Genomic DNA, 56,206 nt, shown 5'->3' with positions numbered 1-56,206 from the left:
TGTGGAGTTTGAATCGGTAACGTCATCGCAATTGATCTCCGCCGTTTCCTCGATCAAATGTCGTGAAGAGCCTTCGGATAACGATCTGCGGTCAACCGCTGAGGCGATGGATAGAAATGCCAAAAGACTCGAGTTGCAAGGCATTGCGCTAGAGTCTCTCTCTTGGCGCGTTGAAGGACCTTTTGACAGCTCCTATAGCCTGGCTTTGGTAAATCGAGAATTCGCGCGAGCACTCAGTCGCGACAATGTTGACGTTCTGCTGCATTCAACGGAAGGGCCTGGCGACTTTGCTCCAAATGAAACCTTCCTAAGTGATGAAAGTAATGCGGATTTGAAGGCATTCCATTCGCGTTTGCAGCAGCGGAGTGAGCAGCAGGTTAATGTATTGAGCCGCAATATCTATCCGCCACGTGTCAGCAACATGGCTGCGGATGTGAAGCTTTTGCATTGCTATGCATGGGAAGAAAGTGGCTTTCCACAAGGTTGGATCAATAATTTCAACCGTGAATTGGATGCGATCCTTTGCACTTCAGAACATGTGCGCAAAGTATTGATTGATAATGGTACTAAAGTTCCCGTTTTTAATGTCGGGAATGGTTGCGAGCACTGGGAGCGGATTCAGTCAGCCAATCCTCCGCAACTGAACGCCAAAGCATTCAAATTCCTGCATGTTTCTTCGTGCTTCCCGCGGAAGGGGGTTCAGGCGATGCTGGCGGCCTATGGCGCCGCTTTTACCGGAGAGGATGATGTTTCCCTGGTCATCAAAACTTTCCCTAACCCGCACAATGAAATTCAGGCATGGCTAACGCAAGCTCAGAAGCGGCACGTCAATTATCCCCATGTCATTATTATCGAGCAGGATATGCCGGAACAAGAGCTGAAAGCGCTCTATGAACAGTGTGATGTCTTGGTGGCGGCAAGCTGTGCTGAAGGATTTGGTTTGCCGATTGCGGAGGCGATGTTGAGCGGTTTACCCGCTATCACCACTGGTTGGAGCGGGCAGCTTGATTTTTGCACGCAGGAAAATTCATGGCTGGTTGATTATCGTTTTGAACGCGCGAAGACCCATTTTGGCCTGTTTTCTTCATCATGGGTGCATGCCGATATTGATAAACTGGCCGAGGCGATGGCGCAGGCGGCGGCGACTGACAAAAAGCAACTATCGGCAATGGCAGCAAAAGGGCGTGAACTGATACTTAGTCAGTTTACCTGGAGCTCGGTTGCGCGCGATCAAAGGCTGCGGTAGGCGAATTGCGTAAGCATTTTGACGTCGCTCAAGTGGAACCCCGGATTGGCTGGCTCTCGACGTGGAATACCAAATGCGGCATTGCCACCTATTCCCAACATTTGGTAGCTGACATGCCCAGCGACCAAATTGTGATTTTTGCACCGACAGCAAATGACCTGGTACATGCGGACGAAGGTAACGTTCTGAGGAGTTGGGTTGTTGGAAAAGAAGACAATTACCTTGATGCTTTAGATACTCAAATTGAAACCCTGAATCTGAACACCTTGGTCATCCAGTTTAACTATGGATTCTTTAACCACCGCGAGTTATCTGCCTTTATCAAAAGGCATCACCAGGCGGGACGGGTTATCGTTATGGCCATGCATTCGACGGTTGATCCGATCGAAAAAGAGCCGTATTGGAATTTCCGTTTATCAGAAATGACTGACGCGTTGAAAATGTGTGACCGTTTGCTGGTTCATTCTATTGCTGATATCAACCGTCTGAAGTTGCTTGGACTAGTCAATAATGTCACTCTGTTCCCACATGGCGTGATTAACTATCCCGCTCTGGCATCGACTGCTCATCGCAATCTGCCGCCTTTGGTTGCCAGCTATGGTTTTTGCCTGCCGCATAAAGGGTTGAAGGAACTTATCGAAGCCGTGGCCTATTTGAAAAAAGCGGGGAACCCTATTCGACTAAGGTTGGTCAATGCGGAATACCCCGTCAGTGAATCCACCGCTTTGGTTCGTGAGCTTAAAGAGACTGCGGCTAATTTGAAGGTTGAAGATCTGGTTGAGATGCATAATGATTTTCTTGATGATAAAGAAAGCTTACGTCTGCTCTCTGACGCCGATCTGCTGGTTTTCGCGTATCAAAATACCGGCGAATCGGCCAGTGGTGCCGTTCGCTACGGCATGGCGACGCATAAACCTGTGGCAGTGACGCCGCTCGCTATTTTTGATGATCTTGGTGACGCTGTCTTCAAATTGAAGGGAACCTCCGTAGTGGATGTTGCTGAAGGTATTGCAGATATTATTTCTGAGATTGTTAAAAACTCTTCGAGTGCAGTTGAAACGCAACGACGTGCTGATGCGTGGTGCGAGCAGCATGATTATCATGCCGTTGCCAGACGGCTAGAAAACATGTGTGCGGGCTTGTTAAGAGCAAAACATTTCAAATAACCTCCTCTAGCTATAGCCTTATTCAATGCAGTAGGTGTGATTTCTACTACTGCATTGAATCTACTATGTTGAAAGCATAGATATTCTATGGAATGTGATTTTAGATGAAAATAATTCTTTCCGTTGAGCCTATCAAGTTCCCGTTGACTGGCATAGGGCGTTATACCTATGAGTTGGCAAAAGGCTTGCAAAGCCACAACGAAATTGAAGAACTAAATTTTTTCTCCGGTACCCGTTTTTTATCTAACATACCTACGGCAAAAAATACATCTGATAGTAGTCACTGGTTGAAAAAAATTGTGCAGAGCAATTCATTGGCTATTGAGACCTACAGATTGCTTATGCCACAACTAAAAAAGAAGGCGCTGCGTGGCTACGAACGTTGCCTTTTTCATGGGCCTAATTATTTCCTCCCTCCTTTTGACGGCCCTGCAGTGGCAACGTTTCATGATCTTTCTCCTTTTAAATGGGAGCACTGTTTCGATCCTAAAAGGAATCGTTATACCAAGAAAGAAATGATGAAAGCATTGTCGAGGGCGAATGGTCTCATCACGGTCTCGAACTATATTCGTAAAGAGATTCATGAATATTTCGATTATCCAATTGAGAAAATCCACACGGTTCATCTGGCAAGCTCGCCTGATTTTTACCCTCGTCAGGTAGAAAACGTATCTGGAGTTTTAAAAAAATTTGATTTAAGCTATAAAGCCTTCACCTTATTCGTTGGTACCATTGAGCCGAGGAAGAATATTCTTTCCCTTATTCATGCTTATAGAAAACTGCCTGACGGATTGCGTGCCCGTTATCCATTAGTCCTCTCCGGCTATAAGGGATGGCGCAATGATGACATTATGCAGGAAATAGAGCGAGGACAGCGTGAGGGATGGCTTAAGTATCTGGGATTTGCGGCTGCAGAAGAATTGCCATTATTGTACTCTGCAGCCAGGCTGTTTGTTTTCCCATCACACTATGAAGGCTTTGGGCTTCCGGTATTGGAAGCGATGAGCTCGGGAACTCCGGTGATTTGTTCCAACAGTTCATCTTTGCCGGAAATCGCAGGTGATGCGGCATTAACTCACTCTCCTGAGGATGTCAGCTTATTAACGCAGCTTATTATCAGAGGGCTGACAGATGAAGCGTGGAGAAAGGATGCAATTGCATTAGGTTTGTCACATGCAGCAACGTTTTCCTGGAAAAATTGCACTAGCCAAACTTTAAACGTTTATCAAAAATTGACTAATAATGATTAAAGTACTCCATTTTTATAAAACCTATTATCCTGACTCATTTGGCGGCATTGAGCAAGTGATATACCAACTCGCTGAAGGTGGGGTAGAGAAGGGTATATCGACGGATGTTTTGTCCGTAACGCCTGCAGATAAGGATAGTTGCGAAACTATTTCACAGCATACAGCTCATAAAGTCAGACAAGATTTCAGCATTGCATCTAACCCATTTTCATTTCGTGTCATAAAGAAATTTAAAGAGCTCAGCGAGCAAGCGGATATCATCCACTATCATTTCCCATGGCCATACATGGATCTTGTACACTTCCTCTCGGGAGTGAATAAGCCGACAGTAGTTAGTTATCACTCTGATATTATCAGGCAAAAAAACCTTCTTAGGTTATATAAGCCACTGATGCACCTGTTCTTGCGTAAAATAGATTGCATCGTAGCAACATCACCGAACTATGTGGCCACCAGTGACGTATTGGAAACGTTCAAAAATAAAGTCTCTGTGATTCCGATAGGTCTGGATAAAGAGACATATCCGGTGCCAGAGCCGAGCCGCTTGGAAAAATGGCAGCGTCAGCTCGGCCAACCATTTTTCTTATTTATTGGCACGTTACGCTATTATAAAGGGTTACATATACTGCTAGAGGCGGCTATCGGTGCAAACTATCCTATCGTGATCGTAGGGGCCGGGCCGATCGAAAGTGAATTGCGTGAGCAGGCTCAGAACTTGGGACTGAAAAACGTTCATTTTCTTGGCGCATTGCCGGATGAGGATAAATCGGCACTACTGACGCTGAGCTATGGTATTGTATTTCCGTCACATTTACGCTCGGAAGCGTTTGGCATTTCGCTACTGGAAGGTGCCATGTACCGAAAACCCATGATTTCAAGTGAAATAGGGACAGGAACTACCTTTATCAACGTCAATGATCAGACGGGACTGGTGATCCCTCCATCGGATCCTTCGGCATTGAGAAAGGCAATGGATAAGCTTTGGGAGAACCCCAAGTTGGCGGAGACATTCGGTAATAAGGCGTATGAACGCTACGAAGAGATGTTCACCTCCAAACAAATGGTCGAGGCATACGCGAAAATCTACGAATCCCTGCTGGGAAGGCATAATAAGCCCGATTGAATGGTCTGGCAGGTTACTGAAAATTTAGACGAGTTATGTGACCTATCGCACCAATCACTACCCACCCGGCTCAATCCTGAGTTAACATGTGTGCCACATCACAAAACCTGCTGGCCGACGTTGCCGGCAGGGTCATCCTCAGACAGGAGTTCCTAAATGTCCAAGCAACAAATCGGCGTTGTCGGCATGGCGGTAATGGGCCGCAACCTCGCGCTGAACATCGAGAGCCGTGGTTACACCGTTTCCATTTTCAACCGTTCTGGCGACAAAACTGACGAAGTGATCGCTGAGAACCCGGGCAAGAATCTGGCGCCGTATTACACCGTTGAAGAGTTTGTCGAATCACTGGAAAAACCGCGCCGCATCCTGCTGATGGTGAAAGCGGGCGAAGCAACGGATAAAACCATTGCCTCGCTGACTCCGCACCTGGACAAGGGCGATATCCTGATCGACGGCGGCAACACCTACTATCAGGACACCATCCGTCGTAACCGCGAACTGTCCGACCAGGGCTTCAACTTCATCGGCACCGGCGTTTCCGGCGGTGAAGAGGGCGCGCTGAAAGGGCCTTCCATCATGCCTGGCGGCCAGAAAGAAGCTTACGAGCTGGTGGCGCCAATCCTGGAGAAAATCGCTGCGGTTGCGGAAGGCGAGCCTTGCGTGACCTACATCGGCGCAGACGGCGCCGGCCACTATGTGAAGATGGTGCACAACGGCATCGAATACGGCGACATGCAACTGATTGCCGAAGCCTATTCTCTGCTGAAACAGGCGCTGAATCTGAGCAACGAGCAGCTGGCCGAAACCTTCGCCGAGTGGAACAAGGGTGAACTGAACAGCTACCTGATCGACATCACCAAAGACATCTTCACCAAGAAAGACGAAGAAGGTAAATACCTGGTCGATGTGATCCTGGACGAAGCCGCCAACAAAGGCACCGGCAAATGGACCAGCCAGAGCTCGCTGGATCTGGGCGAACCGCTGTCGCTGATCACCGAATCGGTATTCGCACGCTACCTGTCCTCGCTGAAAGATCAGCGCGTTGCCGCGTCTAAAGTGCTGACCGGCCCGAAAGTGGCGCCGTTCACTGGCGACAAAGCTGAATTCATCGAGAAAGTGCGTCGCGCGCTGTATCTGGGCAAAATCGTGTCCTACGCGCAGGGCTTCTCTCAGCTGAAAGCCGCGTCTAAAGAAAACAACTGGGATCTGCACTACGGCGAAATCGCCAAGATCTTCCGTGCCGGCTGTATCATCCGCGCCCAGTTCCTGCAGAAGATCACCGACGCTTACGCAGCGGACGCCGATATCGCCAACCTGCTGCTGGCGCCATACTTCAAGCAAATCGCCGACGAGTACCAGCAGGCGCTGCGTGACGTGGTGGCCTACGCCGTGCAGAACGGTATCCCTACGCCAACCTTCTCCGCTGCGATCGCCTACTACGACAGCTACCGTTCAGCGGTGCTGCCGGCGAACCTGATCCAGGCGCAGCGCGACTACTTCGGCGCGCACACCTACAAACGCATCGACAAGGAAGGCGTGTTCCATACCGAATGGATGGAATAACCCCGCCCGTTGAGCGATAAAAAAAGCCGCCGAGGTTAACGCCCGGCGGCTTTTTTATTGCGCGTGGTTTAACGTCACGCTTTTTTCTGATGCCGCTCGCGCAGCCGGCCGATCACCGCGCTCAGATCCAGATCCTGGTCCTGCAGCAGCACCAGCAGGTGATAGATCAGGTCCGAAGCTTCGTTGGTCAGCTCTTCGCGATCGTTGACCGTGGCGGCCAGCGCGGTTTCCACGCCTTCCTCCCCGACTTTCTGCGCGATGCGCTTGGTGCCGCTGGCGTACAGGCTGGCGGTGTACGAGCTGTCCGGGCTGGCGTGCTTGCGCTCCGCCAACAGCTGTTCCAACTGATAGAGGAACGTCCAGTCGCTGGCGGCCGGATGGAAGCAGCTGCTGTTGCCCAGGTGGCAGGTCGGGCCGATCGGGTTGGCCAATACCAACAGCGTGTCGTTATCGCAGTCCGGCGTGATGCTGACCACCTTGAGGAAGTGGCCGGAACTTTCGCCTTTGGTCCACAGGCGTTGCTTGGTGCGCGAGAAGAAGGTGACGTTGCCGCTCTGCTCGGTGGTCGCCAGCGCTTCCGGCGTCATGTAACCCAGCATCAGCACTTCGCCGGAAACGGCGTGCTGCACGATGGCCGGCATCAGGCCGTCGGTTTTTTCCCAGTCCAGCTGGTTTCTCTGTTGTTCTGTCAGCACACGCGAATCTCCACGCCTTGTTCGACCAGGAACCTTTTCAGTTCGCCGATATTGATGATTTGTTTGTGGAACACCGATGCCGCCAGGGCGCCGTCGACGTCCGCATCGCGGAACGCTTCCAGGAAGTGCTCCATCGTGCCCGCGCCGCCGGAGGCGATCAGCGGCACTTTGCAGACCTCGCGCACCTGGCGCAGCTGCTGCAGATCGTAACCGTTGCGCACGCCGTCCTGGTTCATCATGTTCAGCACGATCTCACCGGCGCCGCGGCGCTGCACTTCCTGCACCCAGTCGAGGGTTTCCCACTGGGTGACGCGGGTGCGGCTCTCGTCGCCGGTATATTGATTGACGTGATACTTGCCGGTTTCACTGTCGAACCAGGTGTCGATGCCCACCACGATGCACTGCACGCCAAAGCGATCCGCCAGGCGGCTAATCAGATCGGGATCGGCCAGCGCCGGCGAGTTGATCGAAATCTTGTCGGCGCCGAAAGACAGGATCTGGCTGGCGTCCTCGGCGCTTTTAATGCCGCCGGCGACGCAGAACGGAATATCAATCACCTCCGCCACGCGCGACACCCAGCTTTTGTCCACCACCCGGCCGTCGCTCGAGGCGGTGATATCGTAAAACACCAGCTCGTCCGCGCCTTCTTGCGCATAGCGCTGCGCCAGCGGCACGATGTCGCCGATGATTTCGTGGTTGCGGAACTGCACGCCTTTCACCACTTGCCCGTCTTTAACATCCAGACACGGGATTATCCGTTTTGCCAGCATGCAATCGCCTCCTCAACGCTAAATTTACCTTCCAGCAGGGCGCGCCCCACGATCACGCCGGCAACGCCGCTGCCGCGCAGCTGGGCGATGTCGTCCAGATTGCCGATGCCGCCTGAGGCCTGGAAGGCCACTTGCGGATAGCGGCGGCTGATCTCCTGATACAGCGCCACGTTGGAACCGGCCAACGTGCCGTCGCGTGAAATGTCGGTGCACAGCACGTGTTTCAGCCCGTAGGGCAGGAACTGTTCCACCACCTGTTCAAGCGTGGCGTCGGAGTCTTCCTGCCAGCCGCTGATGGCCACGCGCTTCACGCCCTGCGCGTCGATGCGCACATCCAACGCCAGTACCAGCGCGTCGGCGCCGTAGCGTTCGAACCAGCTTTGCACCAACTGCGGCTGTTTCACCGCGGTGGAGCCGATCACCACGCGCGTGGCGCCGGCCTCCAGCAGGGCGCTGACGTCTTGCTCGTTGCGGATGCCGCCGCCGACCTGCACCGGGACGTTAACCCCCGCCAACAGCTTGCGCAGCAGCGAGATCTGGCGCGCCGCCGGATCCTTGGCGCCGGTCAGATCGACCAGGTGCAGCACCTGGGCGCCCTGTTGTTGATAGTCCTGCAGGCGCAGCAGCGGATCGTTGCCGTAGTCGCGCTGTTGGCCGTAATCGCCCTGATGCAAACGCACCACGTTGCCGTCGATCAAATCCAAAGCCGGAATAATCATGCTGCCTACATCTCCAGAAAGTTTTTCAACAGTTGCGCGCCGGCCGCTCCAGATCGTTCTGGATGAAACTGCACGCCGAAGAAGTTGTCTTTTTGCACGGCGGCGGTGAAGGGCTCGCCGTAGTTCGCCTGGGCGATGGTGCTGGGGCATATCGGCATCGCATAGCTGTGTACGAAATAGAAGTAGGCGCCGTCATCGATGCCGCGGAACAGATGGTGACCCGCTTGCGCGGATACCTGGTTCCAGCCCATGTGCGGCAGCGGCAGGCCGAAGTCGGTCATCTGCTTGACCGGCGTATCGATAAGGCCGAGCGTGGTCACGCCGCCGTTCTCTTCGCTGCTGGCCGCCAGCAGCTGCATGCCGAGGCAGATGCCCAGCACCGGCTGAGTGCAGGCCCTGATCAGTTCGATCAGATCGCGTTCGCGCAGCTGATCCATCGCCGCCTGCGCAGTGCCGACGCCCGGCAGGAACAGCTTGTCGGCGCGCAGCACGATCTCCGGATCGCGGCTCACCTCCGGCTGATAGCCCAGGCGCCGCACCGCATAGGTGACGGAGGCCAGGTTGGCGCAGCCGGTATCCAAAATCACCACGTTCATCACAGCACTCCTTTCGAACTCGGCAGGGTATTGCCCTCGACGCGGATCGCCTGGCGCAGCGTGCGGCCAAACACTTTGAACAGGCTTTCGACCCGGTGGTGGTCGTTTTTGCCTTTGGTCTTCAGGTGCAGCGTGCAACCCATGGTGTAAGAGAGCGAACGGAAGAAGTGCTCGACCATTTCGGTGCTGAGATCGCCGACGCGCTGATAGTTGAACTCGGCCTTGTACTCCAGGTGCGGGCGGCCGGAGATATCCAGCGCGCAGCGCGCCAGGCATTCGTCCATCGGCAGCACGAAGCCGAAGCGGGCGATGCCGCGCTTGTCGCCGAGCGCCTTGTTCAGCGCTTCACCCAACGCCAGGCCGGTGTCCTCTACCGTGTGGTGATCGTCGATATACAGGTCGCCTTTGACGTCGATCTCCATGCGGAAGCCGCCGTGGGTGGCGATCTGATCCAGCATGTGATCGAAGAAGCCGACGCCGGTTTTGATCTTGCTGCCGCCTTCGCGATCCAGCCAGACGTTGACGTCGATCTGCGTCTCTTTGGTCACGCGATTAACCCGCGCGTGACGGTCGCGCAGGGTCAGCTGGCGCACGATCTCTTTCCAGCCCAGCACGCCGCGCTGGTAACGCAGCCCCTGGATGCCCATGTTTTCCGCCAGCTGCACATCGGTCGGCCGATCGCCGATCACGTAACTGTGCGCGGTATCGAGCACGCCGGGTTCAAGGTAGCCTTTCACCAGCGCGGTTTTCGGCTTGCGGCAGTCGCAGTTGTCCGCCGGCAGGTGCGGGCAGATCAGCACATCGGCGAACTGAATGCCCTGCGAACTGAGGATCTGCATCATCAGGTTGTGCGGCGGATCGAAGGTCTCCTGCGGGAAACTGGCGGTGCCGAGCCCATCCTGATTGGTGATCATCACCAGCTGATATCCCGCCTGTTGCAGCGCCAGCAGGGAAGGGATCACGTCTGGCTCGAGCGCCAGCTTGTCCAGACGGTCAACCTGGAAATCTTCCGGTGGCTCGGCGATCAGCGTGCCGTCACGATCGATAAAGAGGATTTTTTGGCTCACATTGGCTCCTGGCGAGTCTGGTTGGCGCCGGGCAGGGCGGACAACGCGTCCACCACGCGTTGACATTCGTCGCGGGTGCCTATGGTGATGCGCAGGCAGCCGGACAACCCGGGCTGTTTGTTTTGGTCTCGTAAGATAATGCCCTGATCCCACAAGCTTTTAAACACATTACTTGAGGCGGTGAAGCGAGCCAGCAGGTAATTGCTGTCGCTGGCGAAAACCTGCTCGACGCAGGCGCATTTCTCCAGCTGTTGCTGCAGCCAGCTGCGGGTGGCTGCGATGTCGGTGACGCGCTGGCGCATGGTGCGGATACCTTCTTCGCTCAGCGCCTGCGCGGCGATATCCGCCACCGGCGTCGAGAGCGGGTAAGGGGCGATCACCTTCAGCAGCAGGGCGATCAGATCTTCATTGGCGAGCGTAAAGCCGCAGCGCAGGCCGGCCAGCGCAAAGGCCTTTGACAGCGTACGCAGAATAGCCAGGTGCGGGTAGTCGCTCAGCCAACCGGCCACCGAAGCCTGCGGGCAAAACTCGATATAGGCTTCGTCCACCGCGACGATCGCTTTGCCTTTGGCCAGCTCCAGCAGACTGCGCAGAGAGTCCGGGTCGATCAGGTTGCCGGTCGGGTTGTTCGGGCTGCAGACGTAGATCAGCTTCACGTTATCCAGGCTGTCCGCGATGGCCGGCAGATCCAGTTGCCAGTCCTCTTTGGCGGCCACGGTGCGGCGCTCCACGCCAAAGGTTTCGGCGCTGACGGCGTACATGCCGTAGGTCGGCGGGCAGAACAGAATGGCGTCTTTGCCCGGCTCGCAGAAGGCGCGTATCAGCAGCTCGATGCCCTCGTCGGCGCCGCGGCTGACCAGCACCTGCTCTTTCTTCACCCCGGCATAGGCGGCGTAGCGTTCGATCACCTGCGCCGGCTGGCACTCCGGATAGCGGTTGAAGGTTTGCGCGCTCAGCTGGAATTCCGGGGCGATCGGGTATTCGTTGGCGTTCAGCCATACGTCGCCCTTGCCGCCGAGGCGGCGCGCCGATTGATAAGGGGTCAGCTCGCGAACGTTGGCGCGCGCCAGTTTTTCGATGCTCATGCTTGCTCCTTCAGGGCGGCGACGCGCAGGGTCACGGCGTTCTTGTGGGCGATCAACTGCTCGGCGGCAGCCAGCGTCTCGATGGTGGCGGCCAGGTTGCTGAAGCCCTGCGGCGTCAGCTCCTGCACCGTCATGCGTTTTTGAAAGTCGGCCAGCCCAAGGCTTGAGCAGGTGGCGGTGTAGCCGTAGGTCGGCAGCACGTGGTTGGTGCCGGAGGCGTAATCGCCGGCGGACTCCGGCGACCAGTCGCCGAGGAACACCGAACCGGCGCTGGTGATGCCGTCCACCAGTTCGCGCGCATTGCGGGTCTGAATAATCAGGTGCTCCGGGCCGTAGCGGTTGCTGATGGCCACGCACTCAGCCAGATCGCGCGCTACGATCAGGCGGCTGCTCGCCAGCGCCTGACGGGCGGTCTCGGCACGCGGCAGCTCGGCCAGCTGGCTTTCCACCGCTTCGGCCACCGCCTGCGCCATTGCCGCGTCCGGCGTCAGCAGGATCACCTGCGAATCCGGGCCGTGTTCGGCCTGCGACAGCAGATCGGAAGCGACGAACGCCGGAGTGGCGCCGGCATCGGCGATCACCAGCACCTCCGAAGGGCCGGCCGGCATGTCGATGGCCGCGCCATCAAGGCGCTGACTGACCTGCCGCTTGGCTTCGGTCACGAAGGCGTTGCCTGGCCCGAAGATCTTCGCCACGCGCGGCACGCTCTCGGTGCCGAACGCCAGGGCGGCGATCGCCTGCGCGCCCCCGACCTGAAACACTTCCTGCACGCCGCACAGCTGCGCCGCATACAGGATCTCATCGGCGATCGGCGGCGGCGAGCACAGCACCACCCGGCGGCAGCCGGCGATGCGTGCCGGCGTCGCCAGCATCAGCACGGTGGAGAACAGCGGCGCCGATCCGCCGGGAATATACAGGCCGACCGAGTCGATGGGGCGGGTCACCTGTTGGCAGCGCACGCCCGGTTGCGTTTCGACGTCCACCGGCGGCAGTCGCTGCGCGTTGTGGAAGGTTTCCACGTTGGCGACGGCCACCGCCATCGCCTGTTTGATGTCGTCGCCCAACCGCGCGGCGGCGGCGGCGATCTGCTCGGCGCTGACGCGCAGCGCCGAGACTTCCGCCTTGTCGAAACGGGCGCTGTAGTCGCGCAGCGCCCGATCGCCGTTGGCCTTCACGTTGTCGAGGATCTCGCTCACCGTGCGGGTGATGCTGTCGGAGGCGGCGATGGCCGGGCGCATCAGCAGCTCGGCCTGGCGTTCGGCGCTGCTGGTCGCCCAATCGATCGGCGTGTTGAAGGTCGACATGGCGTTACTCCATCATCTTTTCAATCGGCAGCACCAGAATCGAGCTGGCGCCGAGCGCTTTCAGTTTTTCCATGGTTTCCCAGAACAGGGTTTCGCTGCTCACCATGTGCATCGCCACGCGGTTCTGCGCGCCGGCCAGCGGCAGAATGGTCGGGCGCTCGGCGCCCGGCAACAGCGCGACGATCTCGTCCAGTTTCTCGCTCGGCGCATGCAGCATGATGTATTTGGATTCACGCGCCTGGATCACGCCCTGAATGCGGGTCATCAGGCGATCGATCAGCTGCTGTTTGGCTTCCGGCATTTCGCCGTCGCGCTGGATCAGGCAAGCCTTGGAGCGGTAGATCACTTCGACTTCACGCAGGCCGTTGGCCTCCAGCGTGGCGCCGGTTGAGACCAGATCGCAGATGGCGTCGGCCAGACCGGCGCGCGGCGCCACTTCCACCGAGCCGTTCAGCAGGCAAGATTTGAAGCGCACGCCCTGCTTGTCGAGGTATTGCTTCAGCAGGTGCGGGTAAGAGGTGGCGATGCGGGCGTCCTGCAGGCTTTGCGGGCCGGCGTATTCGGCATCGAGCGGGGTGGCCAGCGACAGGCGGCAGCCGCCGAAATCGAGGCGGCGCAGCGTGAAGTAACGCGGGTCTTCGCCCTGGGCGCGGCGGCTGAGCAGCTCTTCTTCCAGCACGTTTTCGCCGATGATGCCGAGATCGACCACGCCGTCCATCACCAGGCCCGGAATATCGTCGTCGCGCACGCGCAGGATATCGATCGGCATGTTCTCGGCGAAGGCGATCAGACGCTGCTGCTGCAGGTTGATCTTGATGCCGCAGCGCGCCAGCAGTTCCTGGGATTCATCGCTCAGGCGGCCCGACTTCTGCATTGCGATCCGTAAACGTGTCTTGTCCAGCATGGTAACCTCTGTTTAATCTGTAATTTTATGAATTTATTGTAAAAACTATTCTTTCTGTCTGTCCGGAGCCAAAAAAAAACCCTCGGAAGAAATCTTCCGAGGGCTCTCTCTTGCGTTCTGCGCGCCACTGGAAGATTAACAAACCGTCTTCCAGCACTCATCGCCTGAAAGACTAGTCAGGGTGATGGTGATGATGGTGGTTGAACTGAACGCGTGTCATGGTGTTTTTCTCTAATCAAAAGCCGGTAAAAACCGTATGCCAATTAAGCTAAACTATCCGCTGTCCACCGCGCAACCCTTTTTTAACGTCATAAATTTAATTTATTGAAACAGGTTAGGTTATTAGCCACAGACAGCTTTACCTGACCTTAAGCCGGGCAGATTGTATCGCCGCGCGCAGTGGCGTAGCCTTAGAAGTAGAGCGCTGCATTCTTCAGGAGAGGAAGAGGATGAAAAAGGTAGCCATTATTGGCCTGGGTTGGTTAGGCATGCCGCTGGCGTTGTCGCTGATGGGCCGCGGGTACGATGTGGTCGGCAGCAAAACCACGCCGGACGGCGTCGAAGCCGCGCGGATGAGCGGCTTCGAATGTTATCAGTTGGAGCTGACGCCGGAGCTGGTGTGCGATCCGGACGATCTGGCGTCGCTGCTGCGCGTGGATGCGCTGGTGGTCACGCTGCCCGCGCGCCGCACCGTCGAAGGCAGCGAAAACTATTTCAATGCGGTGCGTATGCTGGTGGACAGCGCGATGGCCTTTGGCGTGCCACGGGTGATCTTCACCAGTTCCACCTCGGTGTACGGCGAAACCGCAGGCACGCTGCGCGAAGAGTCACCGTTGCGGCCGGTCTCGCCGTCAGGGCGGGTGTTGGCCGAGCTGGAACGTTGGCTGCATGAATTGCCGAACACCTCGGTGGACATTCTGCGCCTGGCGGGGCTGGTGGGCGCCGATCGTCACCCCGGCCGCTTCCTGGCGGGCAAGCTCGACGTGAAGGGCGGTTCGCAGGGGGTGAATCTGGTGCACCAGGACGACGTCATCGCCGCCATCCAGCTGTTGCTGAAGCTGCCGAAGGGCGGCCACGTGTACAACCTGTGCGCGCCGCGTCATCCGGCCAAGCGCGAATTTTATCCGGCGCTGGCCGAGCAGTTGCATCTGGAGCCGCCGCAGTTCGCCGACGAGGCGGAGCAGGACGAGCGGCTGGTGGACGGCAACCGCATCTGCAACGAGCTGGGTTTTGAATACCAGTATCCCGATCCGGCGCGCATGCCGGTCAGTTAACGTCCGTCAGGCCCCGCGCATGCGGGGCTTTTTTTCGCCGGCGCGCGCCAAATCCTCCAGCAGCGCGTTCAACGCCTCGTTGGGCTGGACGGGGCGGCTGACCAGGCTAAGCGTGGCGCGATAAGAGAGCGCCGTGCCGCCCAACTGCCGCAGCAGCCCCTGTTCCACCCAGCGCGCCGCGTAGTGGGTGGGCAGATAGCCAAGACAGGTACCGCTCAGCACCAGATGGGCGACGCTTTCCATATGGTGAGCCACCGCCGCCAAGTGAGGCGGCGCGATCGGGCACAGCTGCTGCGCCAGTAGGTAGCCGCGCTTGACCCAGCGCGCGTTTTCAATCTGCTCGCGCTCGGGTTCTTCCACCGCGAACAGCGGGTGATCCGTGCTGCAGTAGATCGCCTGTATTTCCTCCAGCCACGGCTGATAACGTAACTCCTCCAGCTGTTGGCCGAAGTAGCCGATGCCCAGATCGAGCTGCTGGTGCAGCAGCCCTTGCTCAATCTCGTTCGGCGAACAGATGCGGCACTGCAATTGCACGTCCTGATGGCGCCGCTGAAAGTGCTTGATGGCCTGGCTGAACGGATTGCCCGGCAGCGAAACCAGATTGTCCACCAGACCGATTTGCAGATCGCCGGTCAGCAGGCCGTTCAGCGACTGGCTGACCCGGGTGAAGTCGCGGGCGGCGTTGAACAGCGAACTGCAGGCGATCAGCATGCGTTCGCCCTTGGGCGTCAGCCGGAAGCCGGAGCGCCCGCGTTGGCACAGGCGAAAACCCAGTCGGGTTTCCAACGAGGCCAGATGGGTGCTGATGGTGGATTGGTTCATCAGCAGCGCTTCCTGCGCGGCGCTGACGCCCTGGGCTTCCGCTACCGCGACGAACACCCGCAGCAGTTTCAGATCGATATCGCTTAGGTTGGTGAGCATTCCCCCTCCGCAGAACGTCGGCCGGTTAACCCATTTTTAACATCGAAGAAATAGGTGCGGCGCTGAAGATATGGCCTTCCTTATGGCATGAAGTTGAAATAAAAATCAATACTTCAATAAGTTAGTTGCATCGTGTTTTCCGATGTTTACATGCAAAAGCGGGAATGGTAGCCGAGGTGGCCAACGGGGTAGCCTGCGAATGTTGCTCAAATGTTTCGATCCATCGCAGATAACGACAAGGAAACGCCATGCTGAACCAACCCCAAAGCGGTAACGATATGCCGCGCTTTGCCGGCCTCCCCACCATGATGCGCCTGCCCGCGGCAGAACAGGCGCGCGGTCTGGACGCCGCCTTTGTCGGCATTCCGCTCGATATCGGCACTTCCAACCGCAGTGGCACTCGCTATGGCCCGCGCCAGATCCGCCAGGAATCGGTGATGATCCGTCCTTACAACATGGGCACCGGCTCTGCGCCGTTTGAACGGCTGCAGGTGGCCGATCTGGGGGATGTCGCCATCAACCCCTACAGCCTGGCGGACAGCGTGCAGCGCATCGAGGCGGCTTACCACGAGATCCTGGCGCACGGCTGCACGCCGTTGACGCTCGGCGGCGATCACACCCTGACGCTGCCGGTGCTGCGCGCCGTCGCCCGTCGTCATGGCCCGGTCGGGCTGATCCACGTCGATGCGCATTCCGATACCAACGAGGAGATGTTCGGCGAACAGCTGGCGCACGGCACCACCTTCCGCCGCGCGTTTGAGGAGGGGCTGCTGGCGCCGGAAAAGGTGGTGCAGATTGGCCTGCGCGGCAGTGGCTATGCGGCGGATGACTTCGACTGGTCACGCCGCCAGGGCTTTCGTGTGGTGCCGGCTGAGGCCTGCTGGCACCGGTCGCTGACGCCGCTGATGGCGGAGATCCGCGAACAGATGGGCGAAGCGCCGGTTTATCTCAGCTTCGATATCGACGGGCTGGATCCGGCCTTCGCACCGGGCACCGGCACGCCGGAGGTCGGTGGGCTGTCGGTCTGGCAAGGGCTGGAGATCGTGCGCGGCTGTCATCGGCTGAACCTGGTCGGCGGCGACGTGGTGGAGGTGTCACCGCCTTACGATCGCTCCGGTAACACCGCGCTGCTGGCGGCCAACCTGCTGTTTGAAATGCTGTGCGTGCTGCCGGCCCGTTGAGGCCGGCGCACTGACTCTACCGGCGGAGCGGTTGCGTCGGGGCCCCTGATAACAATAACTACGGAGTGGAGGTACCCATGAATCTCGATCTGCTGGTCGTGGTGTTTTACTTTCTGGTGATAGGTGCGGTGGGGTGGATGGGCATTCGCCGCGCCAATTCCAAAGAGGCGTATCTGGTGGCCGGGCGCAACCTGGGGCCGGGGCTGTATCTGGGCACGCTGTCGGCGGTGGTGCTCGGCGGCGCGTCGACCATCGGCAGCGTCAAGCTCGGCTACACCTACGGCATCTCCGGCGTCTGGCTGTGCGGCGCGCTGGGGCTGGGTATTGTGGTGCTGAGTCTGGTGCTGGCCAAGCCGCTGCTCAAACTGAAGCTGTATACCGTCAGCCAGGTGCTGTCGCGGCGCTATCACCCGGCGGCGCGGGTCACCAGCGGCGCGATCATGCTGGCGTATGACCTGATGGTGGCGGTGACCTCGATCATCGCCATCGGCAGCGTGATGCAGGTGATGTTCGGCCTGTCGTTCAGCGCGTCTATCCTGCTCGGCGGCGGGCTGGTGGTGCTGTATTCGACGCTGGGGGGCATGTGGTCGCTGACGCTGACCGACATCATTCAGTTCATCATCATGACCGTCGGCATGATGCTGGTGCTGATGCCGATGAGCATCGTCAAGGCCGGCGGCTGGGAGGCGTTCACCAGCCTGCTGCCCGCCGGTTACTACCAGCTGTCGTCGATCGGGCTGGACACCATTCTGGTGTTCTTCCTGATCTACTTCTTCGGCATTCTGATCGGCCAGGACATCTGGCAGCGGGTGTTCACCGCCCGCAGCGCCAATGTGGCGCGCTTCGCCGGGCTGGGGGCGGGCGTCTATTGCGTGCTGTACGGCGTGACCGGCGCGCTGATCGGCATGGCCGGCAAGATCGTGCTGCCGTCGCTCAGCAACACCGACGGCGCCTTCGCCGCCATCGCGCAGGCGGTGTTGCCGGTTGGCGTCAGCGGGTTGGTGGCCGCCGCGGCCCTGGCGGCGCTGATGTCCACTGCCAGCGCCTGCCTGTTGGCGTCTTCGACCATCGCGCTGGAGGACGTGCTGCCGGCCATCCGCCGTAAACCTTCCGGCGGGCTGGCCGCCGGGCGCTTCACCACGCTTTTCATGGGCGCGGTCATGCTGGGGCTGGCGTTTGTGGTGCGCGACGTACTGGCGGCGCTGACGCTGGCTTACAACCTGTTGGTGGGCGGCATGCTGATCCCGCTGGTGGGGGCGATCTTCTGGCCGCGCGCCACCAGCGTTGGGGCCATCGCCAGCATGCTGACCGGCAGCCTGTGCGTGGTGGGGCTGATGATCTGGCACGGCATCGACGCTAACAGCCCGATCTACGGCGGTCTGCTGGGCGGCGGCGTCGCCTTCGTGCTGGGCAGCCTGCTGAGCCGCCCGACGCCGCAGCTGCAGGCGCAAACTGAACGCTGAGGCGCGATCCGGGCTTTTATCACGGCGCCTTTACTGATTTACTGAGGAGCAGGGCGCATCGCCGCCCTGTCGGTTTAACGGTGAGGGTAAGGAGAGGGTGAGTCATGGGTAAAATCAGCGTCGCATGCTGCCAGTTAGCGCTGCGGGTAGGGGAAGCAGAGCATAATCGGGCGCAGTCCGCTCAGGCGATCCGTCATGCGGCGCAGCGCGGCGCCAACGTCATCGTGTTGCCGGAATTGGTGAACAGCGGCTATGTGTTGCGCGATAAGGCGGAGGCGTGGGCGTTGGCCGAGACCGAAGACGGGCCCAGCCTCAGCCTGTGGGGGGCCCTGGCGCGTGAGTTGGATGTGGCGATCGTCGCCGGTTTCTGCGAGCGGCTGCCCGATGGCGGGGTGGCCAACAGCGCGGCATTGATCGATGCGCAGGGCGTGAGGGCGATTTATCGCAAGGCCCACCTGTGGCATGAGGAGAGCACGATCTTTACCCCCGGCGATCGGCCGCCACCGGTCGTCGAGACCCGCTTTGGCCGGTTGGCGGTGATGATCTGCTACGATCTTGAATTCCCCGAATGGGTGCGGCTGCCGGCGCTGGCCGGCGCTCAGCTGCTGTGCGCACCGGTTAACTGGCCGCAGGCGCCGCGTCCGCAGGGCGAACGGCCGGCGGAGATGGTGAAGGCGCAGGCCAACGCCGCCGTCAATCGGCTGTTCATCGCGGTGTGCGATCGCTGTGAAACGGAGCGCGGCGTTGCGTGGATCGGCGGTTCGGTGATCGTCGATGCCGATGGCTATCCGTTGACGCAGAGCCTGGCTGGCGAAGGCATGGTGCTGGCGGAAATGGATATCAGCACGGCCGATGACAAGCGCATCGGCCGCTACAATCATGTGCATCGCGATCGGCGGCCGATGCTGTATTGAAGCGGCGGGGCAGTCGGCGGATCCGGCTGCCCCGCCGATCGTTTCTCCGGCGGGAAAATCCGCCGTTTTGGCGCTTACAGCCAGCCTGATTTCTTCAGCTTCTGATACAGGAAAATACAGCCGACGGCGGTCGCCCCCAGCGTGGCGTGATAGGCCCACGGGAATTTCAACTCCGGCATGTCGGCGAAGTTCATCCCGTACAGGCTGAAGATCACCGTCGGGATAGCCAAAATCGCCCCCCACCCCGCCAGCCGTTTCACCACTTCGTTTTGTTTGACCGTCACCAGCGCCAGATTGACGTGCATGGCGTTGGTCAGCATTTCGCGCATGTCGTCGATGTTGCTGACCACCTGATGCGCGTGATCCTGCACGTCGCGCACGTAGGCGCGCAGCTCTTTCGGGATCACTTCTTCGTGCAGACGGATCAGCTGGTTGCAGATTTCATCCATCGGCAGCGCGGCGTTGCGCAGCGCCAGCAGGTGGCGGCGCAGAGTATAGACGTTCTCGATCGCCGCCTGATCGAACTCCGACTGAAACATGTTGGCTTCGATGTTCTCGATGGTGCTCTCGAAGCGCGTTACCACGCTGCGGTAGTTATCCACCACGAAGTCCAACACCGAATAGAGGGCGAAGCCCGGCCCGCGGCACATCTGCTTGCGGTTCTCCTCCGCCCTGGCGCGGATCGGCGCGTAGCTGGGCGAGGCGCCGTGGCGCACCGTCACCAGAAAGTTTTTGCCGACGAAGAAGTGGGTCTCGCCGTATTCGATTTCGTCGTGCTCGCCCCACTGTGCGGTTTTCACCACGATGAACAGCGAGTCGCCGTAGGTCTCCAGCTTCGGCCGCTGGTGCGCACACAGCGCGTCTTCGATCGCCAAATCGTGCAGGCCGAACTCCTCCTGCACCTTGCGCATAAACGCCGGTTCCGGCTGCCGCAACCCCAGCCAGACGAAGGTGTCCGGTTGTTTGACCACCTCGCTGATATCGTCGATGGTCACTTCGCCCAGCCGTTGGCCGGCTTTGTACGCCACACAGTTCACCACCATGCTTTTGCTGTCCATCTGTCCATCCATCAATCAGTCAGGGTTTTGGTAAGAAAGTAGCACTCATGTTCCACCGGATACGCTTTCAGCGTCATTTGCAGCTGATAGCCGAGCTTTTCGTAGAACGGCCGCGCCTGGAAGCTGAAGGTGTCGAGGCGGGCGTAGCGGCAGCCGCGCGCCTGCGCCTCGTGCTCGGCGGCGCGCATCAGTCGGCCGCCTAGGCCGCTGCCGCGCTGGGTATCCGCCACCCACAGCCACTCGACGCTCAGCCAGTTACCCCAGGTTTCGGCGGTCAGGCCGCCGATCACCGCGCCGGCTTCGTCGCGCGCATAGACGCTGAGCGGCTTGCGGTGGCTGGCATCGATATGCGGCAGGTTGTAAGCGCGCAGGCCTTGCCTGATCGCATCGAGGGTTTGTTCGTCGATCGCGTCGGTAACGGTAATGTCCATTTTTCCTCCTGGGTAATGGATTAACTTAAGCACATGGCGGCTAAAAGGCAACCCGTTGAAATGTAATACAAACGACCGCTTCTGCTGAGTGGGCTACACTAAACGGGTCATTTTATCTTCAGGAGGACGCCATGCCCCGATTGACTCTGCTGGCCGGTTTGCTGCTATGCAGCGGCCTGGCGCACGCCGCGCCGACGGTCAGCCAATTGCAGGACGGCCTGGAACACCCTTGGTCGCTGGCCTTCTTGCCGGCGGAACAAGGCCTGCTTATCACTGAACGGCCCGGCCGGCTGCGGCTGTGGCAGCAGGATAAAGGGCTGTCGCCGCCGATCGCCGGTGTGCCGCAGGTCTACGCCGAAGGGCAGGGCGGCCTGCTGGAGGTGCTGCCGGCGCCCGATTTCGCCGCCAGCCGCCGGGTGTATCTCAGCTTCGCCGAACCGGGCGAGGGCGGCAAAGCCGGCACGGCGGTCGGCTATGGCCGCCTGAGCGACGATGACGCGCGGTTGGAAAACTTTAAGGTGATCTTCCGTCAGCAACCCAAGCTGTCGGTCGGCAATCACTTTGGCGGCAAGCTGGCGTTCGATCGGCAGGGCTACCTGTTTATCGCGCTGGGCGAAAACAACCAGCGGCCGACGGCGCAGGAGACCGACAAACTGCAGGGCAAGCTGGTGCGGCTGACCGCCGAGGGCGCGGTACCACCGGACAACCCCTGGGTCGGCCAGGCAGGTAAACGCCCGGAGGTTTGGTCTTACGGCCACCGCAATCCGCAAGGGTTGGCGCTGAATCCGTGGAGCGGCGCGATCTGGGAGCATGAACACGGTCCGCGCGGCGGCGATGAGCTCAATATCCCGCTGCCGGGTAAAAACTACGGCTGGCCGCTGGCCACCTATGGCATCAACTATTCCGGCCAGCCGATCCCGGAGGCCAAAGGAGAACGGGTGCCCGGCACCGAACAGCCGCTGCACTATTGGCGGGTTTCGCCCGGCCTCAGCGGCATGGCGTTTTATGACGGGCAGCGTTTCCCCGCCTGGCGGCATTCGCTGTTCATCGGCGCACTGGCGCAAAAGGCACTGATTCGCCTGACGCTGGAGGGGGACAAGGTGGTGGCGGAAGAGCGGCTGCTGGGCGATCGCGGCGAACGCATCCGCGAGGTGCGAAGCGGGCCGGATGGCTACCTGTATCTGCTGACGGACGAACGGGACGGCAAGCTGCTGAAGGTCGGGGCGTCGTAACGCCCCGCACGCGTCAGGTGAGTGCGCTCATCACGCCGCGCTGGTAGGCCGGGCGTGCGCGCAGTTGCTGATACCAGCGCTCCATGTTCGGCCGCGGGCGGCGGGCGATCGGCATTTCGAACCAGGCGTAGGCGAAGCTGCCGAGCGGGATATCGCCGAAACCGAACGCGCCGCCGGAGAGGTAAGGCTGGTGCGCCAGCGTCTGTTCGATGACGTCGAAGTGTTTTTCCAGCGTGGCGATCGCCGCTTCGATTTTCGCCATGTCGCGCAGCTCCGGCGCGGTGCGGATCAGGCCCCAAAAGACGATGGTGAAGGCCGGAACAATGGTCGAAGTGGTCCAGTCCATCCATTTCTCGGCGGCGGCGCGCGCCTGCAGATCTTGCGGATAAAACGTCGCGTCGCCGAATTTCGCCGCCAGGTAGCGCACGATGGTGTTGGACTCCCACAGCACGAAGTCATCGTCCTGCAGCAGCGGCACCAGGCCGTTCGGGTTCAGCGCGCGGTAACTCTCTTCGTTGACCTTGCCAAACGCCCCGCCGGCGTTGATGTGGGTATAGCTCAGCCCCAGTTCGGCGGCGCACCACAGCACCTTCCTGACGTTGTTCGAATTCTCACGACCCCAAATGGTCAGCATGGGATAACTCCGTTAGCGGATTAAAGACCCTTAATACCTATGCCACAATGCGCTTTTTGTCACACCGCAGGGCATTTTTTGTCTGCCGCTCAACGCTCCCAGCGGCACACTTCCCAGCCGCGCTCCGCCGCCAGCGCGCTCAGTTCGCTGTCGGGATTGATCACCGTGGCGCTGTCGACGAATTGCAGCATCGCCTTGTCGTTGAGAGAGTCGCTGTAGCCGTGGCTGTGCTCGAACTTCAGGTGCGGGTGGTGCGCCAGCCAGTGCTGCAGGCGGATCACCTTGCCCTGTTGATAGGTCATGGTGCCGTAGGTGTTACCGGTGAAGCGGCCGTCGCTGATTTCCACGCCGATCGCCAGCGCGTCGTCGGCGCCGAGCTGTTCGGCGATCGGCGCCACCAGGTGTTCGCCGGTGGCGGAGATCACCAGAATGCAGTCGCCGCGCTCGCGGTGCCACTGCAGGCGTTCACGGGCGGCGGGATAGACGCGCGGCAGGATGTCGCGCCGGATGTAGCGTTGCACCCAGCCGGCCACGGTTTGCACGCTCAGGCCGGTCAGCGGCGCCAGCGTGGCCTGCATGTAGTCCTCCATCGACAGCTTGCCCTGATAATAGAGCTGCATCAGCTGCTGCTCCTGCAGTTCCAGCTCCGCCGGCGCGAACCCCTGGCCGACCAGCCAGCGGATCCACAGGCTGGCGCTGTCATCGTCAATCAGGGTTTCATCCAGGTCGAATAAGGCTAAATCCATCAGTATTTCTCCGGCAGGCAGGGTATGAGGTCGTTTACAGGATAGCGGATAGCGCACGTCGCCAGCCAGCGGCGTCGGCGAAATTGCGCAGAGCATAAGAAACATTGATGACGGTTTTGCGACAGTTTGTTGAACGTTTGCATAACTTAGAACGCAACAATATTGGCCGCCCCGGCGAGCGCGGTGGTAACTATGGGGCAAATGCAGCTACCCGCTGGGGAGTAACAATGTTGATTATTCGCCTGTACGGCAGCCCGATCGTAATCGGGGAAGAAGAGGAACCGCATGATGACGCATCTGACGACGCTGAAGACGTTGCCGCTGCTGGATCTTTCGCAGCTTGACGGTGATGCGCGCCGGCGGCGCGCTTTTCTTGACGATTTGCGCGCGGCGGCGCGCGACGTCGGTTTCTTCTATCTGCGCGGTCACGGCGTGGACGGCGCGTTGAATGCGCGGTTGCAGCACGCCGCGCGACAATTTTTCGCCCTGCCGGAAGCCGACAAGCTGGCGGTGCAGATGGTGCATTCGCCGCACTTTCGCGGTTACAACCGGGCGGCGGCGGAACTCACGCGCGGGCAGCCTGACTGGCGCGAGCAGTTCGATATCGGCGCTGAACGCCCGGCGCTGACGCTGGCTGACGACACGCCGCGCTGGGCGCGTCTGCAGGGGCCAAACCAGTGGCCGGCGGCGCTGCCGGCGCTGAAACCGCTGCTGCTGGAGTGGCAACAGGCGATGACCGCCATGTCGCTGCGGCTGCTGCGCGCTTTCGCGTTGGCACTTTCGCTGCCGGAGCAGGCTTTCGATCGCTTATACGGCGAGAAGCCCAACGAGCACATCAAACTGATCCGCTACCCGGGGCGGGACGCCACCGCCAGCGCACAGGGCGTCGGCGCGCACAAGGACTCCGGTTTTCTCAGCTTCCTGCTGCAGGACGCGCAAAAAGGGCTGCAGGTGGAGGTCAGCGAGGGGCAATGGATAGACGCGCAGCCGCGTGAAGATACCTTCGTAGTGAACATCGGCGAGCTGCTGGAGCTGGCGACCAACGGCTATCTGCGCGCCACGGTGCACCGGGTGGAAACGCCGCCGGCGGGGAGTGACAGATTATCGATCGCGTTCTTCCTCGGCGCGCGTCTGGACGCGGTGGTGCCGCTGTACCAACTGCCGCCGCAGCTGGCGGCGCAGGCGCGCGGCCCGGCCAGCGATCCGCTCAATCCGCTGCTGCGCGATGTGGGGTATAACTACCTGAAAGGCCGCATCCGCTCTCACCCCGATGTGGCACACCGTTTTTATCAGGACGTCATCGGCCTCTGAACGCCGGGCGTAAAAAAGCCCGGCGCGTCGGCCGGGCTGATCGAGCGCTGATGCGGCGATTATTCCGCCAGCGCCTGCTGCAGATCGGCGATCAGATCTTCCACATCCTCAATCCCCACCGACAGGCGCACCAGCTGCGGCGTGATGCCGGTTGCCAGGCGCTGTTCCAGCGGAATGGAGGCGTGCGTCATGCTGAACGGCTGGCTGATCAGGCTTTCCACGCCGCCCAGGCTTTCCGCCAGGGTGAACAGGCGCGAACGCTGGATGACCCGGCGCGCATAGGCGTCGTCGCCTTTCAGCCGTACCGAGATCATGCCGCCGAAGCGCGTCATCTGGCGCGCCGCCAGCTCGTGCTGCGGGTGGCTCGGCAGGCCGGGATAGTAGACGTTTTCCACCTGCGGCTGGCTCTCCAGCCACTGGGCGATGCGCAGCGCGCTGTCGCTGTGACGCTGCATGCGCAGCGCCAGGGTGCGGACGCCGCGCAGCGTCAGGAAGCTGCTGAACGGATCGAGAATGCCGCCGACCGCGTTTTGCAGGAAACCGAGCTGTTCCGCCAGCGCCGGGTTATCGCCCACCGCCGCGACGCCGGCCACCACGTCGGAGTGGCCGTTGAGGTATTTGGTGGCGGAGTGCACCACCACGTCAAAGCCCAGATCCAGCGGGCGTTGCAGATACGGCGAGGCGAAGGTGTTGTCCGCCACGCTGATGAGCCGATGCTTTTTGGCGATCGCGGCGATGGCGCTCAGATCCGCCAGCTTGAGCAGCGGGTTGGTCGGCGTTTCCACCCAGATCATTTTAGTGTCCGGCTCGATCGCCTGTTCCAATCCGGCGAGATCCGCCGGCGCCACGTAGGTGACGCGCAGGCCGGCGGTGCGGCTGCGCACTTTTTCCAGCAGGCGATAGGTGCCGCCGTACAGGTCGTCTACCGCGATCAGGTGGCTGTCTTTATCGAGCAGCTCCAGCACCGTGGAGCAGGCCGCCAGGCCGGAGGCGAAGGCGTAACCGCGGCTGCCGCCTTCCAGTTCGGCGATGGCGCTTTCCAGCGCGGTGCGCGTCGGGTTGGCGCTGCGGGAGTATTCATAGCCGGTATGTTCGCCCGGCGCCGGTTGGGCGTAGGTGGAGGTGGCGTAAATCGCCGGCATCACTGCGCCGGTCGCGTCCGGGGTGTAACCGGCGTGAACGGTCAACGTATCAAACTTGGCCATAATGGGTCCTTATTAACGTAATTTTTGGCGCCAGGCGTTAAGCACGTCTGTGCGGGTAATCAGGCCGAGGAAGCGCTCGCCGTCGAGCACCACCGCGACGTGGCCATGGTTGAAGGTGGCCTGTAATTCCTCGTAGCCGGCTTCCTTTTGCAGCGTATGAACCTGTTTGGTCATCGCGCTGCCGGCCGGCAGGCTGAAGTGGGCGGCGTCGGCCTGGACGGCGTTCAGCAGATCCCACTCATCGATCAGACCGACCACCCGATCGCCTTCCAGCACCGGCAGCTGCGAGATGTCGTACAGCCGCATGCGGGCGTGCACGATCGCCAACGTGTCGTCCGGCGCGGCGGAAACGGCGGCGCCCTCATCGTGGCGGTAGGCGATCAGATCGCGCAGATCGCCGTGCTGTAGCTTGCTCAGCAGGCCCTGTTCCAGCATCCAGTGATCGTTATACATTTTAGACAGGTATTTGTTGCCGCTGTCGCAGACGAAGGTCACTACCCGCTTGGGTTCGGTCTGTGCGCGGCAGTAACGCAATGCGGCGGCCAGCAGGGTGCCGGTGGACGATCCCGCCAGCACGCCTTCCTTGCGCAGCAGCTCGCGCGCGGTGGTGAAGGCTTCGGCGTCGCCGATGCGGTAAGCGTTGCGCACCTGGTCAAAGTCGCTGAGCGGCGGGACGAAGTCTTCGCCGATACCTTCCACCAGCCAACTGCCGGCTTCGCCGATTTGGCCGTGGTCGAGATAGTCCGCCAGAATAGAGCCGGCAGGGTCAGCCAGCACGAATTCCGTCTGCGGCGAAACCTCGGCGAAATAGCGGCTCAGTCCGCCCAGCGTGCCGCCGGAACCGACGCCGACCACGATGGCGTCCACGTCATGCTCCATCTGCCGCCATAGTTCGGGCGCCGTGGTGGTGGTATGAGCCGCCGGATTGGCCGGGTTGTTGAACTGATCGATATAAAAGGCGCCGGGGATCTCTTCCGCCAGGCGTTTGGCGTAATCCTGGTAGTAAGCCGGATGCCCTTTGCCGACGTCCGAACGGGTCAGCAGCACTTCCACCCCCAGCGCGCGCAGGTGGAAGATCTTCTCGCGGCTCATCTTGTCCGGCACCACCAGCAGCAGCTTATAGCCTTTCAGCGCCGCCACCAGCGCCAATCCCAGGCCGGTATTGCCGGCGGTGGCTTCGATGATGGTGCCACCCGGCTGCAGTTTGCCGTCGCGCTCGGCCTGTTCGATCATCGACAGCGCCACGCGGTCTTTGATCGAACCGCCGGGATTTTGGTTCTCCAGCTTGACGAACAGCCGGCATGGGCCGGTATCGAACTGGGTCAGTTCCAGCATCGGGGTATTGCCAATCATCTCGATGACGGAATGGGGGATCGCCATGACTCATCTCCAGGATTATTCGGTATAAAAGTCGTTGTGCGGATGATAGCGCTGAGGATAAGCGCTTTAAAAAGAACAAATAGCGGTTCTATATGCCATTATGGAATATATTAATCTTTTTTGGACGTATGGATGCGCAGATGTTTAGCGGTGCAGATGCTTGGCCGTGTAGCCGTGGGTAGATGCGAAAATGCGCGTCCCGATGCTTTTTTGAACGATAAGTGCGTGCCTGCGTACAGTTATGTAAAAATGCTGAAAATTCACGCTAAACCCTGCAAAAATAAGATAAATCACATAAACTCACAGCAAGGGCATTTTCGGTGCGTTGCGTTACCCATTACGGGCGCCGCAGGGGGTTGCGGCCGGCACGCGCGCACCGGGCCACTCTCGCTGGTTGGCTTAAAACGTGAACATGTTTGAAAGTTAACGCTATTTCAATGGTTTTGAATGGACACTCTGGCGACGTCATGATGAAAAAAACTTATCCACTTCCCTGAAAAAACTGACCTTCAGCGTAGGCATCCTGTTGCTGGCCGCCCCGGCCGTGCACGCGGCCGAGCCGCCGGCGCCGCCGCAGGTAGACGCCAAGGCCTTCATTCTGATGGATTACAACAGCGGTAAGGTGCTGACCGAAGGCAATGCCGATACGCGTCTCGATCCCGCCAGCCTGACCAAGATCATGTCCAGCTACGTGATCGGCCAGGCGATCAAGGCCGGCAAAATCAAGCCGGAAGACATGGTCACCGTCGGCAAAGACGCCTGGGCGCCCGGTAACCCGGCGCTGCGCGGCTCTTCGCTGATGTTCATCAAGCCGGGCGATCAGGTGCCGGTGCTGGAACTGAATAAGGGCATCGTGATCCAGTCCGGCAACGACGCCAGCATCGCGCTGGCGGACTACGTGGCGGGCAGCCAGGATTCGTTCGTCGGCCTGATGAACAACTACGCCAAGTCTCTGGGGCTGCAGAATACCCACTTCCTGACGGTGCACGGTCTGGATGCGGAAGGGCAGTACAGCACCGCGCGCGACATGGCGCTGCTGAGCCAGGCGCTGATCCGCGACGTGCCTGACGAATACGCGCTGCATAAAGAGAAAGAGTTCACCTTTAACAAAATCCGCCAGATTAACCGCAACCGTCTCCTGTGGAGCAGCAACCTGAACGTCGACGGCATCAAGACCGGTTACACCAGCGGCGCCGGCCACAACCTGGTGGCGTCCGCCACCGACGGCCCGATGCGTCTGATCTCGGTGGTTTTAGGCGCGCCGAGCGATCGCGTGCGCTTTAGCGAAAGCGAAAAGCTGCTGACCTGGGGCTTCCGCTTCTATGAAACCGCGACGCCGATCAAGGCCGATAAGCCGTTCGTCACCCAGAAAGTGTGGTTCGGCGACGTCAGCGAAGTGCCGCTCGGCGTGGCGAAAGACGCCTCGGTCACCATTCCGAAAGGGCAGATGAAAAACCTGAAGGCCAGCTACAAGCTGACCCAACCTACGCTGGAAGCGCCGCTGGCGAAAAACCAGGTGGTCGGCACCATCGATTTCCAGCTGGACGGCAAAACCATCGAGCAGCACCCGCTGGTGGCGATGCAAGAGGTGAAAGAGGGCAACTTCTTCAGCCGCATCTGGGATATGGTGATGATGAAGCTGAGCCAGTGGTTCGGCGGGATCTTCGGCTGAATGCCCTGACACCGCTGCCGCATCGTCGCGTGCGGTTCCTGAAAAAGCCGCAACCTTCCGTTGCGGCTTTTTCATTTTCAGCATCCGTGGCGTTTCAGAAATAGTCCACCAGCATGGTGGCTCCGCTGGAGAAGTCACCTTCCGCCAGGGTGACGGCGCTGTTTTTCACCGGCACCGCATCAAGCGTCGGCGGATTGGCGTAATCGATGTTCAGCGGCGTATTGATGGCGAAAGCCTTGCCGTTGGCCAGCAGTTTGATGCCCAGCCCATTGACGCTGCTGTTCAACACGCTGCTGTCAAAGGCCGCCGCGCTGCCCATGATCTTCATTTTCAGCTGGCGGCTGTTATCCAGAAACTCACACTTGATGCTGTAATCGATGCGTTGCATATAGCGATTACCGTCGATACGTTTGATGCCGACCTTGCCAAAGTCGATATCGATGGTGCGCCCGTCGTTGATCACGCAAGGCGGAGGCGCCACCACGGTGGCGGTGATACTGACCTTGGTGCCCTGGTCGGCGGCCTGGGGGGCGGCGCTGATCACACCCAGCGTAAACAGCAGAGCGCAACGCGTTTTCCTCGTCATGTTCATTCTGGCTCCCGTCTCAAGGTGCGCTGAAGATCAGCGTGGCCGAGCCTGACATCGGACCGGTGGCGATGCTGGTGTAAGGCACATTGTTCTTCACTGGTACAAAGGTGACGGTGTCGTTGCCCAGCCCGTTGACGATGCGCGTTCTGAACGTATTGTTGGGTTTCACCACCGCGCCATTGTGCACCATGGCTACGCCGACATTAGGATTGGAGGTCTTGATGAAATCGCTGGAGAAGCCGCTGGCATCGCTGACCATGCGAACCAAAATGTCTTGTGTCGCGCTCTGATCGTCACACCGGTAGCTGAGCGCCTTGTCCTGTTTGATTTGGGCGTCGATGGCGCTCTGCGTGAGAAAGTCCTGGCGGATCTGACCGAAGTCGACGTTAATCTGCTGGCCGTTGTTGATAGTGCAACTGGTGGTGACGAAGTAGGCGTCGTTGTCGGCGATCAGGCGCCACCTGTAAGGCCCACATTTTGGGCAACCTGACTGGTCATTTTTTTGTTCAAAGTTGATTTGGCCGATGACGTCGCCCTTGTTCACCTTGATATCCTGCGTCGGCGAACGGTTGAGCACGATGTAAACCCTGATGGAAATGCTGGCACTGTTTAGGCCGGTAATCGTCATCACCTGGATACCTGATTGGATCGGGGATAAGTAGTCGGTGCCGTTGATTGTCATACCGTTGGCAAGCGTACCGAAAATGGCGGTGTTCATCGTCAACGCCGGGCTGCCGGTGAGTAAAATATCTTTCCAGTTGGCGACGTCGTTTTTACAGGTCACCTGGCTGACGTTGACGATTTCATTTTTCCCGATGGACAATTCAGGGCCTATCTTTACCCTGACGTCGACCGGCGTCATTGAACCACCCTGACCAATGTTCCCGCCGTCGGAGGTTTTACAGGTAAATGCATTGGCGTTACCAATGAGGACGAAAAAACATAATGCCAGGCAGTGTTGTAAAAATAGGATGGTTGTTTTTCTCACAATAATATCCCGATTATATAGTGTCATTTGGCTAGGTGCCGCCACGAAATAGGGCTAATTAGGCTGACTGTGCCGGCGTTATTCCGTTAAATGAGAATAAGGCGCATCTATTCCTGGTATTTCCTTGTTGTCAGCTGGCAGTAGGGCGGTGGGGTACCACCTCAACGAGTTGTTGATGGAGCCGTCCGTTACGAGCACTTCTTGTTTGGCGACGAGTTCCAACAGCAGTAGCCGGGCGCGGTAAACGCCGACGTTGACGGCGTTGGCCAGTTGCCGGGTAGACAACCACAAATGCTGAGGTGGCAGTCCGGTGTCGGGACATTGACGGGGCGACTGCGCGAATAATGTTTGCAGCAGATCGTGCTGCAATTGCCGTATTTCCTTTTGTTTTGGAGATAACGCTTCCATAGCACTTCCTCTGTATTTCGATTGCTGTATTCCTAAGAAAAAACAAAGTTTCACTGCCTACCAATAACGAGGTAAATCGCGAATCAAGAAAAATCCTATCTATTTATCAGGATTGAAAAAAAGGGGTTTCCCACTCCGTTTCTACCTGTTTGCAGGCTGGGGGAGTGTCACGCAGAAACCTAAAGTTTTGGTTTATTATATTCACAAAGAGCGGCTTTGCGATCTGATTAATTGTGAAACAGAGAAAAACAGGATATTGCACTATAAAAGTATTTTTTACGATCTATGAGCCTAAAAATAACACTAAATTAACTTTAATTAGGAAATAAATTGCGAATGTTCGTCTTGATCAAAAAAAGACTTTTTTTGCTGGTGGGCATTTGCCAGAATATTCACCGCCAGACAAGAAGGGCGGATTAGAAAGTATTGGTCTCTGCTTGTTGTGATTTCGTTTATTTTTATATGACGAATTCATTAATGGGTAGACCGCTGCAGACTTGCCGTTATCGACGTATCTATTGTCGGTTTCTTTGGTTTTGGCAGTTAACCAACCAGCAAGATGCTAAAGAATCAGGGCTGCGCATATATAAGCGCGAGCAGATTTCCTGTTGCTCTTTTTCTTGATTGGAATATGCATTTTTTCTTATAAGGAATATAGGTTCTATGAAACTTAACAAAATCATGATGGCTGCAGTGATTGCATTTGGCGCAAGTTCTTTTGCACAGGCAGCCGATCAGGGACACGGTAAAGTGACCTTCACGGGTTCTATTATTGATGCGCCATGCTCTATTGCACCCGAGTCGATCGATCAGACCGTAGATCTGGGCCAGGTTTCTAACGTGGCGTTGAAAAACGGCGGCAAATCCAACCCGCGTCCGTTTGAAATCAAGCTGGAGCAGTGTGATACCACTACGCTGAAAACCGTTAAAACCACCTTCAGCGGCATTGCGTCGTCAACCAACAAAGATCTGTTGGGTATCGCGGGGACCGCCAGCGGCGCCGGCGTAGCAATCACTTATGGCGGCCAGCCGATCAAACTGGGTCAGGCGACTGCGGCACAGACGCTGAATACTGGCAACAACAGCCTGAACTTCGCCGCTTACCTGCAGGGTGAAGGCGCCTCCGCAGCCATCGTTCCGGGCGATTTCACCGCCGTAGCCGACTTCACTCTGGCTTATCAGTAAGTGAGACCGCAGGCTTAATCAACCAGGCATGGGGCACGCCGCATGCCTGGTGACTCTCTGTGTCAAAGGAATGTCGCGATGTTTTTTTCAAGGAATCGGGCGAGTGCCGTTCTTTTGGCGTCGTTGGCGTTTGCGCCCGGCAGTGCAATTTCCGCCGCACAGGGGTGGGGCAAAGTCAGTATGCACGGCGCCATTATCGACACTGCCTGCGCCATTGCCGCCGGCAGCCGCGATCAGACAATCGATATGGACACGCTTCCTATCGGACAGATCATTCGTGACGGCCAGGGAATGACTAAACCTTTCAGTATTGAATTGGTTAATTGCATTTTGGAACGTCCGGAAAACAAGCCTGATTGGAAATTCTTTCAGGTCACATTTGATGGTTTGGCGGAAGGCGCTTTGTTTGGCGTACAGGGCGATGCGCGCGGCATCGCATTGAAGATAAAAGACAGCCGCGGCAGGCCGGTTATTCCAGGGGAGCCGTTGCCGATGGAGGGAATAATACCGGGCAACCGAGTGCTGAATTATTCCATGACGTTAATGCCGAATCACCAGCCGTTGAAGGTGGGAGCGTATTTTTCCACAGTGCGTTTTAAGCTGGATTATTTTTGATTTTTTTCGTACTGACGGTTAATTCGTTATTGAAAGGACTTTATTATGCTTTCACCGGCAGGGAAGTTATTTCGTCTTCAGGCCTTGGGGCTCTGTGTCGCCCTTTCTCTGGGAAATCCGATCGCGTTGGTTTATGCCGCCGACGTTATTCAATTCAATACTGACGTCTTGGACATCAACGATCGTAAAAATATCGATCTGAGCCAATTTACGCGCAGCGGCTACATCATGCCGGGCGTTTATACCATGGTGGTGCACGTCAATAAGAACGATCTGGCGGAACAGCCGGTGACGTTTATGGCGCCCGAGAACGATCCTAAAGGCAGCGAAGCCTGTCTTTCGCCGGAGTTGGTCAACCAACTGGGGCTGAAAGAAAAGCTGTTAAGTACGCTGAACTGGACGCACGGCGGCCGTTGCCTTGACGCCTCCAGCCTGGCAGGGATGGAAGCCCGCGGCGATCTTGCCAGCTCCTCGCTGTACCTCAACATTCCTCAGGCCTATCTGGAATACAGCTCGGAAAACTGGGACCCGCCTTCGCGCTGGGATGACGGTATTCCCGGGCTGCTGTTTGACTATAACGTCAATGCTCAAACACAAAAACATCAGAAAGGCGGCAGCAGTTACAGCCTGAGCGGCAACGGCACCGGCGGCGCCAATCTGGGCGCCTGGCGTCTACGCGCCGACTGGCAGGCTAATCTCAGCCATCAGACCGGTTCTTCTCAGTCGACCGACAAACAGTTCGACTGGAGCCGCTATTACGCCTACCGGGCTATTCCGGCGCTGCGCTCGCGGCTGACGATGGGGGAGGATTATCTGAACTCCGACATTTTCGACAGCCTGCGCTTTACCGGCGTCAGTCTGCGATCCGACGACAGCATGTTGCCGCCCAACCTGCGCGGCTATGCGCCGGAAGTGACGGGCGTGGCGAAAACCAACGCCAAGGTGGTGGTCAGCCAACAGGGGCGCGTGCTGTATGAGACGCAAGTGGCGGCGGGGCCATTCCGCATTCAGGACATCAACGACGCGGTTTCCGGCGAGCTGGACGTACGCGTCGAAGAGCAAGACGGCAGCGTGCAGACGTTCAAGATGAATACCGCCAACATCCCTTATCTGACGCGACCGGGTACGGTGCGTTACAAGCTGGCGACGGGCAAGCCGTCGGAGTGGGGGCATCACCTGCGCGGGCCGATGTTCGGCACCGGTGAGTTCTCCTGGGGCATCAGCAACGGCTGGTCGTTGTACGGCGGGGGCATCGCCGGCGGCGATTACAACGCGCTGTCGCTGGGGATCGGGCGCGATCTGATGGCGCTGGGGGCGTTGTCGTTCGATGCCACGCAGTCGCGTGCGCGCTTGCCGCAGGAGGGCGCTCTGACCGGTGGTTCGTACCGGTTGAGCTATTCGAAGAACTTCGACCAGTACGACAGCCAGATCACCTTCGCCGGCTACCGCTTCTCCCAGGAGGACTTCATGAGCATGGGGGACTACCTCGATGCGCGTTACGAAGGGGGACGCAGCGGCAAGAGCAAGGAGATGTACACCATCACCTTCAACAAACAGTTCCGCGATCTGGGGCTCAGCACCTATCTCAACTACAGCCACCAAACCTATTGGGATCGGGCGCCGAACGATCGTTACAACCTGATGGTATCGCGCTACTTCGATATCGGCGATTTCAAGAACGTCAGCGTATCGCTGTCGGCCTATCGCAACCGTTACAACGAGCGCAATGACGACGGGATGTACCTGTCGCTGTCGCTGCCCTGGGGCAGCGCCGGGACGCTCAGTTACAACATGACGCTCGATCGCGAAGAGAACGCCCATCGGGTCGGTTACTACAACCGGGTCGATGAACACAACAACTATCAGATCAGCGCCGGCGCAGCGCGCAGCGGGGCGACGGCCAGCGGCTATTACAGCCATCAGGGCGATATGGCGCAGATCAACGCCAACGCCAGCTACCAGGCCGGCCGTTACAGCGCTGTCGGCATCGGCGCGCAGGGGGGGCTGACGATGGCGGCGGAAGGGGCGGTGCTGCACCGGGTCAATACGCCGGGCGGCACGCGCTTGCTGCTGGATACCGAAGGCGTCGCCGGCGTGCCGGTGCGCGGCTACGGCAGTACGGTGCTGACCAACCGTTACGGCAAAGCGGTGGTGGCGGATGTAAACAGCTACTACCGCAACAAGGCCAGCATCGATCTCAACAGCCTGAGCGACAACGTCGAGGCGACGCGTTCTGTGGTGCAGGCCACGTTGACCGAGGGGGCCATCGGCTACCGCAAGTTTGAGGTGATAGCCGGCGAGAAGGCGATGGCGATCGTCAAACTGGCGGACGGCAGTGAGCCGCCGTTCGGCGCCACGGTGCTGAATGCCCGCAAACAGGAGACCGGCATCATCAATGACGGCGGCAGCGTTTACCTGTCCGGCCTCAACCCCGGCGAGCGCATGCGCGTGCATTGGAACGGCGCGGCGCAGTGTGAAATCCAGCTGCCGGTGCCGCTGCCGGCCGAATTGCTGATGAACACGCTGCTGCTGCCTTGCCGTCCTCTGGCCGGCAACAAGCCGGCGGCTGACGCCAACTGACTTACACCCGGCGGAGTGCGCTCCGCCGCTAAACCGCCGGGGCGGGATTGCCCGCCTTCGGCCGACTGGAACCGTGAAGACATGATGAATCTGACTATGACCAGAAAGACCGTTTCCCTTGTGGGCCCGCTCGCCGCCGCATTGACGCTCGGCGCGGTCGGCCTGCCCGCTCATGCGGCTATCGCGCTGGATCGCACGCGCGTGATTTTCGACGGCGACCTGAAAACGGTCAGTCTCAACATCAGTAACCAGAACAAACAGTTGCCGTATTTGGCGCAGGGATGGATCGAAGACGATCGCGGCAACAAGATCCAAAGCCCCTTCACCGTGCTGCCGCCGGTGCAGCGGGTGGAGCCGGGCAAACCGAGCCAGGTGAAGATCCAGTCGCTGCCGGCCGCGCGTCAGCTGCCGCAGGACCGGGAGACGCTGTATTACTTCAACCTGCGGGAAATACCGCCGCGCAGCAATAAGCCGAACACGCTGCAGATAGCGTTGCAGACCCGCATCAAAATGTTTTATCGCCCGGCGGCGCTCGCCCCGAAGAAGAACGCGGCGCCGTGGCAGGAGCAGCTGACGCTGACCCGGCAGGGTGACAAGTATGTGGTGAACAACCCGACCCCTTATTACGTGACGATCGTTGAGGCGAGCGCCGGCAAGGGCGGCAAAGGGGCGGCCGGCTTTGAACCGTTGATGGTGGCGCCGAAGGCCAGCGCCCCGCTGAACGTGCCCGCCGCGAGCCTCGGCAACGGTCCGTCGCTGGCGTACATCAACGATTACGGCGGGCGGCCGCAGTTGAACTTCCGCTGCGCCGGCAGTGCCTGCCAGGTCGTGCCGGTCGCCAAATGACGAGCCGCGCGCAAGCAGGGAAGACCGAGTCATGAACACAGCGGAGTGAACGAATCATGCAACGAAAGATCCCCATGCTGTTGGGAAAGGCCTATGAACGTCATCAGCGACGCACTATCGGCCTGACGGTGTTGGCCGCGCTGATGGTGCCGCTGACGGCGGGCACGATGCTGATGCTGATGCCGCCGGCCCGCGCGGTGGACAACTGGGACGTGGAGGGGGCGAACGGCACGCTCCACGTTTACGGCGCGTTGACGGAAAGCGCCTGCAGCCTGGAAATGACCACCGCTCGTCAGGAAGTGTGGTTGGGTGAGACGGGAACGGCGCACTTCCAGCGCCCGGGCGATCGCGGCACGCCGGTGGCGTTCGAGCTGACGCTGAAAGACTGTCTGCGGGCGCCGGCGAGCAACCGCGACGCCTGGACCGGTGTGCTGGCCTGGAGCGGCAGCCAGCCTGCGGTGTCCGTGGCGTTTGCCGCGCCGACGGATGACGACGCGCCGGGGTTGGTCAGGGTTGCCGGCGTCACCGGGTTGGGGTTGCAGCTGACGGATGCCAGCGGCCTGCCTGTGCGCCTCGGCGCACGTAACAAACCGGTATTGCTGACGCCGGGACAAAACATCCTGACGTATACGGTGACGCCGGTGCGCACCCCGGCGACGCTGAGCGCCGGCGCTTACCGTGCGGCGATCGATTTCCGGCTTTACTACGACTAATACGCCGCTTGCGCCCGGTCGGCGCAAGCACAACCAAAGGGAGTGGCGTCATGCGCGCGACAGAGACGAACCGGCGCCGGAGCGCGCTGTTGGGGGCTGGCATGGTCATGGCGGCCGGCATAATGGCGCAGTCGGCGACTGCGGCGGAAAACATGCGCTTTCACGGCACGCTGGTGGCCGAGCCGTGCGTCATTCAGCCAGGGGATGAGGACATTCCGCTGGATTTCGGCACCATCGTCGACAAATACCTGTATCTGAACACCCGCTCCCACAGTCAAACCTTCGCATTGCACCTGACCGAGTGCGATCTCAGCTTGGGCAATACGGTGGCTATCACGTTTACCGGCACCGAGAACGCCAAACTGCCCGGCCTGTTGGCATTGGATGCCGGCAGCCTGGCGTCGGGGATCGGCATCGGGCTGGAAGACAGCCGCGGCAAGGCGCTGCCGCTCAATCGCGCCAGCGATAAATTCCGCCTGAGTGCCGGCAACACCACGCTTACGCTGCAGGCCTATGTGCAAGGGGAACCGGAGGCTATCCAGAAGAAGTCCATCGGCCGCGGCACCTTCAGCGCGGTGGCCACTTTTACGTTGGAATACGAATAAGCGTCTACAAGGACAAGAAACGCAATGATGAGAAAGCACGTCAATCACGCCCTGCGCATGGGGCTGCTGTGCCTGTTGGCGTTGAGCGCCGCCGCTTGCCAAAGCCAAAAGTCGGGCAAGCCCGCCGTGAACACTAAAAATCAGGTTGTGCAACCTCCGTCAGAAGAGGCTTTGCGCAAGCAGCGTGAGGCCGAACAGCTGCAGCAGTGCCAGCAGCAACTGGGCGCATTGCGCGCGATCGACGAGAAACAGTATCAGCGCTATAAGCAGGCCTTCGACAGCCTGATGAGCGGCGCCTCGCAGTACGCCAGCCTGCGCGCCAGGGTAAACGGCGACACGCAGGAGACGGTGGATGCGCTGTATCGCTACAAGGTCAACTATCTGTGCGCCGGGGTGAATCAGGCGGTGTTGACCGGGCTGGCGGATCGTGGGGAGCAGATTAAATGAGGCTGCGCCTGCTGGGCTGCGTCGCTCTGCTGTTCTCCGGCGTCGCGCTGGCGGACGACGGCGTGCCGGCGCTGCTGCAGTTTGCCGAGCAGTATCAACGGCAAAACATCGTGCCGACGAACGAAAAAGCGACGCCAGTCGACCGCGAGTCGGGGCAAAAAAAGCGTGAACCCGCGAAGCGCCCGTCGGACAACAATAAGCCAGCCTCACCGGCCAAAGCTTTTACGCTGACCCAGGAATTATTGGCGCGTGACCAACAGCTGGCGCGCCAGCGAATGGAACTGACGATGTTGCGCCAGGAACTCGCCGCGCTACGGGCGGAGAAAGCGACGCCATCCGTCGCGACGTTGCCCGATTCGTCAACGCTGCAAAAGTGGATCGCCGGGTTGGGCGCCGCCTGGCGCGGCTCGCCCGACGCGCAGCGCGCCGAGGCGTTGCTGCGTCAGGCGACGCAGGAAACCGCCCAAAGCAGAGCGACGGCGGCGCAGGCCGAACGGCGCGTCACCGAACTTGAGTCTGCCGCGCAGGCATCGGCACAGACGCTTGCACAACGCCAACGCGAGCACCAGGAGGCGTTGCACGCTCTGCGCGCCGCGTTGAAAGAAAGCGAGCAGAAGCGGGCCGGTGAGCAGAAGGCGACTCAGCAGGCGCGCGAAGACCTGCTGGTGTTGCGTAAGCGGCTGCAATGGGAGATGACGCCGGAGCAGTTGAAGGATGATCGCAAGCGTCTGTCCTATGCGGCGGGCAGTGCGCTGGGGCGGGACATTCAGGGGGTAGTGGCGGAGCGTCAAAGTTGGGGCGTGCCGGTGGATCGCGACAGCCTGTTGGCGGGCGTCATCGATAGCGTCTCGGGGCGTTTGCGGCTGCCGCCGGATGAACTGAATGCGCTGACGGCGCAAGCGGATGCCAACGCCGTGGCCGCGCGTGAGAAACGCGTTAACGAACAGCGGCGGCGTGATGAAGATTACCTGACGCAGTTCAGTCAACAAAAGGACGTAAAGCAATCGGCGATGGGCTTCTGGTATCGGGTTGATTACGCCGGGGAGGGCGCGCTGGCGCCAACGACGGTGGTTGATGTGGTCGTGAAGGAGACGTTGACCGACGGTACGGTGATCCAGGATATGGAACTGAGCGGCAAGGTGCTGTCGCAACCGTTGTCCGAGTATCCGCCGCTGTTTCGGGAGGCGATAAGCCACCTGCACAACCACGGATCGCTGACGATGGTCGTGCCGCCGGCGCTGGCCTACGGCGAAACCGGCTATCCGCCGAAAGTGCCACCTAACGCCACCATGATTTATGAATTACGCATCGACAACAGTCAGGCGCCGGCAAAGGGTGCTCAGGCGGTTAAACGGGAAGCCGGAACGGTGGGGAGGCAGGGATGAACACGATGATAAAAATCGCGCTATTTGATGAGAATCGATACTTCAGCGCCGGTTGGCAAGAGGCTCTGGCGCTGCACTTCAGCACTTACGGCAAGCGCACGCTGTTAGTGGATGCGCGGCAGGTTCATGAAGCCGATCTGGTGTTCTGCTATTTTCCTCCCGGCGTGCAAAGCTGTTTTTGTCACCTCTCTGAGGCGCAGCCCGTGGGGCGTAAAACGCTGTATTTCTCGTTGCGAACGCCGGAGGGACGGCATAAACGCACCGTCGGTAACCGCTGCTCGCTGGAGGCCGGCGTCATCTACCACGATATGCCGTTGGTTTCGGCGCTGTATCAGGTGAGCGCCGAGCTGGAGCGGCGCAGCAAATGGCCGGGCAGACTGAGCTGTGGCAGGAACTGCGCATGCCAACACCGGGGCTTGACGCTGCGCGAACAAGAGATCATGCGCTGCATGACGCGAGAGATGGGAGTCACGCAAATCGCCCGGATGCTGGATATTAGCGTGAAGACGGTCAGCAATCACAAGATGAGCGTCATGCGCAAAATGGGATTCCGGCGTAATGCCGAACTTTACGGCTGGCTGCGGCACAGCGCTCGTCCCGGGGCTGTGGGGCTTCGCGCGGGCATTCAGCCCGGCGTTGCGGCAGGAAAGGATCGCTATTGAAACGGCGCCGGCCAAGTCACACCGGCCGGCGCCTTAAGTACCTTGCCGTGGCGATCAGTTGCAGGCCACGACCTTGATCGCCAGCCCGCCCTGTGAGGTTTCGCGGTATTTGGCGTTCATGTCTTTGCCGGTCTCGTACATGGTTTCGATCACCTTATCCAGACAAACCCGCGGCTCGCTGGTGCGGCGCATCGCCATGCGCGCGGCGTTGACTGCCTTGACGGCGGAAATGGCGTTGCGTTCGATGCACGGCACCTGAACCTGGCCGGCGAGCGGATCGCAGGTCAGCCCCAAATGGTGCTCCATGGCGATCTCCGCCGCGATGCATACCTGCGCCGGGCTGCCGCCCAGCAGCTCGGTCAACCCGGCCGCCGCCATCGAACAGGCGACGCCCACTTCCCCCTGACAGCCCACTTCGGCGCCGGAGATCGAGGCGTTCATCTTGTACAGCGCGCCAATCACGCCGGACGCCAGGAAGTAGCGGGTGTAGGAGTTGGCGTTCACCGGGCGGATGAACTTGTCGTAGTAGGCCAGTACCGCAGGGATGATGCCGCAGGCGCCGTTGGTCGGCGCGGTGACCACGCGGCCACCGGCGGCGTTCTCTTCGTTGACCGCCAGCGCGAACATGTTGATCCAATCGACCACGTTCATCGGGTCGATATTGTTCTTGTCGCCGGTCACCAGAATGCGGCGCAGCGCGGCGGCGCGGCGCGGCACCTTCATCGGGCCGGGCAGCAAGCCTTCGGTGTTGATGCCGCGTTCGATACCGGCGCTCATCACCTGCCAGACGTCGGCGAAGTGTGCGTCGATATCCGCCTTGCTGCGCAGCGCCAGCTCGTTCTGCATCACCAGGCCGGACAACGACAGCCCGGTCTCTTTGCAATGCTGCTGCAGATCGTGCGCCGATTTGAACGGGTAGGGCACCGGCGTTGCGCCCTCGGCGGATTGGCCGAAGTGCTCTTCGTCGACGATGAAACCGCCACCGATCGAGTAATAGGTTTTGCTGTGCAGCAGGCGCTCACCGGCGAAGGCGCGGATGCGCATGCCGTTTTCGTGCAGCGGCAGGTTGTCGCTGTGGAAGTTCATGCCGCCGTGCAGCGGGAAATCCACCTCGTAATGGCCGTTGGCCAGCGGCAGGCGGCCGCGCTGTTCGACGTCGCGGATAAAGCCCGGAATGCTGTCGATGTCCACGTCGTGCGGCAGGTTGCCGGCCAGGCCCATGATGATGGCGATGTCGGTGTGGTGGCCTTTACCGGTCAACGACAGCGAACCGTACACGTCGACCACCACGCGGGTAGTGTCCTGCAGCTGCTGGTGGGCGATCAGATCGTCGACGAACTGTTTGCCGGCCTTCATCGGGCCAACGGTGTGGGAACTGGATGGGCCGATGCCAATTTTGAAAATATCGAAAACGCTGACCATGGTCTCGCCTCCTTCTTCAGGTTTCAGGCGGTGAATACGGGAAATGGGGGCAGTGCGGGAGGGCCGGCGCGCAGCGGCGCCGGCCGGACGTGATTAGCCGAGCAGGCTGAACACGATAGCAGAGATGGCGATCAGACCCATCACAACCACAAACACGTTGCTGATGTGGCCGCTGTACTTGCGCATGGCAGGCACTTTACGGATGGCGTACATCGGCATCAGGAACAGCAGCATGGCGATGATTGGGCCACCCAGGGTTTCGATCATGCCCAGGATGCTCGGGTTCAGGGTGGCGACGATCCAGGTGGTCACCAGCATGAAGATAGCGGTCATGCGGTTCAGCTTGGCGGTGCTGACGGTTTTGCCGCGGCTCTTCATCGACTTGGCGACCAGGCCGTTGAAGCCTTCACGGGCGCCCAGGTAGTGGCCAAGGAACGATTTGGTGATGGCGACGAAGGCGATAACCGGCGCGATGTACTCGATCATCGGGTTGTTAAAGTGGTTAGCCAGGTAAGACAGAATCGAGATGTTCTGCGCCTTGGCTTCCGCCAGGTTTTCCGGCGTCAGGCTCAGCACGCAGCTGAACACGAAGAACATCACGGTCAGCACCATCATGATGTGTGCGTAAGCCAGAATGCGGGAGCATTTCTTCTCGGCGTCTGCGCCGTACTCTTCGCGTTTGGCGACGGCAAAGGCGGAGATGATCGGCGAGTGGTTGAAGGAGAACACCATCACCGGGATCGCCAGCCACAGGGTCATGATCAGGCCGTGACCCATGCCGGTACCGCTGCCGGACAGCGACACGTTTTCGAAGATGGCGCCGGTCCAGTTAGGGATCAGATACACCGCCAGCAGCATCAGCACTGCGACGAACGGGAAGACCAGGATGCTCATCGTTTTCACGATGGCCTGCTCACCGAAGCGCACGATGGTCATCAGGCCGACGATCAGGATCAGCGACAGGATGGCGCGCGGCGGCGACGTCATGCCCAACTGGTGGGTGATGAAGCTGTCGACGGTGTTGGTGATCGCCACGCTGTAAACCAACAGAATCGGGTAGATGGCGAAGAAGTACAGCAGGGTAATCAGTTTACCGGCGGTGATGCCGAAGTGCTCTTCTACCACGGCGGTGATGTCTTCACCGGGATTTTTGCCGGACAGAACGAAACGGCACAGGCCGCGGTGGGCAAAGAAGGTCATCGGGAAAGCGATGATGGCCATGATGATCAGAGGAATCAAACCGCCGATGCCGGCGTTGATGGGCAGGAACAGGACGCCTGCGCCGATGGCGGTGCCGTACAGGCCCAACATCCACATGGTATCCGTTTTACGCCAGGTAGTGCTGGAACCCGAAGCCGCAGAGGCAATTGTGCCGGTCTGTGTAGTGTCCATAAATATCTCCGAAGTGAACACGAATTTAAAATTAAAAGGCAAAACTTAAGGTTAAACCGTCAAACGTCCTATTCAGGCAACGCTTGCGGTAAGAATCAGGTGTTGCTTGCGGGGATGTGTTGGCGTCCCCCTGGTTGTTTATTGTGTTCATTACCAAGGCACAGCGCCGGGTAATTCACTAAAGACTTTTCACCGTCGCGGGCGATAAAAGTCATTACCGCTGCCGACAGGTCTTTGCCTGTCGATTTTTGTTGGCGGCAAGATAACGATTTACAGTAGAAACAACCGTGATCCTGCTCTCAAATGCGCAATATGTGCAGTTATCAGCTTTTTTATCGATTTTTCGCGCATTTGTTGCACATTTGTGTAAGATTTTGTGCTGAGAACGCTCTCATGAAAGTTTCTGCGATTATGCGGCTTGTACAATAATTAGCCGGATAAAGCGCTGTGCTCAGCAGCAAGCCGAGCAATATATTTTATGCGTGGTTTTGGATCTAGCGAAAAACCCGGATTAAGCAGTTTTAGTGATGTAGATCACATTATGTTTTTAAGGCAAATAACTTTTATCTTTTTGTTTTATTTTGTTTTTGTTGAAAAACACCGCTAGTAACGAAGGGAAATTACTTACGTGGTTAGCGGATAAAAATGCGTAACCATTCATCATATAAATAACAGATACCTAACAGGTATTGGCGAGATTTGCTGCAATCGCGTAAACCGTCGTTTATTTAAACTTCCTGGCCTTTGGCTCGATTTATCATATAAAAGCCATAAATAGCCGTTAATTCACCCAACCGACCGCGTGGTTAGCCTGCGAAAAAATAATCACGCGGGTGAGCTGTTGCATTTTATTAACCTGATGTTGCGTGCGGATAAGCGAAAAACGCGAATTGATTGCGCATTATTTGTTCATTTTTCGGCGGGGAAAGAGGGATATCGAAGCGGTGCGCCGTCGGTTATGACGGCGCTGAAGGCGGACTAATAGCGGATAGCGATGGCGTTATCGTTGAAGAACGCCATGAAGTCGGCGTCCGGCTGGCGATCGGTGATCACCCGATCGAACTGCGTCAGCGGGCCGATGCAGGCCGGCTTGGTTTTGCCGAACTTGCTGTGGTCTGCCACCAGGATCTTTTGCTGCGCCATCGCCATGGCGCGATGCTTCATCTCCAGCTCGTCGAAGTTGAAGCAGGTGGCGCCGTGCTGCAGGCTGAGGCCGGCGGCGGAGATAAAGGCGATGTTCGGGCAGATGTGATCGAGCTCGTTGCGGCCGCCGAGGCTGGAAAAGATGTAGTTGTTCGGCTTGAACTCACCGCCGCACAGCACCACTTTGCAGTTCGGTTTGTCCTGCAGCGCCAGGAAGGTGTTCAGCGAATGACACACGGCGGTGAAAGCCAGCTCGTCGGCGATGGCGTCGATGATCGCCGGCGTGGTGGTGCCGCAGTCGAAAAACACCGTGTCGTTTTCATTGATCAGCGGCGCCGCCAGCAGGCCGATGCGCCGTTTCTCCGTGACCTGTTTGGCTTTTTGATCGGAAACGAAGTAGTTGGTCACGCCGTTGCTGCGCGGATCGGTCACCACGTAGCCGCCAAGCAACACCACGGCCGCCGGTTCGGCGCTCAGATCGCGGCGAATGGTCATCTCCGAGACCCCCAGCAGCACGGCGGCTTCTTTCAGGTGGATCTTGTCAGCGCGTTTTAACGCCTGAACTAACCGGTTGATACGTTCTTCGCGCCGCGTTTCCATAGATCCGTCTTCCCACAGGTAGTAGAGATAAAAGGCGAGCCGGCATTTCCGGCGCTAAACAGAACGATGCGGGGCAATATCGGGCCGCATCAACCGCCCGTATTGTCCCGCATCGGAGTGTATTGGCTATGCCCCTCAGGGCATACCGACGATCAGTAGCTGCCCGCTGCCGCCTGAGCGCCGGAGACGATGGCGACGCCGGAGCTGGTGCCGATACGCGTGGCGCCGGCGTTGATCATCTTCTCGGCGGTGGCGCGATCGCGCACGGCGCCGGAAGCTTTCACGCCCATTTCGCTGCCCACGGTCTCGCGCATCAGTTTGACGTGCTCTTCCCGAGCGCCGCCGGTGCTGAAGCCGGTGGAGGTTTTCACGAAGGCGACATCGAGTTCGCGGCACATTTCACAAACCTGGACGATCTGCGCATCGCTGAGCAGGCAGGTTTCCAATATTACCTTCAACGGGATCGCCGCGCAAACCTCGCGCACGGCGGCGATGTCGGCTTTCACTTCGTCCAGCAGGCCGCTCTTCAGCCAGCCGACGTTGATCACCATGTCGATCTCTTGCGCGCCGGCGGCGATCGCCGCTTTGGCTTCAAAGGCTTTGGCGACGGTCAGGCCGGCGCCCAGCGGGAAACCGATCACCGAGCAGACTTTCACCGTGCTTTCCTGCAGCAGCTGGGCCGCCAGCGGCACGTAGCCGGAGTTGACGCATACCGCATAGAAGTTGTGCTGCTGCGCTTCTTCGCACAGTTTGGCGATCTGCATTTCGGTGGCGTCCATGGCCAGCAGGGTGTGGTCAACATAGCTGGCGTAATCGATGTTTTCGGTGGTCATCGCGGTTCCTTAGTGAAGTTGAGAAAAGAGCATGGATAGATAATGTGAAAATAATAACATTGCAATGTCGATAAACCTAGCGGGATTTGAAAAATGTCGACGAGATCATAGTTACTTCACTGTTATATGTATAACTTAGAGGAGGGTTGTTTGTTATTTAAATAACATTTTCAGTGGCCGCTCGCGGCCTGCGCGGGCGAAACGTCGAGGGAAAAAAGATGAATATCAACATCGACCTGGCTCCTGAAGCTTTCGGGACGTATCGGCAGGAACTGTTCCGCAACGCGGATTTCGCGGTGAGCGCGCATCGCTGCGCAGAACGCGGGCCGATGCTGACGCTGGCGAACTGCCGTGGCGCGCTGACGGTTTTGCCGTATCAGGGCCTCGCGATCTGGGACGCCGAGTTTGACGGACATTCGCTGAAATCGGGCCGCCGCAGCGTGCGGGGCGCCGGAAGAAAGCGCGCTGACGACGCCGCGTTCTGTCCCGCCTGGCCGAGTCACGATGGCGCGCCGCTCCAGATGCAACGCGTGTGGCTGCAGCTGGCGGGCGATGAGCTGACGTTGCACGGTGAAGGCGAGCGGTTGGGCGGGCGTTGGCGCATCGGCCCGGCGCTGCGTCTGGAGGCCCAGAGCGCGCAGTTCGCTATAGAGATGAAGGTTACCAACCTGGCCGATCGGCCGCAGCCGCTGCGCTATGTGTGCCGCCTCAACTACGATTGCATTCCCGACGCGGTGTTCCGCCAGAACCTGCCGACGCCGGCGCTGTTGGGAGAGGCGCTCGGGCAGGAACTGCTGTGCTCCGACGATCTGACGCGCTACGTGGATCAGGCCGAGTTCTTTATGCTGGCGCCGCAAGGCCGCCGCTATGTGACGCGTTTTGCCACCGGACAATTCAACTATGGCCTGCGGCGCATCGCTGTCCAGGGCAACAGGCGGCTGCTTGCTTTTATCCAGCCGGCAAACTGCCGGCCTAATGCGCCGGAAGGGGAGGCGGGAGTGATGCTGGGAGCGGGAAAAACGCGGGCATTTTGCGTGACCACCGGCGTGGTGTGAAAGCAGGGGCGGTAACGCCCCTGTCATGTTATGCGGTTATTCTTTCACCCAGCCGCGGCGAATGGCGAAGGCAAACAGAAAGCGATACAGACGCGACAGCCTGTCGGCGAGGACATCGCCGAACAGATTCCATACCAGCTGAGCGAACAGGCAGCCGACCAGGCCGAGCAGGAAACCGCCGACCATATCCAGCGGCCAGTGCACGCCGAGGTAAACGCGTGACCAGGCGATGCCGACGGCGACAATCATCAGCAGCGCGCCGGACCAGACCCGGTGCCAGAACAGGAACGCCAGCGCAAAGGTAAAGATGGCGGTGCCGTGATCGCTGGGGAACGAACTGTCCGGCACGTGCGCCAGGAAGGTATAACCCACGCCGGCGACGAACGGGCGCTCATGCGGCAGCAGCGCGCCGATAGCGGAGGCGGCAAGCATGGCGAACAGCAGCGCGATCGTGGTTTTCGCCACCACTTCGCGCTGCGAAACCAGCTGGCTGCGCGGCCCCCACAGCCACAGGCCGACGATCAGCAGCGGCACGATAATGATAAGATCGCGCGCCAGAAAGGTGGCGAAATCGATCATCCATTCGGGAGATGCCGGGGTCGCATTGATCCAGGCGAAAAGAACATGGTTTAACTGCTCCATAACCGTTACCTCGTCTTGCGGCGCCAATAGCCGCTAACTATCCAATAAATTGCCAACTGGCTTAACCAAACCCACCAACCTGCCCACAGGTTATGGGTAAGAAAATGTGCGCCGCGCATGATCTGACCAAAGCCCATCAACATGCCGAGCGCAATACCGCCACACCAGCAGCACCAGGCCAGGCGCGGGCGCTGCGGATAAAACAGGAAAAACAACGCCATGACCGCGAAACCGCTCGAGGCGTGCCCGCCGGGGAAACAGCGACCGGGGCCCGGCAGCGCCGGTACCGCGCCGAACAACGGGAAGGACATCGCCTTGCCGCCGTACTCGATCAGATCCCACGGACAGGAGTGCGCGCTGGTGGCCTTGAGAATGCCCACCACCAGCGGGCCGATGCCGAGAAGCAGCATGCTGACAATCAGGCGCGCGCTGCGGCGATAGATGCCCCAAAACAGCGTCAGCACCGCGCCCACTATCACTATCTGCTTCAACAGACGGTGATTGATCAGATCCAGCCAGTAATTGTTTTGCCACGGGAAATGCCCGCTGGCGGCATCGTACCAATAGTTGCTGATCGCCCAGTCCAGCTGTTCGTTGCGGGAGAGCCACAGGAACACCAAACCGCTGATCAGCAGGCCAAAAACTTGCCAACGGTAAAAGGATGTCGGCAGGGAGTAAAGGGTGGTTGTCTTAATTTGCTGTGCCGTTGAGGATTGATTTAATGACGATTGTGGATTCACGCGCAGGCTCGGTGACAGTATTGAATAGCGCCACTGTAATAATTCTGTCTTAAGAAAACCTTAGTCCGCCGGCAAGAAAACCCTCTCTGATACACCCGGTTGTGCGCAGATCATCACCTGTTTATCTCGTCTTAATCGGCGGTTTTTTCTGGGGTATTGCTCCGGATAACGGGGAATGCCAGGCGATTGTCACTATTTATCGCCTATTGTAAAGAAGATTAAACCTGTGGCGAGCTTGGCGGTAGTGTATTAGTTTATAGGCGGATTATTTAACAAAAAGTGTAGGGATAAACATGAACAAGGCATCCGTTGTATTTTCCGGCCTGCTGATGGCCGTTTCCGCCAGCGCCATGGCGGCTACCTCTGGCGATGACGCGGATATCAGCAAACAGCCGCTGGAAAAGGTCGCGCCTTACCCGAAAGCCGAGAAGGGCATGAACCGCCAGGTGATCTACCTGCCGAAGCAAGAGCACGAAGAGAACTATAAGGTAGAGCTGCTGATCGGCAAGACGCTGGAAGTGGACTGCAACCGCCATATGATTGGCGGCACCCTGGAGACCAAAACGTTGTCTGGCTGGGGCTACGACTACCTGGTGCTGGAGAAGCTGTCCGAACCGGCCTCGACCATGATGGCTTGCCCGGATAACACCAAGACCAAGAAATTCATCGCCGCCAACCTGGGCGACGCCGCGATGCAGCGTTACAACAGCCGCCTGCCGATCGTGGTGTATGCGCCGAAAGACGCGGAAGTGAAATACCGCATCTGGAAAGCCGAAGATACCGTAAGCCAGGCTGAATCAAAGTAATCCGCGATTAGCGCTGTGAATACATGATCTTGTACAAAACCGTTTGAAGAGCATTTTGCGATGATATGCGGCTCTTCAGGCGGTTTTTTATTTTCAGGTAGGAGAGCCGGGTGCTTAGCCAAATTTTTTCAACCTACAGAGGGAAAATGGAAAGTGACTCAAGCTAACAAGGTTAACATCCTTGGTTTAAGGGCATTTTTTAATTCTCACTCGCAATATCCTCATTTTTTATCTCCCTTCATCCCTGATTATATTATTGTGAGTTGCAATTATTTTGGTAATAACAAACCGTCTCGGTTACATAAATAAAAATATTCTTATTAATCATTTTATTGTTGTTTTATTGATTTTATTTAATGGCGAAGGAATGGAAATTAATTATTGTGCTGCTAGATTCATCAATGTAATTAGCTCCACGGCAATTACATTGTTCGCTAATTAATATCTAAAAAAACTTACGAGGATATTCCAATGGCTGATTGTAAATGCAATGAACAAGATCCGCAGGCTCAAAATGAACATGTTGCTGATTTTACTGCGGTTGGATTTTCGCAAAAAACACCGGCGCCGGTACCTGTAGACCTTAAGCAGCAGGGCGTGTTGGCGCTTAAACTTTCGGTTTGCGTTGGGGCCAGTTATAACCCTGCAAACAACCAAATCTGTTTTACCATTCCTGTCTACGGTGACTTTTGCGTTTCTTCGCCGATTCCAATTCCCATTGGTGGGCAGCTTAAAGTGTGCGCAGAGACCTGTGGTTCCTTTATTCCTACGGGATTGAAGGCCACTATTTATCTGAACGGTTCCGTTCTGTTCTCTGTCGTTCTTTTTGGCGCTTGCTAATGTAAAAAGAAAAGCAAGGCACCGTAGGTGTCTTGCTTTTTTTGATATTAAGATATTGATAAGGCCGTTGTTGAGTTCAGCCCCACTTGCTAATTAATACAGTTACTCCGCTCTCATTCCTTCTGAAATCAAACCTTGGGAAATCATTGTCTGATAGCCGACCGCCCGACACTAAACGTTAAGAGAAACGATGTTTCAGGAAGGAGCGGACGCGGCGCTGTACGTCGTCAGTTGAGGTGTTGCTGCCATCTGATGGTGGTCCCGCGGGCGGTGGAGTGCAGGCAACAAAAAACCCGATAATCTTGAACCTAAAAGGCGGGATTATCGGGCTCCACAAAATGGGGACATCAAAGAAAAGCAGTGGCACTAATTCAGACTGCGGCCCCCAACGAAAGTTCTGGCCGGCGACAAAAAAATCAAAATATTTTTATCGCCGATCCATCTCTCCCGCTAATCGATCAGCCGAGTATGCCCGGCCATAGCACTACGATGAGCGAACCCGCCAGCGTTAACAGCACGTTAGCGATGGCGTAGGTGCCGGCGTAGCCCAGCGCCGGGATGTTGCTGCGTGCGGTGTCGCTGATGATCTCCATCGCCGGCGCGCAGGTGCGGGCGCCCATGATGGCGCCAAACAGCAGGGCGCGGTTCATGCGCAGCACGTAGGCGCCGAACAGGAAGCAGATAATCACCGGCACCAGGCTGACGATAAGCCCAGCGATCAACATCTGGCCGCCGACCGCGCCCAGGCTGTGGCCGATGCCGGCGCCGGCGCTCAGGCCCACGCCCGCCATAAACACCATCAGGCCGAACTCTTTCACCATGTTCAGCGCGCCCTGCGGAATGTAGCCGAAGGTCGGGTGGTTGGCGCGCAGGAAGCCGAGCATGATGCCGGACATCAGCAGGCCGGCGGCGTTACCGATGCCGAACGAGAAGTTGCTGAACTGAATGGTGATCTGGCCGATCAGCAGGCCGATGATGAAGAAGGCGCAGAACGCCAGCAGATCGGTCACCTGGCTGTGGATCGAGATAAAGCCAATCTTCTCCGCCACGCTCTTCACCCGGCGCGCGTCGCCGCTTACCTGCAGCACGTCGCCCTTGTTGAGCACGATGCTGTCGTCGATTGGCATTTCGATCTGGCTGCGGATCACGCGGTTGAGGAAGCAACCGTGGTCAGTCAGCTTCAGCTGGCTCAGGCGTTTGTTCACCGCGTTGCTGTTCTTCACTACGATCTCTTCGGTCACGATGCGCATGTCGAGCAGATCGCGGTCGAACACTTCCTTACCGTTGCGGAAGCTCGGATCCAGCCGCGCGTGGGCGTCCGGATAACCGACCAGCGAGATCTCGTCGCCTACCTGCAGCACCGCGTCACCGTCCGGGTTGGCCAGAATGCCGTTGCGGCGGATGCGTTCAATGTAGCAGCCGGTCTGGCGGTAGATGCCCAGTTCGCGCAGGTTCTTGCCGTCGGCCCAGGCCACCAGCTCGGGGCCGACGCGGTAGGCGCGGATCACCGGCAGGTAGACCTTGCGCTGGCTGTCGGTGTCCAGGCCGCGTTCGCGAGCGATTTGCTGGGCGGAGGTGGACAGATCCTGGTGCTGCAGTTTTGGCAGGTAGCGCGCGCCGAAAATCAGGCTGACCAGACCGATCAGGTAGGTAAGGGCATAGCCAAGGCTCAGATGATCCTGCGCCGCCAGCAGCGCCGGGCCGTTGACGATGGTGTTGCGCAGCGTATCGCCGGCCCCCACCAGCACCGGCGTGGAGGTCATCGAGCCGGCCAGCATGCCGGCGGTCAGGCCGATGTCCCAGTGGAACAGCTTGCCTAGACCGATGGCGATCACCATCGCCGAACCGACCATCACCAGCGCCAGCATCAGGTAATTTTTGCCGTCGCGGAAGAAAATCGAGAAAAAGTTAGGCCCGGCTTCCACCCCGACGCAGAAAATAAACAGCATGAAGCCGAGATTCAGCGCCTCGGTGTTAATGGCGAAGTGTTGCTGGCCGAGCAGCAGAGAAACCACTAAAACGCCAATGGAATTACCGAGTTGGACGGAGCCCAGACGGAGTTTACCGAGGCACAGCCCCAGTGCGAGTACCACGAACAGTAACAGAATGTAGTTACCGTTTAACAAACTAGCGACGTTTATGTTCACGGAGGATAACTTATTGTTTACCAGTAAGTGCTTGATATAGATAACTATAAGAGATAAATTCAGCCTTAAAACGACATCATAAATCACCACCAGCGTAAGGCGAAGCGAACCATCGTTCGGCGGCGTTCATTCTAGACGCTATGACCGATGACAGCCAGCACAGAAAGCTGATTTCCTGCGCCGCCGTGCGCATTTAACTCTCTTTTGACCAAGGAAAAAATTCGGTTCAGCGTTACCGCACGGGTGACCGGGCCGATTTCTATTGATGCGGTAATTGGGCGGGGGAGAATTCGCATGACGAGTTATAGATATTGGCTGGGCATTCTCAGCTGTTTTCTGTTGTTCAGCCTGGTGTTTCTCGGCCAGCAAACCGGCCTGTTCGGCAGCACGGATCATGAGCACCACGGTGAAACCGGCCTGCTGCTGTTTGTGATCCCCGGCGCGATCGCCAGCTATTTGTCGAGCCGCAAGCGGCTGCTTTGCCCGTTGCTTGGCGCGCTGTATGCATTGCCGCTGTGCCTGCTGATCCGCCACTTCTGGCTGACGCCGTCCTCGTCGTTTTGGCAGGAACTGGCTTACGCCACCAGCGCGGTGTTCTGGTGCGTGTTCGGCGCGATGCTGATGCTGTTCGCCCTCGGTTTGTTGCACACGCTCCAGCAGTTGCACCGGCGGCAGCGGCAATAAAAAAAGGCGCATTAAGCGCCTTTTTGTCGTTCAAAAACTTACTGGAACAGGTTCAGGTGTTCTTTAGCGTAAGCTTCAAAATCGGTGCAACCGCCGATGTGCTTCTCATCCAGGAAGATCTGCGGCACGGTTTCAACCGGTTTGCCGACGGTTTTTTCCAGATCGGCCTTGGTGATGCCTTCCGCGTGGATGTCAACGTAACGGAAGTTGAAATCGTCGCGTTCTTCAGTCAGTTTTTCCGCCAGTTCTTTAGCGCGGACACAATAAGGACAGCCAGGACGCCCGAAGATTACTGCAAACATGCAACGCTCCTTAATTGGATTTTCGATAAATTATTCGCGATTGCAACGACATCCCGTCACCGAAAAAGTCATTACCTGCGTCAGATGGCGCCTACTATGCCCGTTGAGGCGGTGAAAAAAAAGCAGGAATTACCTGTTAATCTGATTCATGTAACCAATTAGTCTGCCGGGGCTGTCGCCGTCGGCGGGAATTCACTACACTGGGGGCAGACCTTCTGGAGAAGAAAAATATGCGTTCATTCGGTGACTTACCGCGCCCGGTGCTGGTGTTGGAAGGGCTGGGCATCGTGATGCTGGTATTGGCCTACCTCAGTATTCACGGCCACCTGCAGCTGCCGGGCTGGCTGGCGTCGCAACAGGCGGCGGTCGGCATGATTTTCCTCGGCGTGGCGCTGATGGTGCCGGCGGCGGCGTTTCTGGTATGGCGCGTGGTGCAGGGGTTCGGGCCGCTGATGCGCGGCGGCTTGCCGCCGGAAAACGATCGCCGCAAACCGCAAGATGCAGACGCATCGAAAGATAATCAGGATCGCGATCCGCGCGCCTGAGCGCCGCGGCCGCTAACTCGCCTGCCGGGCAGGCGTTGGCTTTTGGGGTGACGAGTGAAAATTGCCATTCTTTCTCGCGACGGATCGCTCTATTCATGTAAGCGGCTGCGTGAAGCGGCGGAAGATCGCGGGCACAGTATCGATATCATCGATCCGCTCTCCTGCTATATGAACATCAATCCGGCGGCGCCGACCATTCACTATCGCGGCCGTCAGCTGGAACGTTACGATGCGGTGATCCCGCGCATCGGCTCTGCCATTACCTTTTACGGCACGGCGGTGCTGCGCCAGTTCGAGCTGCTCGGCAGCTACCCGCTAAACGAATCCGTGGCCATTACCCGCGCCCGCGACAAGCTGCGTTCGCTGCAACTGCTGGCCCGGCAGGGTATCGATCTGCCGATCACCGGTTTCGCCCATTCACCGGACGATACCGGCGATCTGATCGAACTGGTCGGCGGCGCGCCGCTGGTGGTCAAGCTGGTGGAAGGCACGCAGGGCATCGGGGTGGTGCTGGCGGAAACTCGCCAGGCGGCGGAAAGCGTGATCGACGCCTTTCGCGGCCTGAACGCCCATATTCTGGTGCAGGAGTACGTGCGCGAAGCGCAGGGCCGCGACGTGCGCTGCCTGGTGGTGGGCGGCCGGGTGGTGGCCGCCATCGAGCGGCAGGCGAAGCCCGGCGAGTTTCGTTCCAACCTGCACCGCGGCGGCACCGCCCGCAAAGTGACCATCACCGCCAGGGAGCGGGTGATTGCGGTCAAAGCGGCGAACACGCTGGGGCTGGACGTGGCCGGGGTGGATATCCTGCGCGCCGAGCGCGGCCCGCTGGTGATGGAGGTCAACGCCTCACCGGGGCTGGAAGGGGTGGAAACCACTACCGGGCTGGACATCGCCGGCATGATGATTGAATACATTGAGCAGCGCGGCCGGCCGGGCTTCCGCCTGAAATCGGGCGGTTGACGGGGCGGGCGGTGCGCCTTTCCCGCCGTGCAATATCTGAATTAGTGAATTAAGCCGCATTGATCGTGGCGTATCGGGTGAATATTCCGTAAGCTATGCGCCTTTTCGCGTATTGAATATTGTGAGGCTGGTTATTATGGATTCACTCATTGTCCCCGATTTGGCGCTGTTGCGGTGCTGGCTGGATCAGTCGGGCATTTCTTTCTTTGAGTGCGATTCCTGCCAGGCGCTGCACCTGCCGCACATGCAGAACTTCGACGGCGTGTTCGACGCCAAGATAGATCTGGTGGACAACGTCATTCTGTTCTCCGCGCTGGCCGAAGTGAAGCCGACCGCGCTGATCCCGCTGGTGGCGGACCTGAGCCAGATCAACGCCAGCTCGCTGACCATCAAGGCGTTTGTTGACATTCAGGACGACAACCTGCCGAAGCTGATCGTCTGCCAGTCGCTGAGCGTGGCGGTCGGCATCACCTACGAGCAGTTCACCCACTTCATGCAGCAGGGTGAAGAGCAGGTCTCGATGGTGATCCTCGAGGCGCGGGCGAACGATCTGCTGTTTATGGGTGACGAAGAAGAGATCCCCGCTGGCGCCGTGCGTCAGCCGATGCTGCACTGATCCTCGCTGTACCTTAAGCATGCCGTCGCTCCGGCGGCATGCTGCCGTGACTCCCCTCCGCAATAAAATATTCTGCACTTTGGCCTTTGCCGCCCGATCTTTCTCGCCTTTTGTACCGTTAATGGCGTATCACATAGAGAAAACTGCATAAAAAATCGATAAAAGGCGTTTTTTACCCTGGGGGCTGGCGGGTTGCGATGGCAGCGGCTATGCTGCTGATTCTGCAAAGGGCTTGCGATTTCCCTTGTAACCACGCGAGCAGGGCAGTGTAAAAAGGCGCATGCAATCATATGCATAGCCATTCATTTCGCGGTTGCAACGATTGCGCTCAATCAGGAAAGGTTTTGTATCGCTGCAGATACAAGTTCAATTCTATGATTCACCCTGTTTTGGAGGAAGTTACGGATGGTCACCCAACGTAAAAAGTGGTTATCGGGTGTGGTTGCCGGCCTGTTGATGGCCGCGTCCGTCAATGCGTCAGCCGAAGAGAAAACGCTGCACGTGTATAACTGGTCCGACTATATCGCGCCGGATACCCTGGCCAAATTCCAGAAAGAAACCGGTATCAAAGTGGTGTACGACGTCTTTGACTCCAACGAAGTGTTGGAAGGCAAACTGATGGCGGGCAGCACCGGTTATGATCTGGTGGTTCCTTCATCCAACTTCCTCGAACGCCAGTCGCAGGCCGGCATCTTCGAACCGCTCGACAAGAGCAAAATGCCCAACTACAAGAATCTCGATCCCGAGATGCTGAAGCTGGTTGCACACAACGATAAAGACAACAAATACGGCATCCCATACCTGATGGTGACCACCGGCATCGGCTATAACGTCGACAAGGTGAAGGCGGCATTGGGCAAAGACGCGCCTGTCGACAGTTGGGATCTGATCCTCAAGCCGGAAAACCTCGAGAAGCTGAAAAGCTGCGGCGTCTCCTTCCTCGATGCGCCGAGCGAGGTTTACGCCACCGTGCTGCACTACCTGGGCAAGGATCCCAACAGCACCAATGCGGCGGACTACACCGGCGCGGCCAACGATCTGCTGCTGAAACTGCGGCCGAACATTCGTTACTTCCACTCTTCTCAGTACATCAACGATCTGGCTAACGGTGATATCTGCGTGGCGATCGGCTGGTCCGGCGACGTGATGCAGGCGGCCAACCGCGCCAAAGAGGCGAAGAACGGCGTGAACGTGGCCTACGCGATCCCGAAAGAGGGAGCGCTGACCTACTTTGACATGTTCGCCATGCCGGCGGACGCCAAGAACAAAGACGCCGCGTACCAGTTCCTGAACTTCCTGATGAAACCTGACGTGATGGCGGGCATCAGCAACTATGTCTATTACGCCAATGCGGTGAAAGACTCCACGCCGCTGGTGAACGCCGAAGTGCGCGAGAACCCGAACGTCTATCCGCCGGCCGATCTGCGCGCCAAGCTGTTCACGCTCAACGTGCAGTCGCCGAAGCTGGACCGTGTCATTACCCGCGCATGGACTAAAGTTAAAAGCGGGAAGTGATGATGGGGGGGATCCCCCCCATCGTCGGTAAACC

55 protein-coding genes, 1 pseudogene and 1 other annotated feature (1 of these 57 cut by a window edge) are annotated in these 56,206 nt (G+C 58.6%); of the genes and pseudogenes, 29 read left to right on the top strand and 27 right to left on the bottom strand.

Translation table 11 applies throughout. From position 1 onward, the window contains the following. From L085_RS20405 to gndA, 4 genes and pseudogenes are all read left to right on the top strand, one after another. Positions 1 to 2,412: pseudogene (locus L085_RS20405) on the top strand (glycosyltransferase); it begins 1,229 nt to the left of the window's first position. A gap of 104 nt (positions 2,413 to 2,516) precedes the next feature. After that, positions 2,517 to 3,662, top strand: coding sequence for a glycosyltransferase family 1 protein (locus L085_RS24880; RefSeq protein ID WP_015377248.1), 1,146 nt, complete (start codon positions 2,517 to 2,519; stop codon positions 3,660 to 3,662). After that, the gene (locus L085_RS20395; protein WP_021504313.1) at positions 3,655 to 4,785 is read left to right on the top strand and encodes a glycosyltransferase family 4 protein; all 1,131 of its coding nucleotides are present in this window, start codon (positions 3,655 to 3,657) and stop codon (positions 4,783 to 4,785) included. The genes L085_RS24880 and L085_RS20395 overlap by 8 nt, the downstream gene beginning before the upstream one ends. Before the next feature lie 156 nt (positions 4,786 to 4,941). Continuing rightward, the gene (gene gndA, locus L085_RS20390) at positions 4,942 to 6,348 is read left to right on the top strand and encodes an NADP-dependent phosphogluconate dehydrogenase (protein WP_004938815.1); all 1,407 of its coding nucleotides are present in this window, start codon (positions 4,942 to 4,944) and stop codon (positions 6,346 to 6,348) included. Positions 6,349 to 6,422: 74 nt separating this feature from the next. Here gndA and hisIE read toward each other — a convergent pair whose 3' ends face one another. The 9 genes from hisIE to hisL all read right to left on the bottom strand — a co-directional run bounded on the left by hisIE (position 6,423) and on the right by hisL (position 13,708). Beyond that, the gene (gene hisIE, locus L085_RS20385) at positions 6,423 to 7,043 is read right to left on the bottom strand and encodes a bifunctional phosphoribosyl-AMP cyclohydrolase/phosphoribosyl-ATP diphosphatase HisIE (protein WP_015377251.1); all 621 of its coding nucleotides are present in this window, start codon (positions 7,041 to 7,043) and stop codon (positions 6,423 to 6,425) included. Next, a complete protein-coding gene (hisF, locus tag L085_RS20380) occupies positions 7,037 to 7,813 on the bottom strand; it encodes an imidazole glycerol phosphate synthase subunit HisF (protein ID WP_015377252.1) in 777 nt (258 codons plus the stop codon). Before hisF ends, hisIE begins: the two co-directional genes overlap by 7 nt. Continuing rightward, positions 7,795 to 8,532, bottom strand: coding sequence for a 1-(5-phosphoribosyl)-5-[(5-phosphoribosylamino)methylideneamino]imidazole-4-carboxamide isomerase (hisA, locus tag L085_RS20375; RefSeq protein ID WP_044031584.1), 738 nt, complete (start codon positions 8,530 to 8,532; stop codon positions 7,795 to 7,797). Before hisA ends, hisF begins: the two co-directional genes overlap by 19 nt. A gap of 5 nt (positions 8,533 to 8,537) precedes the next feature. After that, entirely contained in the window at positions 8,538 to 9,128 is a 591-nt protein-coding gene (gene hisH / locus L085_RS20370) for an imidazole glycerol phosphate synthase subunit HisH (protein ID WP_004938803.1), read from the bottom strand. After that, entirely contained in the window at positions 9,128 to 10,195 is a 1,068-nt protein-coding gene (hisB, locus tag L085_RS20365; protein WP_015377254.1) for a bifunctional histidinol-phosphatase/imidazoleglycerol-phosphate dehydratase HisB, read from the bottom strand. Before hisB ends, hisH begins: the two co-directional genes overlap by 1 nt. Next, entirely contained in the window at positions 10,192 to 11,280 is a 1,089-nt protein-coding gene (gene hisC, locus L085_RS20360; protein WP_044031583.1) for a histidinol-phosphate transaminase, read from the bottom strand. Before hisC ends, hisB begins: the two co-directional genes overlap by 4 nt. Beyond that, positions 11,277 to 12,584, bottom strand: a complete 1,308-nt coding sequence (gene hisD, locus L085_RS20355; protein ID WP_004938796.1) for a histidinol dehydrogenase — start codon at positions 12,582 to 12,584, stop codon at positions 11,277 to 11,279. Before hisD ends, hisC begins: the two co-directional genes overlap by 4 nt. Before the next feature lie 4 nt (positions 12,585 to 12,588). After that, positions 12,589 to 13,488, bottom strand: a complete 900-nt coding sequence (gene hisG, locus L085_RS20350; RefSeq protein WP_015377256.1) for an ATP phosphoribosyltransferase — start codon at positions 13,486 to 13,488, stop codon at positions 12,589 to 12,591. 70 nt (positions 13,489 to 13,558) lie between these two features. Further along, positions 13,559 to 13,685, bottom strand: a sequence feature (His leader region). Further along, positions 13,661 to 13,708, bottom strand: a complete 48-nt coding sequence (hisL, locus tag L085_RS25455; RefSeq protein ID WP_100396937.1) for a his operon leader peptide — start codon at positions 13,706 to 13,708, stop codon at positions 13,661 to 13,663. Its footprint overlaps the feature before it by 25 nt. A 229-nt stretch (positions 13,709 to 13,937) precedes the next feature. Here hisL and L085_RS20345 point away from each other — a divergent pair, with 229 nt between their 5' ends. Beyond that, positions 13,938 to 14,762 (top strand): SDR family oxidoreductase, encoded by an 825-nt coding sequence (locus L085_RS20345; RefSeq protein WP_044031582.1) that lies wholly within the window; start codon positions 13,938 to 13,940, stop codon positions 14,760 to 14,762. A gap of 6 nt (positions 14,763 to 14,768) precedes the next feature. On the opposite strand, the gene L085_RS20340 is transcribed toward L085_RS20345, so the two are convergent. Further along, positions 14,769 to 15,683, bottom strand: coding sequence for a LysR family transcriptional regulator (locus tag L085_RS20340; protein ID WP_044031581.1), 915 nt, complete (start codon positions 15,681 to 15,683; stop codon positions 14,769 to 14,771). Positions 15,684 to 15,931: 248 nt separating this feature from the next. Here L085_RS20340 and speB point away from each other — a divergent pair, with 248 nt between their 5' ends. The 3 genes from speB to L085_RS20325 all read left to right on the top strand — a co-directional run bounded on the left by speB (position 15,932) and on the right by L085_RS20325 (position 19,241). Next, positions 15,932 to 16,864 (top strand): agmatinase, encoded by a 933-nt coding sequence (gene speB / locus L085_RS20335; RefSeq protein ID WP_004938781.1) that lies wholly within the window; start codon positions 15,932 to 15,934, stop codon positions 16,862 to 16,864. 77 nt (positions 16,865 to 16,941) lie between these two features. Next, positions 16,942 to 18,327, top strand: coding sequence for a sodium:solute symporter (locus L085_RS20330; RefSeq protein ID WP_044031580.1), 1,386 nt, complete (start codon positions 16,942 to 16,944; stop codon positions 18,325 to 18,327). Positions 18,328 to 18,431: 104 nt separating this feature from the next. Then, positions 18,432 to 19,241 carry a nitrilase family protein gene (locus L085_RS20325; protein WP_044031579.1) on the top strand — a complete coding sequence of 270 codons (810 nt, stop codon included), beginning with the start codon at positions 18,432 to 18,434 and terminating at the stop codon, positions 19,239 to 19,241. A gap of 74 nt (positions 19,242 to 19,315) precedes the next feature. On the opposite strand, the gene L085_RS20320 is transcribed toward L085_RS20325, so the two are convergent. Together L085_RS20320 and L085_RS20315 are read right to left on the bottom strand one after the other, a co-directional pair. Further along, a complete protein-coding gene (locus tag L085_RS20320; RefSeq protein ID WP_044031578.1) occupies positions 19,316 to 20,299 on the bottom strand; it encodes a magnesium and cobalt transport protein CorA in 984 nt (327 codons plus the stop codon). An 11-nt stretch (positions 20,300 to 20,310) separates the two neighbouring features. Next, a complete protein-coding gene (locus L085_RS20315; protein WP_044031577.1) occupies positions 20,311 to 20,730 on the bottom strand; it encodes a GNAT family N-acetyltransferase in 420 nt (139 codons plus the stop codon). A 131-nt stretch (positions 20,731 to 20,861) separates the two neighbouring features. Between L085_RS20315 and L085_RS20310 the strand changes: the two genes are divergently transcribed. Continuing rightward, the gene (locus tag L085_RS20310; protein ID WP_044031576.1) at positions 20,862 to 21,962 is read left to right on the top strand and encodes a PQQ-dependent sugar dehydrogenase; all 1,101 of its coding nucleotides are present in this window, start codon (positions 20,862 to 20,864) and stop codon (positions 21,960 to 21,962) included. A 13-nt stretch (positions 21,963 to 21,975) separates the two neighbouring features. Here L085_RS20310 and L085_RS20305 read toward each other — a convergent pair whose 3' ends face one another. Both L085_RS20305 and L085_RS20300 read right to left on the bottom strand, forming a co-directional pair. Next, positions 21,976 to 22,596, bottom strand: a complete 621-nt coding sequence (locus L085_RS20305) for a glutathione S-transferase (protein ID WP_044031575.1) — start codon at positions 22,594 to 22,596, stop codon at positions 21,976 to 21,978. 89 nt (positions 22,597 to 22,685) lie between these two features. Further along, the gene (locus L085_RS20300; protein WP_044031574.1) at positions 22,686 to 23,342 is read right to left on the bottom strand and encodes an HAD family hydrolase; all 657 of its coding nucleotides are present in this window, start codon (positions 23,340 to 23,342) and stop codon (positions 22,686 to 22,688) included. A 107-nt stretch (positions 23,343 to 23,449) separates the two neighbouring features. Between L085_RS20300 and L085_RS24875 the strand changes: the two genes are divergently transcribed. Then, the gene (locus L085_RS24875; RefSeq protein WP_071841652.1) at positions 23,450 to 23,686 is read left to right on the top strand and encodes a hypothetical protein; all 237 of its coding nucleotides are present in this window, start codon (positions 23,450 to 23,452) and stop codon (positions 23,684 to 23,686) included. Beyond that, positions 23,631 to 24,653: an isopenicillin N synthase family oxygenase gene (locus tag L085_RS20295; RefSeq protein ID WP_021504376.1), complete on the top strand. Its 1,023-nt coding sequence runs from the start codon at positions 23,631 to 23,633 to the stop codon at positions 24,651 to 24,653. The genes L085_RS24875 and L085_RS20295 overlap by 56 nt, the downstream gene beginning before the upstream one ends. A 59-nt stretch (positions 24,654 to 24,712) precedes the next feature. Here L085_RS20295 and L085_RS20290 read toward each other — a convergent pair whose 3' ends face one another. Next, positions 24,713 to 25,858, bottom strand: a complete 1,146-nt coding sequence (locus L085_RS20290) for a PLP-dependent aspartate aminotransferase family protein (protein ID WP_044031573.1) — start codon at positions 25,856 to 25,858, stop codon at positions 24,713 to 24,715. 12 nt (positions 25,859 to 25,870) lie between these two features. Next, the gene (locus tag L085_RS20285; protein ID WP_044031572.1) at positions 25,871 to 27,238 is read right to left on the bottom strand and encodes a cystathionine beta-synthase; all 1,368 of its coding nucleotides are present in this window, start codon (positions 27,236 to 27,238) and stop codon (positions 25,871 to 25,873) included. A 493-nt stretch (positions 27,239 to 27,731) separates the two neighbouring features. On the opposite strand from L085_RS20285, the gene L085_RS20280 reads away from it, so the two are divergent. Beyond that, positions 27,732 to 28,910: a serine hydrolase gene (locus tag L085_RS20280; protein ID WP_044031571.1), complete on the top strand. Its 1,179-nt coding sequence runs from the start codon at positions 27,732 to 27,734 to the stop codon at positions 28,908 to 28,910. 94 nt (positions 28,911 to 29,004) lie between these two features. On the opposite strand, the gene L085_RS20275 is transcribed toward L085_RS20280, so the two are convergent. The 3 genes from L085_RS20275 to L085_RS20265 form a co-directional block, all read right to left on the bottom strand. After that, positions 29,005 to 29,502, bottom strand: coding sequence for a fimbrial protein (locus L085_RS20275; RefSeq protein WP_015377271.1), 498 nt, complete (start codon positions 29,500 to 29,502; stop codon positions 29,005 to 29,007). Positions 29,503 to 29,515: 13 nt separating this feature from the next. Beyond that, a complete protein-coding gene (locus L085_RS20270) occupies positions 29,516 to 30,322 on the bottom strand; it encodes a fimbrial protein (protein ID WP_021504374.1) in 807 nt (268 codons plus the stop codon). Positions 30,323 to 30,565: 243 nt separating this feature from the next. Then, on the bottom strand, positions 30,566 to 30,895 hold the full coding sequence (locus tag L085_RS20265) for a hypothetical protein (protein ID WP_004938734.1): 330 nt from the start codon (positions 30,893 to 30,895) through the stop codon (positions 30,566 to 30,568). A gap of 663 nt (positions 30,896 to 31,558) precedes the next feature. Here L085_RS20265 and L085_RS20260 point away from each other — a divergent pair. From L085_RS20260 to L085_RS20220, 9 genes are all read left to right on the top strand, one after another. Further along, positions 31,559 to 32,080 (top strand): fimbrial protein, encoded by a 522-nt coding sequence (locus L085_RS20260; protein WP_004938731.1) that lies wholly within the window; start codon positions 31,559 to 31,561, stop codon positions 32,078 to 32,080. 78 nt (positions 32,081 to 32,158) lie between these two features. Beyond that, on the top strand, positions 32,159 to 32,695 hold the full coding sequence (locus L085_RS20255; RefSeq protein ID WP_015377273.1) for a fimbrial protein: 537 nt from the start codon (positions 32,159 to 32,161) through the stop codon (positions 32,693 to 32,695). 45 nt (positions 32,696 to 32,740) lie between these two features. Then, entirely contained in the window at positions 32,741 to 35,275 is a 2,535-nt protein-coding gene (locus L085_RS20250; protein WP_081835536.1) for an outer membrane usher protein, read from the top strand. An 81-nt stretch (positions 35,276 to 35,356) separates the two neighbouring features. Then, the gene (locus L085_RS20245) at positions 35,357 to 36,121 is read left to right on the top strand and encodes a fimbria/pilus periplasmic chaperone (protein WP_015377275.1); all 765 of its coding nucleotides are present in this window, start codon (positions 35,357 to 35,359) and stop codon (positions 36,119 to 36,121) included. 74 nt (positions 36,122 to 36,195) lie between these two features. Then, positions 36,196 to 36,834: a fimbrial protein gene (locus tag L085_RS20240; RefSeq protein WP_044031569.1), complete on the top strand. Its 639-nt coding sequence runs from the start codon at positions 36,196 to 36,198 to the stop codon at positions 36,832 to 36,834. A gap of 50 nt (positions 36,835 to 36,884) precedes the next feature. Further along, the gene (locus tag L085_RS20235) at positions 36,885 to 37,439 is read left to right on the top strand and encodes a fimbrial protein (RefSeq protein ID WP_044031568.1); all 555 of its coding nucleotides are present in this window, start codon (positions 36,885 to 36,887) and stop codon (positions 37,437 to 37,439) included. Positions 37,440 to 37,463: 24 nt separating this feature from the next. Continuing rightward, positions 37,464 to 37,886 (top strand): hypothetical protein, encoded by a 423-nt coding sequence (locus L085_RS20230; protein ID WP_033645816.1) that lies wholly within the window; start codon positions 37,464 to 37,466, stop codon positions 37,884 to 37,886. After that, positions 37,883 to 39,271, top strand: a complete 1,389-nt coding sequence (locus tag L085_RS20225; protein ID WP_044031567.1) for an FKBP-type peptidyl-prolyl cis-trans isomerase N-terminal domain-containing protein — start codon at positions 37,883 to 37,885, stop codon at positions 39,269 to 39,271. The genes L085_RS20230 and L085_RS20225 overlap by 4 nt, the downstream gene beginning before the upstream one ends. Next, entirely contained in the window at positions 39,268 to 39,933 is a 666-nt protein-coding gene (locus L085_RS20220; RefSeq protein WP_044031566.1) for a helix-turn-helix transcriptional regulator, read from the top strand. Before L085_RS20225 ends, L085_RS20220 begins: the two co-directional genes overlap by 4 nt. A 54-nt stretch (positions 39,934 to 39,987) precedes the next feature. On the opposite strand, the gene L085_RS20215 is transcribed toward L085_RS20220, so the two are convergent. The 4 genes from L085_RS20215 to deoC form a co-directional block, all read right to left on the bottom strand. Next, positions 39,988 to 41,355 carry an L-serine ammonia-lyase gene (locus L085_RS20215; RefSeq protein ID WP_044031565.1) on the bottom strand — a complete coding sequence of 456 codons (1,368 nt, stop codon included), beginning with the start codon at positions 41,353 to 41,355 and terminating at the stop codon, positions 39,988 to 39,990. A 93-nt stretch (positions 41,356 to 41,448) separates the two neighbouring features. Next, positions 41,449 to 42,747 (bottom strand): HAAAP family serine/threonine permease, encoded by a 1,299-nt coding sequence (locus tag L085_RS20210; protein ID WP_033650641.1) that lies wholly within the window; start codon positions 42,745 to 42,747, stop codon positions 41,449 to 41,451. Between the two features lie 978 nt (positions 42,748 to 43,725). Beyond that, positions 43,726 to 44,490, bottom strand: a complete 765-nt coding sequence (gene deoR, locus L085_RS20205) for a DNA-binding transcriptional repressor DeoR (RefSeq protein ID WP_044031564.1) — start codon at positions 44,488 to 44,490, stop codon at positions 43,726 to 43,728. 152 nt (positions 44,491 to 44,642) lie between these two features. After that, the gene (gene deoC, locus L085_RS20200) at positions 44,643 to 45,323 is read right to left on the bottom strand and encodes a deoxyribose-phosphate aldolase (RefSeq protein ID WP_004938693.1); all 681 of its coding nucleotides are present in this window, start codon (positions 45,321 to 45,323) and stop codon (positions 44,643 to 44,645) included. 218 nt (positions 45,324 to 45,541) lie between these two features. On the opposite strand from deoC, the gene L085_RS20195 reads away from it, so the two are divergent. Then, positions 45,542 to 46,378 (top strand): hypothetical protein, encoded by an 837-nt coding sequence (locus L085_RS20195; RefSeq protein WP_044031563.1) that lies wholly within the window; start codon positions 45,542 to 45,544, stop codon positions 46,376 to 46,378. 36 nt (positions 46,379 to 46,414) lie between these two features. Here the strand turns inward: L085_RS20195 and ybjG are convergent, their stop codons facing one another. Both ybjG and L085_RS20185 read right to left on the bottom strand, forming a co-directional pair. Then, positions 46,415 to 47,020, bottom strand: a complete 606-nt coding sequence (gene ybjG / locus L085_RS20190) for an undecaprenyl-diphosphate phosphatase (RefSeq protein WP_015377285.1) — start codon at positions 47,018 to 47,020, stop codon at positions 46,415 to 46,417. Positions 47,021 to 47,025: 5 nt separating this feature from the next. Beyond that, positions 47,026 to 47,760, bottom strand: a complete 735-nt coding sequence (locus L085_RS20185) for a phosphatase PAP2 family protein (RefSeq protein WP_044031562.1) — start codon at positions 47,758 to 47,760, stop codon at positions 47,026 to 47,028. Between the two features lie 293 nt (positions 47,761 to 48,053). Here L085_RS20185 and eco point away from each other — a divergent pair, with 293 nt between their 5' ends. Together eco and L085_RS24870 are read left to right on the top strand one after the other, a co-directional pair. Beyond that, entirely contained in the window at positions 48,054 to 48,566 is a 513-nt protein-coding gene (gene eco, locus L085_RS20180) for a serine protease inhibitor ecotin (RefSeq protein ID WP_015377287.1), read from the top strand. Positions 48,567 to 49,037: 471 nt separating this feature from the next. Further along, the gene (locus L085_RS24870; RefSeq protein WP_071841651.1) at positions 49,038 to 49,406 is read left to right on the top strand and encodes a hypothetical protein; all 369 of its coding nucleotides are present in this window, start codon (positions 49,038 to 49,040) and stop codon (positions 49,404 to 49,406) included. 458 nt (positions 49,407 to 49,864) lie between these two features. On the opposite strand, the gene L085_RS20175 is transcribed toward L085_RS24870, so the two are convergent. Beyond that, entirely contained in the window at positions 49,865 to 51,553 is a 1,689-nt protein-coding gene (locus L085_RS20175) for an aspartate:alanine antiporter (protein WP_004938680.1), read from the bottom strand. A gap of 294 nt (positions 51,554 to 51,847) precedes the next feature. Between L085_RS20175 and L085_RS20170 the strand changes: the two genes are divergently transcribed. Beyond that, positions 51,848 to 52,237: an inner membrane protein YbjM gene (locus tag L085_RS20170; RefSeq protein WP_015377289.1), complete on the top strand. Its 390-nt coding sequence runs from the start codon at positions 51,848 to 51,850 to the stop codon at positions 52,235 to 52,237. A gap of 38 nt (positions 52,238 to 52,275) precedes the next feature. Here L085_RS20170 and L085_RS20165 read toward each other — a convergent pair whose 3' ends face one another. Beyond that, entirely contained in the window at positions 52,276 to 52,539 is a 264-nt protein-coding gene (locus L085_RS20165; protein WP_004938676.1) for a GrxA family glutaredoxin, read from the bottom strand. Between the two features lie 230 nt (positions 52,540 to 52,769). Here L085_RS20165 and L085_RS20160 point away from each other — a divergent pair, with 230 nt between their 5' ends. The 4 genes from L085_RS20160 (at position 52,770) to potF (ending at position 56,172) form a co-directional block, all read left to right on the top strand. Next, positions 52,770 to 53,084, top strand: coding sequence for a YbjC family protein (locus L085_RS20160; RefSeq protein WP_015377290.1), 315 nt, complete (start codon positions 52,770 to 52,772; stop codon positions 53,082 to 53,084). Positions 53,085 to 53,138: 54 nt separating this feature from the next. Then, positions 53,139 to 54,041, top strand: coding sequence for a 30S ribosomal protein S6--L-glutamate ligase (gene rimK / locus L085_RS20155; protein WP_044031561.1), 903 nt, complete (start codon positions 53,139 to 53,141; stop codon positions 54,039 to 54,041). 136 nt (positions 54,042 to 54,177) lie between these two features. Beyond that, the gene (locus L085_RS20150) at positions 54,178 to 54,657 is read left to right on the top strand and encodes a YbjN domain-containing protein (RefSeq protein ID WP_044031560.1); all 480 of its coding nucleotides are present in this window, start codon (positions 54,178 to 54,180) and stop codon (positions 54,655 to 54,657) included. Positions 54,658 to 55,062: 405 nt separating this feature from the next. Beyond that, on the top strand, positions 55,063 to 56,172 hold the full coding sequence (gene potF, locus L085_RS20145; protein ID WP_044031559.1) for a spermidine/putrescine ABC transporter substrate-binding protein PotF: 1,110 nt from the start codon (positions 55,063 to 55,065) through the stop codon (positions 56,170 to 56,172). Positions 56,173 to 56,206 lie beyond the last annotated feature (34 nt).

Source organism: Serratia sp. FS14, assembly GCF_000695995.1.
Lineage (GTDB): Bacteria > Pseudomonadota > Gammaproteobacteria > Enterobacterales > Enterobacteriaceae > Serratia > Serratia nematodiphila.
The sequence above is the reverse complement of the archived record's forward strand: the minus strand, read 5'-3'. Positions and strand labels throughout refer to the sequence as shown.

Excerpts from the sequence above, each read along its gene's own strand:
- L085_RS20275 (WP_015377271.1), bottom strand. The coding sequence starts at position 29,502 with ATGAACATGACGAGGAAAACGCGTTGCGCTCTGCTGTTTACGCTGGGT.
- L085_RS20165 (WP_004938676.1), bottom strand. The coding sequence starts at position 52,539 with ATGTTTGCAGTAATCTTCGGGCGTCCTGGCTGTCCTTATTGTGTCCGC.
- speB (WP_004938781.1), top strand. The coding sequence starts at position 15,932 with ATGCTGAACCAACCCCAAAGCGGTAACGATATGCCGCGCTTTGCCGGC.
- L085_RS20295 (WP_021504376.1), top strand. The coding sequence starts at position 23,631 with ATGACGCATCTGACGACGCTGAAGACGTTGCCGCTGCTGGATCTTTCG.
- L085_RS20220 (WP_044031566.1), top strand. The coding sequence starts at position 39,268 with ATGAACACGATGATAAAAATCGCGCTATTTGATGAGAATCGATACTTC.
- eco (WP_015377287.1), top strand. The coding sequence starts at position 48,054 with ATGAACAAGGCATCCGTTGTATTTTCCGGCCTGCTGATGGCCGTTTCC.
- hisA (WP_044031584.1), bottom strand. The coding sequence starts at position 8,532 with ATGATTATTCCGGCTTTGGATTTGATCGACGGCAACGTGGTGCGTTTG.
- L085_RS20225 (WP_044031567.1), top strand. The coding sequence starts at position 37,883 with ATGAGGCTGCGCCTGCTGGGCTGCGTCGCTCTGCTGTTCTCCGGCGTC.
- L085_RS24870 (WP_071841651.1), top strand. The coding sequence starts at position 49,038 with ATGGCTGATTGTAAATGCAATGAACAAGATCCGCAGGCTCAAAATGAA.
- L085_RS20265 (WP_004938734.1), bottom strand. The coding sequence starts at position 30,895 with ATGGAAGCGTTATCTCCAAAACAAAAGGAAATACGGCAATTGCAGCAC.
- L085_RS20285 (WP_044031572.1), bottom strand. The coding sequence starts at position 27,238 with ATGGCGATCCCCCATTCCGTCATCGAGATGATTGGCAATACCCCGATG.
- gndA (WP_004938815.1), top strand. The coding sequence starts at position 4,942 with ATGTCCAAGCAACAAATCGGCGTTGTCGGCATGGCGGTAATGGGCCGC.
- L085_RS20330 (WP_044031580.1), top strand. The coding sequence starts at position 16,942 with ATGAATCTCGATCTGCTGGTCGTGGTGTTTTACTTTCTGGTGATAGGT.
- L085_RS20340 (WP_044031581.1), bottom strand. The coding sequence starts at position 15,683 with ATGCTCACCAACCTAAGCGATATCGATCTGAAACTGCTGCGGGTGTTC.
- L085_RS20305 (WP_044031575.1), bottom strand. The coding sequence starts at position 22,596 with ATGCTGACCATTTGGGGTCGTGAGAATTCGAACAACGTCAGGAAGGTG.
- L085_RS20240 (WP_044031569.1), top strand. The coding sequence starts at position 36,196 with ATGCTGTTGGGAAAGGCCTATGAACGTCATCAGCGACGCACTATCGGC.
- deoR (WP_044031564.1), bottom strand. The coding sequence starts at position 44,490 with ATGGAAACGCGGCGCGAAGAACGTATCAACCGGTTAGTTCAGGCGTTA.
- L085_RS20300 (WP_044031574.1), bottom strand. The coding sequence starts at position 23,342 with ATGGATTTAGCCTTATTCGACCTGGATGAAACCCTGATTGACGATGAC.
- L085_RS20320 (WP_044031578.1), bottom strand. The coding sequence starts at position 20,299 with ATGGACAGCAAAAGCATGGTGGTGAACTGTGTGGCGTACAAAGCCGGC.
- L085_RS20315 (WP_044031577.1), bottom strand. The coding sequence starts at position 20,730 with ATGGACATTACCGTTACCGACGCGATCGACGAACAAACCCTCGATGCG.
- deoC (WP_004938693.1), bottom strand. The coding sequence starts at position 45,323 with ATGACCACCGAAAACATCGATTACGCCAGCTATGTTGACCACACCCTG.
- L085_RS20235 (WP_044031568.1), top strand. The coding sequence starts at position 36,885 with ATGCGCGCGACAGAGACGAACCGGCGCCGGAGCGCGCTGTTGGGGGCT.
- L085_RS20395 (WP_021504313.1), top strand. The coding sequence starts at position 3,655 with ATGATTAAAGTACTCCATTTTTATAAAACCTATTATCCTGACTCATTT.
- L085_RS20170 (WP_015377289.1), top strand. The coding sequence starts at position 51,848 with ATGACGAGTTATAGATATTGGCTGGGCATTCTCAGCTGTTTTCTGTTG.
- L085_RS20310 (WP_044031576.1), top strand. The coding sequence starts at position 20,862 with ATGCCCCGATTGACTCTGCTGGCCGGTTTGCTGCTATGCAGCGGCCTG.
- L085_RS20250 (WP_081835536.1), top strand. The coding sequence starts at position 32,741 with ATGCTTTCACCGGCAGGGAAGTTATTTCGTCTTCAGGCCTTGGGGCTC.
- hisG (WP_015377256.1), bottom strand. The coding sequence starts at position 13,488 with ATGCTGGACAAGACACGTTTACGGATCGCAATGCAGAAGTCGGGCCGC.
- L085_RS20150 (WP_044031560.1), top strand. The coding sequence starts at position 54,178 with ATGGATTCACTCATTGTCCCCGATTTGGCGCTGTTGCGGTGCTGGCTG.
- L085_RS20230 (WP_033645816.1), top strand. The coding sequence starts at position 37,464 with ATGATGAGAAAGCACGTCAATCACGCCCTGCGCATGGGGCTGCTGTGC.
- hisD (WP_004938796.1), bottom strand. The coding sequence starts at position 12,584 with ATGTCGACCTTCAACACGCCGATCGATTGGGCGACCAGCAGCGCCGAA.
- L085_RS20255 (WP_015377273.1), top strand. The coding sequence starts at position 32,159 with ATGTTTTTTTCAAGGAATCGGGCGAGTGCCGTTCTTTTGGCGTCGTTG.
- L085_RS20345 (WP_044031582.1), top strand. The coding sequence starts at position 13,938 with ATGAAAAAGGTAGCCATTATTGGCCTGGGTTGGTTAGGCATGCCGCTG.
- L085_RS24875 (WP_071841652.1), top strand. The coding sequence starts at position 23,450 with ATGACGGTTTTGCGACAGTTTGTTGAACGTTTGCATAACTTAGAACGC.
- L085_RS24880 (WP_015377248.1), top strand. The coding sequence starts at position 2,517 with ATGAAAATAATTCTTTCCGTTGAGCCTATCAAGTTCCCGTTGACTGGC.
- ybjG (WP_015377285.1), bottom strand. The coding sequence starts at position 47,020 with ATGGAGCAGTTAAACCATGTTCTTTTCGCCTGGATCAATGCGACCCCG.
- hisC (WP_044031583.1), bottom strand. The coding sequence starts at position 11,280 with ATGAGCATCGAAAAACTGGCGCGCGCCAACGTTCGCGAGCTGACCCCT.
- L085_RS20260 (WP_004938731.1), top strand. The coding sequence starts at position 31,559 with ATGAAACTTAACAAAATCATGATGGCTGCAGTGATTGCATTTGGCGCA.
- hisH (WP_004938803.1), bottom strand. The coding sequence starts at position 9,128 with ATGAACGTGGTGATTTTGGATACCGGCTGCGCCAACCTGGCCTCCGTC.
- L085_RS20210 (WP_033650641.1), bottom strand. The coding sequence starts at position 42,747 with ATGGACACTACACAGACCGGCACAATTGCCTCTGCGGCTTCGGGTTCC.
- hisF (WP_015377252.1), bottom strand. The coding sequence starts at position 7,813 with ATGCTGGCAAAACGGATAATCCCGTGTCTGGATGTTAAAGACGGGCAA.
- L085_RS20245 (WP_015377275.1), top strand. The coding sequence starts at position 35,357 with ATGATGAATCTGACTATGACCAGAAAGACCGTTTCCCTTGTGGGCCCG.
- L085_RS20160 (WP_015377290.1), top strand. The coding sequence starts at position 52,770 with ATGCGTTCATTCGGTGACTTACCGCGCCCGGTGCTGGTGTTGGAAGGG.
- potF (WP_044031559.1), top strand. The coding sequence starts at position 55,063 with ATGGTCACCCAACGTAAAAAGTGGTTATCGGGTGTGGTTGCCGGCCTG.
- L085_RS20325 (WP_044031579.1), top strand. The coding sequence starts at position 18,432 with ATGGGTAAAATCAGCGTCGCATGCTGCCAGTTAGCGCTGCGGGTAGGG.
- L085_RS20195 (WP_044031563.1), top strand. The coding sequence starts at position 45,542 with ATGAATATCAACATCGACCTGGCTCCTGAAGCTTTCGGGACGTATCGG.
- L085_RS20215 (WP_044031565.1), bottom strand. The coding sequence starts at position 41,355 with ATGGTCAGCGTTTTCGATATTTTCAAAATTGGCATCGGCCCATCCAGT.
- L085_RS20290 (WP_044031573.1), bottom strand. The coding sequence starts at position 25,858 with ATGGCCAAGTTTGATACGTTGACCGTTCACGCCGGTTACACCCCGGAC.